Origin of the sequence: Streptomyces soli (assembly GCF_003999195.1) — a bacterium.
GTDB classification, from domain to species: Bacteria; Actinomycetota; Actinomycetes; order Streptomycetales; family Streptomycetaceae; genus Actinacidiphila; species Actinacidiphila soli.
This window is the reverse complement of the sequence record NZ_RJVR01000323.1, coordinates 57,102-113,794: the sequence shown is the minus strand read 5'-3', so window position 1 is coordinate 113,794 and position 56,693 is coordinate 57,102. Positions and strand designations below refer to the sequence as shown.

General features: G+C 70.2%; 48 protein-coding genes (1 of these 48 only partly in view). 25 read left to right on the top strand and 23 right to left on the bottom strand.

All coding sequences use genetic code 11. The features are described from left to right. The 3 genes in view from EFK10_RS37775 to EFK10_RS37765 are tightly spaced (at most 38 nt apart) and all read right to left on the bottom strand, a layout consistent with a single transcriptional unit that may run on beyond the window. A protein-coding gene (locus tag EFK10_RS37775; protein WP_127360168.1) for a hypothetical protein crosses the window boundary here: on the bottom strand, window positions 1–184 show its 5' end (the start). 197 nt of this gene lie to the left of the window's left edge; only the first 184 of its 381 coding nucleotides appear in the window; it begins with the start codon at window positions 182–184; its stop codon lies beyond the left edge, outside the window. Window positions 185–222: 38 nt separating this feature from the next. After that, a complete protein-coding gene (locus EFK10_RS37770; RefSeq protein ID WP_127360167.1) occupies window positions 223–1,086 on the bottom strand; it encodes a Gfo/Idh/MocA family protein in 864 nt (287 codons plus the stop codon). A gap of 2 nt (window positions 1,087–1,088) precedes the next feature. Beyond that, the gene (locus tag EFK10_RS37765; protein WP_127360166.1) at window positions 1,089–1,448 is read right to left on the bottom strand and encodes a 5-carboxymethyl-2-hydroxymuconate Delta-isomerase; all 360 of its coding nucleotides are present in this window, start codon (window positions 1,446–1,448) and stop codon (window positions 1,089–1,091) included. A gap of 182 nt (window positions 1,449–1,630) precedes the next feature. Here EFK10_RS37765 and glnII point away from each other — a divergent pair, with 182 nt between their 5' ends. Next, window positions 1,631–2,650, top strand: a complete 1,020-nt coding sequence (glnII, locus tag EFK10_RS37760; RefSeq protein ID WP_127360165.1) for a glutamine synthetase — start codon at window positions 1,631–1,633, stop codon at window positions 2,648–2,650. Between the two features lie 62 nt (window positions 2,651–2,712). Here glnII and EFK10_RS37755 read toward each other — a convergent pair whose 3' ends face one another. The 7 genes from EFK10_RS37755 to EFK10_RS37725 all read right to left on the bottom strand — a co-directional run bounded on the left by EFK10_RS37755 (window position 2,713) and on the right by EFK10_RS37725 (window position 15,336). Continuing rightward, entirely contained in the window at window positions 2,713–2,862 is a 150-nt protein-coding gene (locus tag EFK10_RS37755) for a zinc-binding dehydrogenase (protein ID WP_127360164.1), read from the bottom strand. Between the two features lie 97 nt (window positions 2,863–2,959). Then, a complete protein-coding gene (gene pulA / locus EFK10_RS37750; protein WP_407647225.1) occupies window positions 2,960–8,488 on the bottom strand; it encodes a pullulanase-type alpha-1,6-glucosidase in 5,529 nt (1,842 codons plus the stop codon). 660 nt (window positions 8,489–9,148) lie between these two features. Beyond that, window positions 9,149–10,144, bottom strand: a complete 996-nt coding sequence (locus tag EFK10_RS37745; RefSeq protein ID WP_127360163.1) for a LacI family DNA-binding transcriptional regulator — start codon at window positions 10,142–10,144, stop codon at window positions 9,149–9,151. 23 nt (window positions 10,145–10,167) lie between these two features. Further along, complete coding sequence (locus tag EFK10_RS37740; RefSeq protein WP_127360162.1) at window positions 10,168–11,781, bottom strand: glycoside hydrolase family 13 protein; 1,614 nt, start codon at window positions 11,779–11,781, stop codon at window positions 10,168–10,170. A 254-nt stretch (window positions 11,782–12,035) separates the two neighbouring features. Then, window positions 12,036–12,962 (bottom strand): sugar ABC transporter permease, encoded by a 927-nt coding sequence (locus EFK10_RS37735; RefSeq protein WP_127360161.1) that lies wholly within the window; start codon window positions 12,960–12,962, stop codon window positions 12,036–12,038. Between the two features lie 19 nt (window positions 12,963–12,981). Beyond that, complete coding sequence (locus EFK10_RS37730) at window positions 12,982–13,986, bottom strand: carbohydrate ABC transporter permease (RefSeq protein ID WP_127360160.1); 1,005 nt, start codon at window positions 13,984–13,986, stop codon at window positions 12,982–12,984. A 78-nt stretch (window positions 13,987–14,064) separates the two neighbouring features. Continuing rightward, on the bottom strand, window positions 14,065–15,336 hold the full coding sequence (locus EFK10_RS37725; RefSeq protein ID WP_127360159.1) for an extracellular solute-binding protein: 1,272 nt from the start codon (window positions 15,334–15,336) through the stop codon (window positions 14,065–14,067). 316 nt (window positions 15,337–15,652) lie between these two features. On the opposite strand from EFK10_RS37725, the gene EFK10_RS37720 reads away from it, so the two are divergent. Genes EFK10_RS37720 through EFK10_RS37710 form a run of 3 tightly spaced genes read left to right on the top strand, consistent with a single transcriptional unit; the run spans window position 15,653 to window position 19,325 of the window. Beyond that, window positions 15,653–17,323, top strand: a complete 1,671-nt coding sequence (locus EFK10_RS37720; protein ID WP_127360158.1) for a glycoside hydrolase family 13 protein — start codon at window positions 15,653–15,655, stop codon at window positions 17,321–17,323. Window positions 17,324–17,348: 25 nt separating this feature from the next. After that, window positions 17,349–18,449: a LacI family DNA-binding transcriptional regulator gene (locus EFK10_RS37715; RefSeq protein WP_265737588.1), complete on the top strand. Its 1,101-nt coding sequence runs from the start codon at window positions 17,349–17,351 to the stop codon at window positions 18,447–18,449. Between the two features lie 36 nt (window positions 18,450–18,485). After that, entirely contained in the window at window positions 18,486–19,325 is an 840-nt protein-coding gene (locus EFK10_RS37710) for a phosphatase PAP2 family protein (RefSeq protein ID WP_127360156.1), read from the top strand. 12 nt (window positions 19,326–19,337) lie between these two features. Here the strand turns inward: EFK10_RS37710 and EFK10_RS37705 are convergent, their stop codons facing one another. After that, window positions 19,338–22,313, bottom strand: coding sequence for a bifunctional [glutamine synthetase] adenylyltransferase/[glutamine synthetase]-adenylyl-L-tyrosine phosphorylase (locus tag EFK10_RS37705; protein ID WP_127360155.1), 2,976 nt, complete (start codon window positions 22,311–22,313; stop codon window positions 19,338–19,340). A gap of 242 nt (window positions 22,314–22,555) precedes the next feature. Between EFK10_RS37705 and EFK10_RS37700 the strand changes: the two genes are divergently transcribed. From EFK10_RS37700 to EFK10_RS37685, 4 genes are read left to right on the top strand one after another with little or no spacing between them, the layout of a single operon-like run. Then, window positions 22,556–23,434, top strand: a complete 879-nt coding sequence (locus tag EFK10_RS37700; protein WP_127360154.1) for an alkaline phosphatase family protein — start codon at window positions 22,556–22,558, stop codon at window positions 23,432–23,434. A gap of 1 nt (window position 23,435) precedes the next feature. Then, a complete protein-coding gene (locus tag EFK10_RS37695; protein ID WP_127360153.1) occupies window positions 23,436–24,698 on the top strand; it encodes an MFS transporter in 1,263 nt (420 codons plus the stop codon). Further along, window positions 24,695–25,723 (top strand): TolB family protein, encoded by a 1,029-nt coding sequence (locus EFK10_RS37690; RefSeq protein ID WP_127360152.1) that lies wholly within the window; start codon window positions 24,695–24,697, stop codon window positions 25,721–25,723. The genes EFK10_RS37695 and EFK10_RS37690 overlap by 4 nt, the downstream gene beginning before the upstream one ends. Window positions 25,724–25,762: 39 nt before the next feature. Beyond that, complete coding sequence (locus EFK10_RS37685) at window positions 25,763–26,083, top strand: 4a-hydroxytetrahydrobiopterin dehydratase (RefSeq protein WP_127360151.1); 321 nt, start codon at window positions 25,763–25,765, stop codon at window positions 26,081–26,083. On the opposite strand, the gene EFK10_RS37680 is transcribed toward EFK10_RS37685, so the two are convergent. Beyond that, window positions 26,084–26,512 carry a TOBE domain-containing protein gene (locus EFK10_RS37680; protein ID WP_127360150.1) on the bottom strand — a complete coding sequence of 143 codons (429 nt, stop codon included), beginning with the start codon at window positions 26,510–26,512 and terminating at the stop codon, window positions 26,084–26,086. It lies immediately after the preceding gene. Window positions 26,513–26,654: 142 nt separating this feature from the next. Between EFK10_RS37680 and EFK10_RS37675 the strand changes: the two genes are divergently transcribed. After that, window positions 26,655–26,906, top strand: a complete 252-nt coding sequence (locus tag EFK10_RS37675) for a hypothetical protein (protein ID WP_127360149.1) — start codon at window positions 26,655–26,657, stop codon at window positions 26,904–26,906. 116 nt (window positions 26,907–27,022) lie between these two features. On the opposite strand, the gene glnA is transcribed toward EFK10_RS37675, so the two are convergent. After that, complete coding sequence (gene glnA / locus EFK10_RS37670) at window positions 27,023–28,384, bottom strand: type I glutamate--ammonia ligase (protein WP_127360148.1); 1,362 nt, start codon at window positions 28,382–28,384, stop codon at window positions 27,023–27,025. Window positions 28,385–28,679: 295 nt separating this feature from the next. Between glnA and EFK10_RS37665 the strand changes: the two genes are divergently transcribed. Further along, complete coding sequence (locus EFK10_RS37665) at window positions 28,680–30,194, top strand: multicopper oxidase family protein (protein WP_127360147.1); 1,515 nt, start codon at window positions 28,680–28,682, stop codon at window positions 30,192–30,194. Between the two features lie 17 nt (window positions 30,195–30,211). Beyond that, entirely contained in the window at window positions 30,212–31,966 is a 1,755-nt protein-coding gene (locus tag EFK10_RS37660; RefSeq protein WP_206305744.1) for an NAD+ synthase, read from the top strand. A gap of 285 nt (window positions 31,967–32,251) precedes the next feature. Here the strand turns inward: EFK10_RS37660 and EFK10_RS37655 are convergent, their stop codons facing one another. The 4 genes from EFK10_RS37655 to EFK10_RS37640 all read right to left on the bottom strand — a co-directional run bounded on the left by EFK10_RS37655 (window position 32,252) and on the right by EFK10_RS37640 (window position 36,974). Then, window positions 32,252–33,463 (bottom strand): MFS transporter, encoded by a 1,212-nt coding sequence (locus EFK10_RS37655; RefSeq protein ID WP_127360146.1) that lies wholly within the window; start codon window positions 33,461–33,463, stop codon window positions 32,252–32,254. A 103-nt stretch (window positions 33,464–33,566) separates the two neighbouring features. Further along, window positions 33,567–34,487: an endonuclease/exonuclease/phosphatase family protein gene (locus EFK10_RS37650; RefSeq protein ID WP_407647229.1), complete on the bottom strand. Its 921-nt coding sequence runs from the start codon at window positions 34,485–34,487 to the stop codon at window positions 33,567–33,569. A 250-nt stretch (window positions 34,488–34,737) separates the two neighbouring features. Further along, window positions 34,738–35,376: a TetR/AcrR family transcriptional regulator gene (locus EFK10_RS37645; protein ID WP_127360144.1), complete on the bottom strand. Its 639-nt coding sequence runs from the start codon at window positions 35,374–35,376 to the stop codon at window positions 34,738–34,740. After that, window positions 35,373–36,974, bottom strand: coding sequence for an MFS transporter (locus tag EFK10_RS37640; RefSeq protein WP_127360143.1), 1,602 nt, complete (start codon window positions 36,972–36,974; stop codon window positions 35,373–35,375). Before EFK10_RS37640 ends, EFK10_RS37645 begins: the two co-directional genes overlap by 4 nt. Window positions 36,975–37,154: 180 nt before the next feature. Here EFK10_RS37640 and panB point away from each other — a divergent pair, with 180 nt between their 5' ends. From panB to EFK10_RS37610, 6 genes are all read left to right on the top strand, one after another. Continuing rightward, window positions 37,155–38,024: a 3-methyl-2-oxobutanoate hydroxymethyltransferase gene (gene panB / locus EFK10_RS37635; RefSeq protein ID WP_127360142.1), complete on the top strand. Its 870-nt coding sequence runs from the start codon at window positions 37,155–37,157 to the stop codon at window positions 38,022–38,024. Between the two features lie 166 nt (window positions 38,025–38,190). Beyond that, the gene (locus tag EFK10_RS37630; RefSeq protein WP_164836310.1) at window positions 38,191–38,736 is read left to right on the top strand and encodes a hypothetical protein; all 546 of its coding nucleotides are present in this window, start codon (window positions 38,191–38,193) and stop codon (window positions 38,734–38,736) included. 17 nt (window positions 38,737–38,753) lie between these two features. Beyond that, window positions 38,754–39,329, top strand: a complete 576-nt coding sequence (locus EFK10_RS37625; protein ID WP_127360140.1) for a sigma-70 family RNA polymerase sigma factor — start codon at window positions 38,754–38,756, stop codon at window positions 39,327–39,329. After that, window positions 39,326–40,042 (top strand): anti-sigma factor family protein, encoded by a 717-nt coding sequence (locus tag EFK10_RS37620; RefSeq protein WP_240677714.1) that lies wholly within the window; start codon window positions 39,326–39,328, stop codon window positions 40,040–40,042. Before EFK10_RS37625 ends, EFK10_RS37620 begins: the two co-directional genes overlap by 4 nt. 54 nt (window positions 40,043–40,096) lie before the next feature. Further along, a complete protein-coding gene (locus tag EFK10_RS37615) occupies window positions 40,097–41,104 on the top strand; it encodes an ATP-binding cassette domain-containing protein (protein WP_127360139.1) in 1,008 nt (335 codons plus the stop codon). Beyond that, on the top strand, window positions 41,101–41,916 hold the full coding sequence (locus EFK10_RS37610; RefSeq protein WP_127360138.1) for an ABC transporter permease: 816 nt from the start codon (window positions 41,101–41,103) through the stop codon (window positions 41,914–41,916). Before EFK10_RS37615 ends, EFK10_RS37610 begins: the two co-directional genes overlap by 4 nt. Window positions 41,917–41,934: 18 nt before the next feature. Here EFK10_RS37610 and EFK10_RS37605 read toward each other — a convergent pair whose 3' ends face one another. After that, window positions 41,935–42,408 carry a group II truncated hemoglobin gene (locus EFK10_RS37605; protein WP_127360137.1) on the bottom strand — a complete coding sequence of 158 codons (474 nt, stop codon included), beginning with the start codon at window positions 42,406–42,408 and terminating at the stop codon, window positions 41,935–41,937. 77 nt (window positions 42,409–42,485) lie between these two features. Here EFK10_RS37605 and EFK10_RS37600 point away from each other — a divergent pair, with 77 nt between their 5' ends. Then, window positions 42,486–43,544, top strand: a complete 1,059-nt coding sequence (locus EFK10_RS37600; RefSeq protein ID WP_127360136.1) for a PHP domain-containing protein — start codon at window positions 42,486–42,488, stop codon at window positions 43,542–43,544. Window positions 43,545–43,672: 128 nt separating this feature from the next. On the opposite strand, the gene ku is transcribed toward EFK10_RS37600, so the two are convergent. Continuing rightward, window positions 43,673–44,590, bottom strand: a complete 918-nt coding sequence (ku, locus tag EFK10_RS37595) for a non-homologous end joining protein Ku (RefSeq protein ID WP_127360135.1) — start codon at window positions 44,588–44,590, stop codon at window positions 43,673–43,675. Window positions 44,591–44,622: 32 nt separating this feature from the next. Between ku and ligD the strand changes: the two genes are divergently transcribed. Further along, complete coding sequence (ligD, locus tag EFK10_RS37590) at window positions 44,623–45,525, top strand: non-homologous end-joining DNA ligase (RefSeq protein ID WP_127360134.1); 903 nt, start codon at window positions 44,623–44,625, stop codon at window positions 45,523–45,525. Continuing rightward, entirely contained in the window at window positions 45,522–46,334 is an 813-nt protein-coding gene (locus tag EFK10_RS37585; protein WP_240677713.1) for an ATP-dependent DNA ligase, read from the top strand. The genes ligD and EFK10_RS37585 overlap by 4 nt, the downstream gene beginning before the upstream one ends. Here the strand turns inward: EFK10_RS37585 and EFK10_RS37580 are convergent. Then, the gene (locus EFK10_RS37580) at window positions 46,303–49,632 is read right to left on the bottom strand and encodes a BTAD domain-containing putative transcriptional regulator (protein WP_127360133.1); all 3,330 of its coding nucleotides are present in this window, start codon (window positions 49,630–49,632) and stop codon (window positions 46,303–46,305) included. The two genes, EFK10_RS37585 and EFK10_RS37580, sit on opposite strands and share 32 nt — an antisense overlap. 262 nt (window positions 49,633–49,894) lie before the next feature. On the opposite strand from EFK10_RS37580, the gene EFK10_RS37575 reads away from it, so the two are divergent. Then, the gene (locus tag EFK10_RS37575) at window positions 49,895–50,698 is read left to right on the top strand and encodes a site-2 protease family protein (protein ID WP_127360132.1); all 804 of its coding nucleotides are present in this window, start codon (window positions 49,895–49,897) and stop codon (window positions 50,696–50,698) included. Here the strand turns inward: EFK10_RS37575 and EFK10_RS37570 are convergent. After that, window positions 50,688–50,879, bottom strand: coding sequence for a hypothetical protein (locus tag EFK10_RS37570; protein ID WP_127360131.1), 192 nt, complete (start codon window positions 50,877–50,879; stop codon window positions 50,688–50,690). The two genes, EFK10_RS37575 and EFK10_RS37570, sit on opposite strands and share 11 nt — an antisense overlap. A 95-nt stretch (window positions 50,880–50,974) precedes the next feature. Then, window positions 50,975–51,694, bottom strand: coding sequence for an NADPH-dependent F420 reductase (npdG, locus tag EFK10_RS37565; protein ID WP_127360130.1), 720 nt, complete (start codon window positions 51,692–51,694; stop codon window positions 50,975–50,977). Window positions 51,695–51,923: 229 nt separating this feature from the next. On the opposite strand from npdG, the gene EFK10_RS37560 reads away from it, so the two are divergent. Together EFK10_RS37560 and EFK10_RS37555 are read left to right on the top strand one after the other, a co-directional pair. Beyond that, complete coding sequence (locus tag EFK10_RS37560; protein WP_127360129.1) at window positions 51,924–52,862, top strand: dihydrodipicolinate synthase family protein; 939 nt, start codon at window positions 51,924–51,926, stop codon at window positions 52,860–52,862. Window positions 52,863–52,916: 54 nt separating this feature from the next. After that, entirely contained in the window at window positions 52,917–54,194 is a 1,278-nt protein-coding gene (locus tag EFK10_RS37555; protein WP_127360128.1) for an MFS transporter, read from the top strand. 89 nt (window positions 54,195–54,283) lie between these two features. Here EFK10_RS37555 and EFK10_RS37550 read toward each other — a convergent pair whose 3' ends face one another. Beyond that, entirely contained in the window at window positions 54,284–54,523 is a 240-nt protein-coding gene (locus tag EFK10_RS37550) for a hypothetical protein (protein ID WP_127360127.1), read from the bottom strand. 52 nt (window positions 54,524–54,575) lie between these two features. On the opposite strand from EFK10_RS37550, the gene map reads away from it, so the two are divergent. Next, window positions 54,576–55,439 (top strand): type I methionyl aminopeptidase, encoded by an 864-nt coding sequence (gene map / locus EFK10_RS37545; RefSeq protein WP_127360126.1) that lies wholly within the window; start codon window positions 54,576–54,578, stop codon window positions 55,437–55,439. An 83-nt stretch (window positions 55,440–55,522) separates the two neighbouring features. Further along, on the top strand, window positions 55,523–56,650 hold the full coding sequence (gene efeO, locus EFK10_RS37540; RefSeq protein ID WP_127360125.1) for an iron uptake system protein EfeO: 1,128 nt from the start codon (window positions 55,523–55,525) through the stop codon (window positions 56,648–56,650). Window positions 56,651–56,693 lie beyond the last annotated feature (43 nt).

Below are 56,693 nucleotides of genomic sequence, written 5' to 3'. Positions count from 1 at the left end.
AGTGCTCCTCGGTAGCGAAGCGCAGCTCGAAGACCACACCCCAGCTGAACCCGTGCCATTCCCACGCCAACGCCCGGTTCGTCACAGCCGATTCGACGAGCGCGGGCGCATACGCGTCACGCCACCCGGCAGCCGGGGTCCCGGGGGCGTTCAGGACCTCGATCGACCACCAATCCGCAGCCATACCATGACGATAGGCACCTCCGCCCCCGGCCGCCAGAGCTATTCGGCGGAAGCCAGAAGTTCCGTGACACGTAGGGCGAAGTGGGCGTCGCAGGGGTGGGGGCGGCCGGTGCGGGCGGCTTCGGTGAGGGCGTGGATGGCGTTGCCGAAGGCCACGACGGGGCCGGCGCCACGGCCGGGGAGGGTGAAGACGCCCGCTGTACCGCGTAGTTCGACGGCGACGCCGGCGGCCTCGGGCGGGGCGGTGAGGCTGAGGGTGGCGGTGCTGGAGGCGCCGCCGGTGTGCCGGAGGACGAGGTGGACGGTGTCGCCGGGGCCGGGGGCAGCGGTCAGTTCGGTGACGTCGCCGAGGACGGGCAGCAGGGCGGACAGGGCATGCGGCCCGACGTCCCACAGGGCGCCCTTCTCGCGGCGCCAGGGGGAGGCCGCGAACGGGCTGTCGCCGGCGGAGAAGACCGAGCCGAGCCAGTCGGCGCGGGCGGTGAACCAGCCGTCCTCCGCCGCACGGGCGTCGATCCAGGCGGCGGACTCGGCCTCGAAACGCAGGGTGAAGAAGACGACGGACGCGACCCCGGCCGCCCGCGCCGCATCGGCGACCTTGCGCGCCGCGTCGGCGGTCGTGGCGAGCGGCTTGTCGAGCAGGAGGTGGCGGCCGGCGGAAGCGGCCCGTACGGCGAGGTCCGCCTGCACGTCGGGCGGCAGCGCGATGGCGACGGCGTCCACGTCGGCGAGCAGCGCATCGACGTCTTCGTACGCCCGCGTGCCGTGGCGCTCCGCGAGCGCGGCGGCGGCCTCGGGACGGCGGCCCCACACGCCGGTGAACTCGGCGTCGGGGTGTGCGGCGAGTGCGGGCGCGTGGGCGATGTCGGCCCAGGGGCCGGTGCCGAGAAGTCCGAAGCGCATGATTACGACTCCGTGTGGCGTACGTACGCCGGGCCGAGGTCGGAGACGTCGACCGAGGTCGAGACGCTCAGTCCGGGGGTGGCGGCGGTGTGGCGGCGGGCCAGGTCCAGGACGGCGGCGGTGAGTTCGGACTTGGTCTCCGGAGTGCGCCCGGCCAGCAGTGCCAGCTCGATGTGGATCAGGGCGTGTCCGGGGGCGCCGTCGGCGATGACCGCCTCGTCGACCCGGCGGAAGCGGGTCTTGCAGGCCTCCACCTTGGTCGTGGCGATGTCGGCGACGAGCGGGTGCAGTTCGAGGGCGAAGGCCTGCCGGTCGAACGCCTCGGTGAGGGTTTCGGTGTAGTCCACTGTGATGTGCGGCATACCCCCACCCTATTACCGGTGATTACCGGGGCTCCTGTGGCCACCCGGCTCGCATTCCCAGACATTCGTAGACTCGTTCACAGTGGGTTAACACCGGGGCAATGGTTGAGAAATCGCAGGTTGTGACGCTGCGGCATAGCCCAATGCACCCGCAAAGCCCGCGTTTGTTAAGGATGAGGCCCGTGCCCTACAAGGCTGAGTACATCTGGATCGACGGCACCGAGCCGACCGCCAAGCTCCGCTCGAAGACCAAGATCATCGCCGACGGCGAAGAGCCGGGCACCTGGGGCTTCGACGGTTCCAGCACCAACCAGGCCGAGGGCCACGCTTCGGACCGCGTGCTCAAGCCGGTCGCCACCTACAAGGACCCGATCCGCGGCGGCGACAGCATCCTCGTCATGTGCGAGGTCTTCAACATCGACGGCACCCCGCACGACTCCAACACCCGTGCGCTGCTCCGCCCGGTCGCAGAGAAGTACGCGGCTCAGGAGTCCCTGTTCGGCATCGAGCAGGAGTACACCTTCTTCGAGGGCTCGCGCCCCCTCGGCTTCCCGATCGGCGGCTACCCGGCCCCGCAGGGCGGCTACTACTGCGGCGTCGGCGCCGACGAGATCTTCGGCCGCCCGGTCGTCGAGAAGCACCTCGACAACTGCCTCGCTGCCGGCCTCGGCATCTCCGGCATCAACGCCGAGGTCATGCCCGGCCAGTGGGAGTTCCAGGTCGGCCCGCTCTCCCCGCTCGACGTCTCCGACCAGCTGTGGGTCGCGCGCTGGCTGCTCTACCGCACCGCCGAGGACTTCGGCATCTCCGCGACCCTGGACGCCAAGCCGGCCAAGGGCGACTGGAACGGCGCGGGCGCGCACACCAACTTCTCCACCAAGAAGATGCGCGAGGACTACGACGCGATCATCGTCGCGGCCGAGTCCCTCGGCAAGGGCGACAAGCCGCTCGAGCACATCACGAACTACGGCACCGGAGTCGAGGAGCGCCTCACCGGCGCCCACGAGACCGCCCCGTGGAACGAGTACAGCTACGGCGTCTCCAACCGCGGTGCCTCGGTTCGTATCCCGTGGCAGGTCGAGGTCGACAAGAAGGGCTACATCGAGGACCGGCGTCCCAACGCGAACGTCGACCCCTACGTCGTGACCCGTCTGATCGTCGGCACGTGCGGCGCGGCGCTGGTCGAGGCCGACCTCGTCTGATCCGTTCCGCGCTTCTGTTCGTACCGAGGGCGCCCGTCGACATGACGGGCGCCCTCGGTACGTCAGTGCCGGACGGTCACCACGATCTTGCCGAACTGCTCGTTGGACTCCATGCGGCGATGGACGTCGGCAACCTGCTCGATGCCCTCGTAGACCCGGTCGATCACCGGTTTGAGCGAGGCCGAGCGCAGCCCCGTGCTGATGAAGTGCACGGTACGGCGACGGACCTACGGGTCCGCCATGAGGGCCGAAGGCCGGTCCGCTCCCGATGCGTCGGGAGCGGACCGGCCTTCGGTGTTCGCCGGGCGGTTACTTCTGCACGTAGACCGCCACTGTGCGACCCGGGACGGTGAAGGTGCCGGAGGCGGAGTCGTACGAGGCCGTCTTGACGACGGGGTCGGAGCCGGAGGCCTGGACGGGGTGAAGGGTGTAGGGCTTGCCGGACAGTGAAGCAACCGTCTGCGCCTGGGACTTGGGGGTGGCGTTGAAGACGACGAGGAGCTTGCCGAGCTTCATGGTGATGACGCCAGGAGTCTCTCCCCCAGACTTCGTCTGGGAGGTGCCCCCATGACCCGAAAGCGGGAAGGAGAGCTGGTCCTGGACCGCCGAGGTGGTGGTCAGGCCGAAGGCGGGCTCCGTGGAGCGGATCTTGAGGAGATCCTGGTAGGCCGCCGTGGCCCAGTCCATCTGCGCGCAGACCGCCTTGAGGGACGTGATGCCCAGCAGGGGCTTGGCGTAAGGCCACTTGGACTGGTTGCCCGTCGCCGGCGGCAGACCGCGGCCGAAGCCGTTGCCGGTGGAGCAGTCCCAGTGGATGGCGTTGAACCAGTCGCCGGAGTCGTACGAGTCGCGGTCGAAGGACTTGGAGCGCAGGAGGTCGGAACCGGCCTGGTACAGCGCCGGTCCCTGGGACAGCGCCGCCGTCGCCTCGGCCAGCACCTGCATGCGGGCGCGGTCGTCCGCCGAGGTGCCGGAGGGGAGCTTGTAGGCGAGGGCGTCGTAGAGGGTCTCGTTGTCGTGGGCGTCCACGTACGCCACCGAATCGCCCGGGGCGTCCGCGTAGCCGGCGCCCGTGCCGTTGTAGTCGACCTCGGAGCCCTTGACCTCCTTGCCGGAGGAGTCGGTGAACGTGAAGTCCTTCAGGTTGCCGGTCAGGCCCACCTTGATGAGGTCCTGGTAGTGGAGGAGGCGGGACTTCTGCTCGGCCTCGGTGCCGTTGGACGTCGAGGTGTTGGGGTCGGTGTAGAGGCCGGAGGCGAAGCCCTGGACGCCGGGGTCGGAGTCGAAGGGGCCGCCGCCGCGGACGGCGTCGCGGGCGCGGTCGGAGAAGGTGGCGATGCCGGTGCCGGCCATGTTCTTCTGGGTGGCCTGGACAAACCGGGCGTCGTCGGCGACCTCGCCGAAGTTCCAGCCCTCGCCGTACATGATGATCTTCTTGCCGTCGACGCCGTCCTTCTTGAGCGTCAGCGCGTCCAGCGCCTTCCGCACAGCGAGGAGGTTCGCCTTGGGCTGGTGGCCCATGAGGTCGAAGCGGAAGCCGTCGACCTTGTACTCCTTGGCCCAGGTGACGACGGAGTCGACGACCAGGTTGCCCATCATCGCGTTCTCGGTCGCCGTATTACTGCAGCACGTGGAGTTGGCCACCGAGCCGTCGGCCAGCAGCCGCTGGTAGTAGCCGGGCACGATCTGGTCGAGGACGGAGTTGTCGTCCTCACCCGAGGCGGCGGTGTGGTTGTAGACCACGTCCATGACGACCCGCAGACCTGCCGTGTTGAGGCTCTGCACCATCCTGCGGAATTCGACGGTGCGCTTCGTCCCCTCGGGGTCGGTGCTGTACGAGCCTTCCGGCACGGTGTAGTGGAGTGGGTCGTAGCCCCAGTTGTACGCGTCCTTGGCCGCGACCGCGCTGACGCATTCCTGCTGCTTGTCGGAGTCGGCGGCGTACGAGGAGAGGTCGCAGTCCGGCACCGCCTGATCCGCCGCGTTCTCCGCGACCGTCGCGAAGTCGAAGGCCGGGAGGAGGTGGACGTAACTGACCCCGGACTTGGCGAGCGCCTTCAGGTGCTTCATGCCCGCCGAGTCGGTGTCGGTGAAGGCGGTGTACTTACCGCGGTCCGCCGCCGGGACGGTGGTGTCCTCGGAGGAGAAGTCGCGGATGTGGAGTTCCTGGATCTGGGCGTTGTTGAGGGAGACGGCCTTGGGTTTGGCGAGGCTCGACCAGCCGCTGGGCGCAAGGGACTTGGCGTCCAGGTCGACGACGAGGCTGCGCTTGGAGTCGGTGGTGAGGGCGACCGAGTAGGGGTCGGTGACCTTGTTGGTGACGACCTTCTGCGTGCTGGGCGCCCACACCTTGACCACGTACCGGTAGGGCTTGCCGGTCCAGGACTTCCTGCCGGTGACGCTCCAGACGCCGCTGGCGGCGTCCCGCTTCATGGCGACCGTCGTGCCTCCCCCAGAGCTTCCTCTGGGAGGTGCCCCCAGGTCCAGGGCGACGGACTGGGCGGTGGGCGCCCAGACGGAGAGCGTCGGCGTGCCGTCCCTGAAGACCGGGCCGAGTGAGGCCTTGCCGGCCTTGGCGGCGTAGAGGTCGTCCAGAACGCCTTGCGTCTGGACGCCGGTGGCGGCGAGCAGGGCGCCGTTGGCGAGCCGCTGGGTGGCGATGACCTGGCTGGTCAGGGCGTTGCCGATACGGTCGCGGTCGCGCGGGTCGACGGTGAAGGCGGCGTAGTTCTTGAGCTGCGGGAACCGCTGCTTCTGGGCGTCGGTGAGACCGCCGGATACCGGCTGGAGGCGAAGCCAGTGGCCCTCGCTGGACAGGGCACCGTCCTTCACCGTGATGCCGCCGTCGGGGGCGTAGACGAGCTGGTAGCTGGCGGCTGCCGTGGTGCTGGTGTCCCAGGCGACGGTGTTCCGGTCGATCCACTGGGCCTTGGCGGCGGAGAGGTCGAGGTCGGCAGAGGAGCCGGCGGTGGACGGCAGCAGGTATTTCTGGGTTCCGTTCAGGAGCCACACCTCGTGCCCGTACGTCGACAGGTCCAGGGACTGGTCGGCGTCGAGATCCTTGGCGTCGCCCTTGTGGATGATGTAGCTGAGCGATGTCGCCCCGTCCGTGAGGGGTACCTCGAAGACCGCGCCATAGGCGTCAGTCTTCACCGGGGCCAGGGGGCTGGACCAGTCGGTGGGGGTGGCGGCGCCGGTCCAGACGTGCAGGCCCCAGCCGGAGTAGTCGCCGTCGACGCGGTGGTAGTGGATGACCGCCTTTGTGGTGTCTCCCCCAGCCTGGCGGCTGGGAGGTGCCCCCAGGGCGGGGTAGGCGCCGGCGGGGGCCTTCGTCAGGACGTCCGCGTTGCCCTGCGAGACCCAGACCTCGCCGGTCTGGCTGACGTCGATGGTGCGGTCGGCGGAGACGTCCTTGTTGCCGTCCTTGTCGATGACGAGGAAGCCGACGTTGCTCGCGCCCTCCTTGAGTTTGACGTAGGCGAAGGCGCCGTACGCGTCGCGGCCGATGAAGTTGTGGCCCTCGGGCCAGGTGGTGGACTCGCCGTCGGCGATGTCGCCCCAGGTGTAGAGCCGCCAGTCGGTGTAGTCACCGTCGGTGCGCTTGTAGTGGACGATCGCGTAGTCCCGCTGGGTGGCGGTCGGGGTCGCCGGGGCGGCCGGGGTGCCGCTGGTCGTCTGTGCGAGGGCGCTTGCCGTACGGCCGCCGGTGTCGACGACAACAGCCTTGTAGCGGACGGCCGTTCCGGGTGCGACATCGGCGCCGATGCTCTGCGTCACCTTGTACGGGGCGTGGTCGGCGGAGCCGAGGACCTGCCAGTCGCCGTTGCCGACCTGGGCGGCGAAGACGACGCGGCTCAGCGCCGGGGCGTCGATGCCGGCGGAGACAGTGACGGTGCCGGTGGCGCCCGCGTCGGGGGCGGTGAGGGTGATGGCGGGAGTTCCGTTCGCGTCGGCAAGGCGCTTCGTCGCTTTGTAGACCACGGCGGACATGGCCGGGACGTCGACGGTGATCTTCTTGTCGGCGCCGGAGGTGACGTCGCCCGAGCCGCCGTAGATCTCCTTGAAGGTCACTCCGGACGAGTACGTGGACAGGTCCACGCTCTTGGCGGTCGTCGCGTTGTTGACGGCGACGACGTACTCCACGCCGTCCGAGGCGAGGGTGCGCGAGAAGGCGTAGACGCCGGCCCCGTCGGCCGCGTAACGCTCGACCTGGACGCCGTCAGTGAGGGCGGGGTTCTGCTTGCGCAGCTTGGCCAGGTCGGCGATGGAGCGGTAGAGCGTCGCGCTCGTGTCGTACGCGTCGGAGGCGGCGGTGCGGTCGGTGCCGAGCTCGTCGTCGTCGAGGTAGTCGGCGACCTTCGACCCGAACATGGTCTGGCGGGCGTCCTTGTCGCCGCCGGAGCCGGTGAAGCCCTGCTCGTCGCCGTAGTAGACGACGGGGTTGCCCCGGCTGAGGAACATCAGCTCGTTGGCGAGCTTGTCCTTCTGGACCAGCTCGGCGTCGGTGGCGCCGGGGTTGTCGGTCTTGAGGAAGTACCCGATGCGGCCCATGTCGTGGTTGCCGAGGAAGGTGACCTGCTCATAGGCGTTGGACTTGCCGGACGTGTACTTGTAGTCGTCGGCGAAGACACTCGACAGCTTGGCCGCCGAGGCGCCCTGCGAGACGTATTCGCGGGCGGCTTCCTGGAAGGGGAAGTCGAGGGTCGCGTCGAGCTTGCCCTGGGTGACGTAGGGCGAAGTGACGGATGTGTCGGAGGAGTACACCTCGCCGAACTGGAAGAAGTTCTTGCGGCCGTGCCGGGCCGCGTACGTGTCCAGGGCGGTGGCCCACTGGGTCCAGAAGGCCATGTCGACGTGCTTGACGGTGTCGATCCGGAAGCCGTCGATGTCGAAGTCCCTGACCCACTTCTCGTAGATCTTCTCCATGCCCTTGACGACCTCGGGGCGCTCGGTCCACAGATCGTCGAGGCCGGAGAAGTCGCCCTGGTCGGCGCTCTCGCCGGCGAAGGTGGAGTTGCCCCGGTTGTGGTACATGGTCGGGTCGTTGAGCCAGGACGGGACCTTGCTCCGGGAGGTGACCGTCGGGGTGTACGGGAAGGAGCCGGTGTCCACGGCCGGGAAGGCCTTCGTCCCGTCCGCGTAGTCCGAGTCGTTGAAGGGCACGCCGTCCTTGGTCAGGTACGGGAAGGCGCCCTTGGAGAGGTAGCCGTAGGACTGCTGCTCGTAGTCCACGACGTCGGCGGTGTGGTTGGTGATGACGTCGAAGAAGACCTTCATGCCCTTGGCGTGGGCCTTGGAGATCAGGTTCTTCAGATCGGCGTTGGTGCCGAAGTGCGGGTCGACCTGGGTGAAGTCGGTGATCCAGTAGCCGTGGTAGCCGGCGGAGTGGGGAGTGCCCCCATCACCGGTCCCCTGGACGGCCTTGTTCTTGAAGATCGGCGCCATCCATATGGAGGTGGTGCCGAGGCCCTTGATGTAGTCCAGCCGCTTTGTCAGGCCCTTGAGGTCGCCGCCCTGGTAGAAGCCCTTGTCGGTGGGGTCGTAGCCGGTGGTGAGCCGGGTGCCGGTGAGGCCGCCCTTGTCGTTGGACGTGTCGCCGTTGGCGAAACGGTCCGGCATGACGAAGTAGAACTGCTCGCGGGTCAGGTCGTTGCGGGCGGCGGCCTGCGTGACCAGCGTCCTGTCGAACGGCGGGGCCGGCGGGGTGGCCGCGTGGGCGGCGACGGGCTGCACGAAGGCGGCGGCGAGTGCCGCCAGGGCGACGGCTACGGTGATGCGTCTGCCGCGCGCGCGCCGGGCGCGCGCAGCGAACACAGACAGCCAGGGCTGCTGGGCCACGGGGCGATCTCCTTGCGGAATCCGTGTGCGGACGGTTGTGCCGCTGGCGGTCCCGGAGCCAGGCCCCACCGCCAGTGACGCTCGCGCCCGGTACCCACGCGCATGAGCCGGGTGCCGTCCGGCGTCGGTGCCGGACTGTGAGCCGGACGGTATCGCTTACGCAGGCCTTACAGCAAGATGTCGCAAAGATTTCCAGGGATCGGATCCCGGCCCCGAATTCAGGGACAGGTGCGCCGGGCTGCGGAGACACACAGGGCGCCCCTCAACTACCGCACAAGCGCTTTGGCCGGCGCTTCCGCCACCCACGTGACGCCAACGGGAACGTGACCTGGGAGTCCGGGAGCAACCGCTCGTACAGCACCGGCACCTCGTCGGGATACACGACCAGCGACACCTGGAAGTAAAGGAATCCTTGCATGATCTTGCAGAAAGTTTCTAACCGAGGGCTTTCGCAAGGGCTTGCATCGCTGTTACGTTCCTCTCCAGCCCGGTCCGATCGGCCGGGGGTCCGCGCGGAGTACGGGGGTTCACTGCGCAGGTCCCACGCGCCCGGCCGATCGGCCCGGTTCCCAAGACCGAGGCAGGGCCCGGGGTCGACATCACCACCCCGCCCGCCCCACCCTGGGGCAGGCCCCGGGCCAGGCCTCGACCAACCACCGTTCAGCGCGGGCGCGCCTGGGCGGTGGAACCGCGTACGACCAGCTCGGTCTGGAAGACGAACTCGGCGCGCTGCACCGGGTTTCCGCCGATCTCCTCCAGCAGCGCGTTGACCGCGGCCGCGCCCATCGCCTCGACCGGCTGCCGGATCGTGGTGAGCGGCGGGTCGGTGAACGCGACCAGCGGCGAGTCGTCGTAGCCCACCACCGAGACGTCGCCCGGCACCGTCAACCCGCGCTCGCGCGCCGCCCGTACAGCGCCCAGGGCCATCAGGTCGCTGCCGCAGACGACGCCGGTGCAGCCCTTGTCGAGCAGCGCGCCGGCCGCCGCGTGGCCGCCCTCGACCGAGAAGAGGGTGTGCTGCACCAGCGCCCCCTCCCCCAGCGCCGCCATGAAGCCCTCCACCTTGCGCCGCACCGGCACGAAACGATTCGGCCCGACGGCGAGCCCGATCCGCTCATGGCCGAGGTCGACGAGATGCTGCACGGCCATCCGGGCCGAGGCCCGGTCGTCCGGTGACACGAAGGGCCCGGCGACGGCCGGGTTGTATCCGTTTATCAGGACGTACGGAACGCCCCGGCCGACAAGCTTGGCGTAGCGCTCGGGGTCGGAGTTCAGGTCGGCGTGCAGTCCGGACAGGAAGACGATGCCCATGACGCCGCGCTCGGCCAGCGCCTCCACCAGCTCGTCCTCGGTGGCGCCCCCGGGATGCTGGGTGCAGAGCACGGCCGTGTAGCCGCAGCCGGTCAGATTCTGCTCGATGACCTGTGCGAAGGCCGGGAAGATCGGGTTGCTCAGCTCAGGGGTGATCAGCCCGATCTGCCCGGCGCTGCGCTGCCGCAGCCGCAGTGGCCGCTCGTAGCCGAGGACGTCGAGCGCCGCCAGCACCTTCTGCCGGGTGGCGGCGGCGACTCCGGGCTTCCCGTTCATGACGCGGCTGGCGGTGGCCTCACTGACCCCTGCCTGTGCCGCGATGTCCGCAAGTCGCGCTGTGTTCACGGCCCGACTTTATGCGAGCGAGGTCACACAGCCCACCAAACGGTCGTGTCGGCCGGAAGTGCGATGACGCCTTCCGGCTCCACCTCGACCGGCGCACTGGCCAGCAGCACCCTGCCGGGGGCCTGGATCGTCACCGGCTCGCCCGTGGTGTTCACCGTGCACGCGAAGCCGCCGGGCCGGCGGAAGGCCAGCACCCCCGCCGGGGCCTCGGTCCACTCCACCGCCGTTCCGGCGCCGAGCCCGGCGTGGGCGCGACGCACGGCCAGCGCGCTGCGGTACAGCTCCAGCGTGGAGTCCGGGTCGCCGCTCTGTGCCTCGACGCTGAGCAGCTCCCACTCCGCCGGCTGCGGCAGCCAGCTCCCGCCCGCCCCGAATCCGTACGACGTCCCCTCCGCCGTCCACGGCATCGGCACCCGGCACCCGTCCCGGAACCCGTCCTGCCCCGCGGCCCGGAAGAACGCCGGGTCCTGGCGGACCTCGTCCGGCAGCCCGGTGACCTCCGGCAGGCCCAGCTCCTCGCCCTGGTAGATGTACGCGGAGCCGGGCAGCGCCAGCATCAGCAGCGAGGCCGCCCTCGCCCGCCGCACCCCGCCGCCGAGGCGGGTGAGGTGCCGTACGACGTCGTGGTTGGACAGCACCCACGTCGTCGGCGCGCCGACCGGCCGCATCGCGTCCAGCGACAGGTCGATGACTTCCCGCAGCGCCACCGCGTCCCAACCAGTGCTCAGATACTGGAAGTTGAACGCCTGGTGCAGCTCGTCCGGCCGCAGGTAGTTCGCGGTGCGGTCGACGGTGGGCGTCCACGCCTCGGCGACGCCGATGCGCTCACCGTCGTACTCCTCCAGGATCAGCCGCCACGAACGGTAGATCTCGTGCACCCCGTCCTGGTCGAAGAAGGGCAGGACATCGTTGCCAAGCAGCTTCAGCTGCTCATGGTCGCCGATGTCGGGCAACCCCTCGGCCTTCACCAGGCCATGGGCGACATCGATCCGGAACCCGTCCACGCCCATGTCCAGCCAGAAGCGCAGAATCGAGCGGAACTCGTCGCGGACGGCGGCATGCTCCCAGTTGAAGTCCGGCTGCTCGGGCGCGAACAGGTGCAGGAACCACTCCCCGTCCTCCGCCCGCGTCCACGCCGGCCCACCGAAGACGGACTCCCAGTCATTCGGGGGGAGTTCGCCGTTCTCGCCCTTGCCCGGCAGGAAGTGATACCGGGACCGCAACGCCGAGCCGGGGCCCTCGCGCAGTGCCCGCTTGAACCACTCGTGCTGGTCGGAGGAGTGGTTGGGGACCAGGTCCACGATGACACGCAGGCCGAGCCGGTGAGCGTCACGGATCAGGCCGTCCGCGTCATGCAGCGTCCCGAACATCGGGTCGATCGCTCGGTAGTCGGCGACGTCGTAGCCCGCGTCCGCCTGCGGCGAGGCGTAGAACGGGCTCAGCCATACGGCGTCCACCCCGAGGTCCCTCAGGTACGGCAGGCGCTCCCGTATGCCGGGGATGTCGCCCATGCCATCGCCGTTGCCGTCGGCGAAGCTGCGTGGATACACCTGGTAGATAACGGCGTCCCGCCACCAACCGGTGTCGGTGGGCTCGGCTTCTGTCAGGGCCTGGTCGAGGTCCAGGTGCTGGGTCATGACGTCCTTGGTTCGCGGGTGCGTGGGGGTGCGGTTCGTGAACGGCCTGCGGGCCGTGGCCGGCAAAATCAGCCCGTCCGGCGTTTGAGGACCTGGGGGCACTCTCCCCCAGCCTTCGGCCGGTGGGGGCACTCCCCCAGCCTTCGGCCGGGGGGACCCCCCCAGCCGCCAGGTTGGGGGAGGACCCCCACCCAAACGAAGGTTTGGGGGAGAGCCCGGTTTCGGGAAGGGGCGGGGTGGGGGAACCCCCGGCGTCAGGACTTCGCCGCGCCGGCGGTGAGACCGGTGACCAAGTGCTTCTGGACGACGTAGAAGACAAGACTGACCGGGATAGCGATGAGCACAGCCGTCGCCGCCATGTAGTTCCACTGCGAGTCGTGCTCGCTGATGAAGCTGCTCAGGCCCACCGCAAGCGTGTACTTCTGGTCGTCGAGCATGAAGGTGTTGGCGAAGGCGACCTCGCCCCACGCTGTGAGGCAGGTGTAGAAGGCCGCAACGGCCAGGCCGGGGCGGGCCAGGGGGAGGATGAGGCGCCAGAAGGTGCCGAGGGGGCTGAGGCCGTCGACGCGGCCGGCTTCGTCGATCTCGAAGGGGATGGTGTCGAAGTACCCCTTGAGCAGCCAGGCGCAGTACGGCACGGCGGTGGTGCAGTAGACCAGGACGAGGCCGCCGTAGGTGTCGATCAGGCCGAGATCGCCGAGGATCGTGTACATCGGGACGATCAGCACCGCGATCGGGAACATCTGGGTGACCAGCAGGACCCACATGAACTTCCGGTAGCCGGGGAAGCGCATCCGGGACACCGCGTAGCCGGTGGTCGCGGCGATGCCGACGCCGATCACGCTGGTGGCGAAGGCCACGAGGCAGGTGTTGCCGAACCAGGTGAAGAAGCTGGTGTGCTGCAGGACGAACGAGTAGTTGTCGAAGCCCCACTTGCCGAGGATCCGGCCTGGGTGCAGGTAGTCGTCCTTGTCCGGGCCGAGCGACAGGAAGATCAGCCAGGCGATCGGGAAGACCGCGACGAGGCTGGCGGTGATCAGCGCGCCGTGCGTCAGGGCCGTGGCCGTACGGCTGCGCTCTCCGCGGCGCCGCACCCGGCCCGGTCGGCCGGATCGCCCGGAACCGGCGGCGGGGGCGGGCTCGGCGGCGCCGGGGGCGGTGATCTCGGTGGTGGTGCTCATGGTGGTGGTCCCTTCCTTTTCAGCCGGCGAGCTGCTCATTGCGGGCCAGCCAGCGTCGGTAGAAGGAGGTGAAGACGATCAGGATGGCCAGCAGCAGAACGCCGTACGCGGCGGACTGGGCGAAGTCGCGTGGCTGCTGTCCGAAGCCGAGGTAGTAGGCCCAGGTCACCAGGATCTGCACGTCGGGCGCGTTGGAGCCGAACAGCAGGTAGATGATGGCGAACTGGTTGAAGGTCCAGATGACGCCGAGCAGGACCACGGTGCTGCTGACCGAGCGCAGTCCGGGCAGCGTGACGTTGCGGAAGCGCTGCCAGGCGTTGGCGCCGTCCATCTCGGCGGCTTCGTACAGCTCGCCCGGGATGGATTGGAGGCCGCCGAGCAGCGAGACGATCATGAAGGGGACACCGCACCAGGTGTTGACCATGATCGCGGCCGTGCGCTGAAAGGTGGTGTCCTCCAGCCATTGCGGCTGTGGCAGATGGAGACCGCCGAGTACGGAGTTGATCACCCCGGAGTCGCTGAGCATGATCCGCCAGGAGAAAACGGTGACGAAGGTCGGCACCGCCCAGGGCAGAATCAGCATCATCCGGTAGAAGGTGCGGCCTCGCAGCTTCTCGTTGAGCAGCAGGGCGAGGGCCAGGCCCAGGGTGTAGTGCAGGACCACGCAGGCGAAGGTCCAGAAGATGGTCCAGATGAAGTGCGACCAGAAGCGGTCCCAGGAGGTGGGGCCCCACAGGATGTCGGCGTAGTTGCCGAAGCCGATGAAGTGGTAGGTGGCGTCGATGTGGTTGACGCCGATGGTGCGTGACGAGTTGAGGCTGTTGGCGTCGGTGAGCGTCAGGTAGAGGCCCTGGATGAGTGGGTACCCGACCAGCACGCCGAGCACGACGACCACCGGGGCGATCATCACGTACGCGTACCAGTGCTTCTGGTAGGAGCGCCTGAGACGCTCGAACGGGCCGTTACGCGGCCCCTGGGCACCGCGGCTCTTTGCAGCCGCGCCGCCCTCGACGGCGACTGTCATCGTGGGACACCTTCTCGGATTCGACAACGGGCCGGCCGCCGGTCCTCCCGGTGGGGGCGGGACCGGCGGCCGCTCACATCACTTGCTGTAGTCGGGGAGGAGCTTGGCCATGGCCGTGTCGGCGTTGCTGAGGCCGCTGTCCAGGCTCTCCTTGCCGCCGGCGACCTTGGTCAGCTCGGTGCCGAGGGGGCCCCACAGCGAGCTGTACTCGGGCAGCGCGGGACGCGGTTGGGCGGAGGGCAGCACCGACTGGAAGCCGGCGACACCCGGGTCGGCGGTGACCGCGGCGGTGTAGGCGTCCGAGCGGGTCGGCAGGGTGGCGTTCTTCAGCGCGATCTGCGTCTGGGTCTTCGCTGAGGTCATCCATGTGACGAACTTGATCGAGGCCTGCTGATGGGCGCTGTCCGAGCCCGCGTAGACCGCGAGGTTGTGACCACCGGTGGGGGCGCCGGCCGAGCCGGAGGAGCCGGCCGGGAGGACGGCGATGCCGAGGTTGCTCTTGTCCGAGAAGGCCGAGCCCTTGTAGAAGTTGGTGATCTCCCACGGGCCCTGGATGATCGAGGCGACCTTGCCGTTGACGAAGGCGTCCTCAATGTGGGCGTAAGCGTCGGCGGTGATGTCGGCCTTGTGCAGGCCGGTGCCGGAGAACATGCTCTGCCAGGTCGCGAGACCCTTCTTGGCGGCGGCACCGTTGATGGTGATCTTCTTGCTGGCGGTGTCCACCATGTCGACACCCTCGCCGTACAGGAACGGCTGCGCGTAGTAGGCGGCGGTGTTCAGCCAGAAGCCGTCGACCTTGGCCTTCTGGTTGACGAGCTTGGCGTCGGCCTTCAGCTCGTCCCAGGTCTTGGGGGCGGCGGTGATGCCGGCCTTCTTGAAGAGGGCCTTGTTGTAGACCAGGGCGAGGGTGTCGGTGACCAGCGGCACACCGTACGTCTTGCCGTCGTACTGGGCCTGCGTGACGAGGCTGGCCTGGAACTTGCTCTTGTCGGCGAGCGCGGCGGTGCCGTCCAGGGCCAGGAAGTAGCCCTTCTTGGCGAAGGCGGGGGTCCAGCCCACCTCGGAGCGCAGCACGTCGGGGGCGCCCTTGCTGCCTGCGGCGGTGTCGAACTTGTTCTGCGCCGAGTCGAAGGGGACGTTGACGTACTTGACCTTGATGGACGGGTTCGCCTTGTTGAACTCGTTGACCAAGGCCTTGTACGTCGGGGCCTCGTTGGTGGAGTTCGACGTGTCCCACCAGGTGATGGTGACGGGGCCGCTTGCCTTGTCACCGCTGCCACTGCCGCCGCACGCCGTCGCCGCGAGGGCGACGGACGCCACCAGCGCTGTGGCCGCTATGCCACGCCGCATGAGGTTCTCCTTGAGGTGAAAGCCCGTGATGGTCAGGGATGCGATGACGCCTCCCCCCTGCCGACTGCACCTTTGCGGCCGTCGGGCTGTCGGTGAAAGTAACAGGGATGTAAGGCCGATGAAAGACCTTGCTGCAAAGACTTGCAAGATCTTCTGATCGTTACATCCGCGTGTCCTCACGGTTGCCGTCGGAAGACTTGACGTGGCACGCTCCCCCTGCTGCAAGCTATTGCGTATCCTTCCGCAAATTCCTGAAACGCATTGCTTCACTCGCTCACGGACTGCTTCCGCCAGGCCCGACTCACGAGGGACCCCTATGACCCAGGAGCTCGCCCCCGACGTCCACGACCGCTCGGCCGGCCGACCCGGCGAGGGCACCGGCGGCGCCGGGTGGTGGCGGAGCGCTGTCATCTACCAGGTGTACGTGCGCTCCTTCGCCGATGGCAACGGCGACGGCATCGGCGATCTGCCGGGTGCCCGGGCCCGGTTGCCGTATCTGAAGGGTCTCGGCGTCGACGCCGTCTGGCTGACCCCCTTCTACGCCTCCCCGCAAGCCGACGGCGGCTACGACGTGGCCGACTACCGCGCCGTCGACCCGATGTTCGGCACCCTGACAGACGCCGACGACCTGGTGCGCGACGCCCACGCGCTGGGCCTGCGGGTGATCGTGGACCTGGTCCCCAACCACTGCTCCGACCAGCACGAATGGTTCAAGCAGGCACTGCGCGAGGGCCCCGGCTCCCCGCTGCGCGAGCGCTTCCACTTCCGCCCCGGCAAGGGCGCGCACGGCGAACTCCCGCCCAACGACTGGAACTCGCTCTTCGGCGGCCCCGCCTGGACCCGTGTGACCGACCCGGACGGCGCGCAGGAGGAGTGGTACCTGCACCTCTTCGCCCCCGAGCAGCCCGACTTCAACTGGGAGCACCCCGCCGTCCGCGACGAGTTCCGCTCCATCCTGCGCTTCTGGCTCGACCTCGGCATCGACGGCTTCCGCGTCGACGTCGCCCACGGCCTGGTCAAGGCTGCCGGCCTGCCCGACATCGGCCGCAACGAGGAGATGGGCCTGCTCAACACCCAGGAGTTGCCGTTCTTCGACCAGGACGGCGTCCACGAGATCTACCGCGACTGGCGGCGGATCCTCGACGAGTACCCCGGCGTGGGGGTCCCCCCGGCCGGAGGCTGGGGGAGGATCGCCGTCGCCGAGGCCTGGACGCCCACCCTGGAGCGCAGCGCCCGCTACCTGCGCCCCGACGAGCTGCACCAGGCCTTCAACTTCGAGTACGTCATGGCCGGCTGGGACGCCGCCGGGCTGCGCGCCGTCATCGACGAGACCCTCAGGGCCATGGCCCCGGTCGGCGCCCCCGCCACCTGGGTGTTGTCCAACCACGACGTCGTACGCCACCCGACCCGCTACGGCGGCGGCGAACGCGGCCTGCGCCGGGCCCGGGCGGCGGCGCTGCTGATGCTGGCGCTGCCTGGCTCCACGTACCTCTACCAGGGCGAGGAACTCGGACTGCCCGAGGTCACCGACCTGCCGGACGAGGTGCGCCAGGACCCGTCCTTCTTCCGCGACAACGGCCAGGAGGGCCTGCGCGACGGCTGCAGGGTGCCGCTGCCGTGGTCCGGGGACCGGCCTCCCTACGGCTTCGGCCCGGGCGACAGCTGGCTGCCGCAGCCGCCGGAGTGGAAGGATCTCTCGGTCGAGGTGGAGACGGGCAACCCAGCGTCCACGCTGGAGCTGTACCGGGCCGCGCTGCGGCTGCGCCGGGAGCTGCCGGGGCTCGGCGACGGCTCGCTGAGCTGGCTGGACAGCCCGGAGGGCGTCCTGTCCTTCGCCCGGCCGGGCTTCGTCTGTACGGTCAACCTGCTCGGCCACGCGGTCGAACTGCCGGTGCCGGGGCGGCCGGTGCTCGCCTCGGAGCCGGTGGCCGTCGAGGGTGAAATGGTCCGTGTTCCAGCGGATTCCTGTGTCTGGTGGGCGGTCTGAGATGCGACCGGTAAGGTCCAGTCCTGTGACCGCCAGGCTTGCCGACATCGCAGCACAGGCGGGGGTCAGCGAGGCGACGGTCAGCCGTGTGCTCAACGGCAAGCCCGGAGTGTCCGCCGCCACCCGTCAGTCCGTGCTGACCTCGCTCGACCTGCTCGGCTACGAACGGCCGGTGCGGCTGCGGCAGCGCAGCGAAGGTCTGGTCGGCCTGATCACGCCCGAGCTGGAAAACCCGATCTTCCCCGCATTCGCGCAGGTGATCGGGCAGGCCCTGACCCGGCAGGGCTACACGCCGGTGCTCGCAACCCAGACCCCGGGCGGCTCGACCGAGGACGAACTCGTCGAGATGCTCGTCGAGCGCGGCGTCGCCGGCATCATCTTTGTCTCCGGTCTGCACGCCGACTCCACCGCCGACATGGAGCGCTACGAGCGGCTGCACGGCCAGGGCGTGCCCTTCGCCCTCATCAACGGCTTCACCGACAAGGTCAAGGCCCCCTTCATCTCCCCCGACGACCGGGGCGCGATGCGGCTCGCCGTCACCCATCTGGCGGCACTCGGCCACGAGCGGATCGGGCTCGCGGTCGGCCCGAAGCGCTACGTCCCGGTGCTGCGCAAGATCCAGGGCTTCGTACGCTCCATGGAGGACGTCCTCGGCCTGCCGCCCGCAGAGGCCGAACAGCTCATCCAGCACTCGCTCTTCACCCTCGAGGGCGGCCAGGCCGCCGCCTCGGCCCTGCTGGACGCGGGCTGCACGGCGATAGTCACCGCCTCCGACATGATGGCCCTCGGCGCGATCCGGGCAGCACGGCAGCACGGCCTCACCGTACCGGGTGATGTTTCGGTCGTCGGCTTCGACGACTCACCGCTCATCGCCTTCACCGATCCGCCGCTCACCACCATCCGCCAGCCGGTCACCGCGATGGGCCAAGCGGCCGTCCGGGCCCTGCTGGAGGAGATCGGCGGCACCCCGGCCCCGCACAGCGAGTTCGTCTTCCTGCCCGAGCTGGTGGTTCGCGGCTCCACCGCTTCCGGGCCCGGCGGGCAGTCCGCGCAGGCCATGGCGCTGCCCGTCCAGCAGGTATCCGCCAGACATACAAGGGATGCACAGAATCCTACCGGGGGTTGATCGAGGCCCCGCGGGTGCATGGCAGACTATCGCCCCATGGGGGAAACGACGACGAAGATCGTAAGAGACCGGACACCTCTGCGCCAGTCCGAGTACGAGGGCCGTACGGAGGGCACCCGCACTCTCATGCAACGCTTCAGGGCACCCCGGCGACCCCGTCTCTGGTTCGAGATGCTGCTGATCGCGGTCAGCTACCGGCTCTACTCGCTGGTACGCAACGCCGTGCCCGAGCAGAAGGAAGACGCGCTGCACCACGCCGACCAGGTCTGGAACTTCGAACGCTCCCTCAATCTGGCCATCGAGCACGGCATCAACCACGCCGCGAACTCGGTGCCCTGGCTGATCATCGGAATGAACTACTACTACGCCACCCTGCACTTCATCGTCACCCTGAGCGTCCTGGTCTGGCTCTTCCGCAAGCACCCCGGGCGTTACGCCTCCACGCGGCTCGTCCTCTTCGTCACCACCGGCATCGCCCTGGTCGGCTACTACTGCTTCCCGCTCGCCCCGCCCCGGCTCATGGACGGCGGCTTCGTCGACACGGTCAAGGTCCACCACACCTGGGGCTCCATGGCCTCCGGCGACCTGGCCCATGTCTCCAACCAGTACGCCGCCATGCCCTCCATGCACATCGGCTGGTCCCTGTGGTGCGGCATCACCATCGCGATGCTCGCCGGTACCCTCTGGGTCAAGGTGCTCGGCCTGCTCTACCCGGTCGTCACCCTGCTCGTCATCGTCTCCACCGCCAACCACTTCTGGCTGGACGCCTTCGGCGGCGCCCTCTGCCTGAGCGTCGGCTTCGCCGTCTCCTGGGCGGTGTACGGCGGCTTCGCCTACCGCCTCCCGAGCCGCGTGCCGGTACCGGCCGGGGGCTGAGGGTCTTCCTTATCACGCTCCGTAGAAGCGGGCCTCCACGACGCCCCGGGCGCGCCGGGTGACCCGGCGGTAGTCGTCGAGCATCTCGCCGACGCGGCCGGGCCCATAGCCCAGGTAGCGCCCGACCGCCGCGAGCTCACGCCCGTCGGAGGGGAAGGTGTCGCCGGGCCGGCCCCGGACCAGCATCACGGCGTTGCGGACCCGGGTGGCCAGCACCCAGGCGGTGTCGAGGACCTCGGCGTCCTCGGCGTCCAGCAGCCCGGCCGCCCGGGCGGCGGCGAGCGCGGCCCGCGTACGGGTCGTGCGCAGGCCCGGCTCGCGGTCGGCGTGCTGCAACTGGACCAACTGCACCGTCCACTCGACGTCGCTCAGGCCGCCCCGCCCGAGCTTGGCGTGGGTCGTCGGGTCGGCGCCGCGCGGCAGGCGCTCCGCCTCCATGCGGGCCTTGAGGCGCCGGATGTCGCGCACCTCCTCCTCGGTGAGCCCGCCGCTGGGATACCGCAGCGGCTGGATCAGCTTCAGGAAGCGCGCCGCCAACTCCTCGTCCCCGGCCACCGGCTCGGCGCGGAGCAGCGCGTGCCGTTCCCAGACCAGTGACCAGCGCCGGTAGTACGCCTCGTACGAGGCCAGCGTCCGCACCAGCGGGCCGCTCTTACCCTCGGGGCGCAGGTCGGCGTCCACCAGAAGCGGCGGGTCGGCGGTCGGGATCTGCAGCAGCCGCCGCAGCTCGTTGACGACCTTCAGGGCGGCCCGCGAAGCCTTGGCCTCGTCCACCCCCTTGTACGGGTCGTGCACGAAGAGCACGTCCGCATCCGAGCCGTAGCCCAGCTCGTGACCGCCGAAGCGGCCCATCCCGATGACGGCGATCCGGGTGGGCAGTGGCTCGCCGGTCTCCGCCTCGACCGCGTTGACGGCCGCCTGCAGGGCGCCGGTGATGGCGGCGGCATTGATGTCGGTCAGGGCGGCGCCCATCGCGTCGGCGTCGGTGTAGTCGCGGTGGACGCCGATCAGGTCGGCGGCCGCCGTACGGAACAGCTCCCGCCGCCGCACCCCGCGTACCGCCGCGACCGCCTGCTCGGGAGTGACGGCCCGGTGGACGGCGGCCAGCACCTCCTGGTCGAGGGCGGTGCGGCCGCGCGGGCGCAGGCCCTCGTCGTCGGCGAGCAGGGCGACCGCCTCGGGGGCGCGCATCAGCAGGTCGGGGGCGAGCCGGCCGGAGGACAGGACCCGGGCAAGGTTCTCCGCCGCGGCGCCCTCGTCCCGCAGCAGCCGCAGGTACCAGGGCGTACGCCCCAGCGCGTCCGACACCCTGCGGAAGCCGAGCAGCCCGGCGTCCGGGTCGGCGGAGTCGGCGAACCACCCCAGCAGGACCGGCAGCAGGGTGCGCTGGATGGCCGCCTTGCGGCTCACGCCGGAGGCCAGCGCCTCCAGGTGCCGCAGGGCGGCGGCGGGGTCGGCGTAACCCAGGGCCTCCAGCCGATGCTTGGCCGCGGCCGCCGAGAGCCCCGCCTCGCCGGGCGCGAGTTGGGCGACGGCGTCCAGCAGCGGCCGGTAGAAGAGCTTCTCGTGCAGCCGCCGCACCTCGACGGCGTGCCGCCGCCACTCCCTCCGCAGCTCGGTGACCGGGTCACCCCGGAAGCCCAGCGAGCGGCCGAGCCGCCGCAGGTCGGCGGGGTCATCGGGCACGAGGTGCGTACGGCGCAGCCTGTGCAGCTGGATGTGGTGCTCCATGGACCGAAGGAAGCGGTACGCCGCGTCCAGCGAGGCCGCGTCCGCCCGGCCGACGTAGCCGCCCTCCGCGAGCCGGCCCAGCGCGGTCAGCGTGGTGCCGCTGCGCAGCGAGGTGTCGGTCCTGCCGTGCACCAACTGCAACAGCTGCACCGCGAACTCGACGTCGCGCAGCCCGCCGGGGCCGAGCTTCAATTCGCGCTCGACACGCGCGGGCGGGATGTTGTCGACCACCCGGCGCCGCATCTGCTGCACGTCCTGGACGAAGTGCTCGCGCTCGGCGGCCTGCCAGACCATCGGCGCCAGCGCCTCCACGTACTCGTTGCCCAGCGCCGCGTCACCGGCCACCGGCCGGGCCTTGAGGAGTGCCTGGAACTCCCAGGTCTTCGCCCACCGCCGGTAGTAGGCGATGTGGCTGCTGAGCGTCCGTACCAGCGGGCCGTTCTTGCCCTCGGGCCGCAGATTGGCGTCGACCTGCCAGATGCTGCCCTCGGCGGTGGTGTCCGAGCAGATCCGCATCATCCGCGAGGCGAGCCGGGTCGCGGCCTGCAGGGCGGCGCTCTCCGAAACGCAGCCCGCGGGATCCGCGGGCTCGGCGACGAAGATGACGTCCACGTCCGAGATGTAGTTGAGCTCGTGGCCGCCGCACTTGCCCATGCCGATCACGGCCAGCCGGCACGCCGCCGCGTCGTGCGGCGCCTCCGAGGCCGCTATGGCCAGCGCCGTCCGCAGCGTCGCCGTGGCCAGGTCGGCCAGCTCCGCCGCCGTCCACACCAGGTCGCTGGTCCCGCACACATCCCGTGCCGCGATGCCCAGCATGCAGCGCCGGTAGGCGGCCCGCAGCGCGTCCGGATCGGCCGCGTCCCCGAGCACCCGTTCGAAGTCCTCGACCCCCGGATGCAGGTCCGCCGACTCGTACGTCACCAGGGCGTGCCAGTCGCGGGGGTGTCGCGCCAGGTGGTCGGCGAGGGCCGCCGACGCGCCCAGCACCCCGAGCAACCGGTCGCGCAGCGGCTTGGCGGAGGTGAGGGTGTCCAGGAAGGTCCGCCGCTCGCCCGGGTCCAGGGCCTCCACCAGCCGTACGAGGCCGAGCAGCGCCTCGTCGGGGTCGGCGGTCGCGCCCAGGGCGTCGAGGAGCACCGAATCGCTCCGTACGGACGAAAGCTCCGGGGTGTTCAGCAGCCGTTCCGCCGTCGCCGCGTCCGTGAAGCCGTGTCGCAGCAGCCGTCCGAACCTGCTGTCCCGTCGCCCTTCCGGCACGCCGACCCCACCGCCTCTCTGCCTCCGAGCTGGGCCGATCGTCCCTGACTCGCCCGTGCAGAGCCTAACCGCTGCTGCCCGGCCGAGGTCAGCCCACAGCACGCAGCCGGTGGCACACAGTCCCCAGTACGCACCTGAGCGTTCCCCAGAGCTTTACCTCTCCGGGCTTCCGGCCCTCACAGCCTGCTCCTAGCCTTGACCCTGCGCGTTTCCGTTCCCCCCACACTCAACGGAGGTCAGCCGTGACCGGCCGACAACGCACCTTCACCGCTCTCTCCACCGCCCTCCTGCTCGTCGGCCTGGCGATCGGCCTGTGGGCCGGTCTCAGCGGCACTCGGATGGAGCCCTCGGCGAGCAGCGTGCCCACCCCCGACCACACGGTCGTGGTGGTCTTCGAGAACCATGCGTACAGCCAGGTCATCGGCAGCTCCAGCGCCCCCTACATCAACTCGCTCAAGACCGGCGGCGCCAACCTCACCGCCTCCTACGCCGAGACCCACCCCAGTCAGCCCAACTACTTCGCGCTCTTCTCCGGCGCGACCCAGGGCATCACCGACGACAGCTGCTACACGCCCGGCTTCAGCTCCGCCCCCAATCTCGCCTCCGAGCTGATAGCCGCCGGCAAGACCTGGGGCAGCTACAACGAGTCGCTGCCGAGCGCCGGTTCGACCACCTGCAGCAGCGGGAACTATGCGCAGAAGCACAACCCCTGGTTCGGCTTCAGCAATGTGCCGACCTCCAGCGCCCACACCTTCGCGCAGTTCCCCACGGACTACACGACGCTGCCCAAGGTCTCCTTCGTCGTGCCGAACCTCTGCAGCGACATGCACGACTGCTCGGTCGCGACCGGTGACACCTGGCTGAAGAACAACCTGGGCGCCTACGCGACCTGGGCCAAGGCCCACAACAGCCTCCTCGTCGTGACCTTCGACGAGGACAACCGGCTGTCCGGCAACAAGATCCCGACCGTCTTCTACGGGCAGCAGGTCACAGCGGGCTCGTCGTCCTCGACGACGTACAACCACTACAGCCTGCTGCGGACCCTGGAGGACATGGCCGGCCTCTCCGCGCACGCCGGCAACGCCGCCTCCGCCTCCGACATCACCGGCATCTGGTCCTGAGGTGTATGTCGCGGACAGCCGCGGCACCCCCGAGGCCGAGGCCCGGAGCGCAACGCGCCCCGGGCCTCGGTCCCGTGCCGCCGCCATAGCCCCGACCGTCCTCGCCCTGGGCACGGTCAGCCTCATCACCGACGTCTCCTCGGAGATGGTCACCGCCGTCCTGCCGCTCTATCTCGTCACCGGCCTCGGCCTGACCCCGCTCGGCTTCGGCCTCCTCGACGGCGTCTACAACGGTTTCAGCGCCCTCGTCCGGCTCGTCGGCGGCCACCTCGCCGACCGGGGCAGCGGACGGCACAAGACGGTGGCCGCCGTCGGATACGGCCTCTCGGCCGTCTGCAAGCCCGCGCTCCTGGCGGTCCACAGCCTTCCGCTGATCGGCGCCGTCCTCGCCGCCGACCGCACCGGCAAGGGCCTGCGGACCGCCCCGCGCGACGCCCTGATCTCGCTGTCGACGGCTCCCGAGGCCCGTGGCCGCGCCTTCGGCGTCCACCGCGCCATGGACACCACGGGCGCGCTGCTCGGCCCCCTCGCCGCCTTCCTGATCCTGCGGCAGGCGGCGGAGGGCTACGACGCCGTGTTCACCGTCAGCTTCTGCGTGGCGGCGGTCGGGGTTCTGGTGCTGCTGCTGTTCGTGCCGGGCCGGGGGCTCGCGCCTGCGGCCCCTCCCCGAGACGGAGGGGCCGCTCCGGTGCCGTCGCTGCGGGCCGCCCTCGCGTTGCTGAGCCGCCGCGACGTGCGACGGCTGACCACGTGCGCGCTGCTGCTCGGACTGGCCACGGTGAGCGACGCCTTCATCTATCTGCTGCTCCAGCACCGGCTGGGCGTCCCGGACCGATGGTTCGCGCTGCTCCCGCTCGGCACGGCGGCCACATTCCTGGCGCTCGCGGTGCCGCTGGGCCGGCTGGCCGACCGGCTGGGGCGGTGGCGGGTGTTCCTGGGCGGGCACCTCGCGCTGCTCGCCGCGTACGGGCTGCTGCTCGCGCACGGGCCCGTGTACGCCGTCCTCGTTCTGCACGGTGCCTTCTACGCGGCCACGGACGGCGTCCTCATGGCCGCCGCTTCCGGGGCGGTGCCTGCCGAACTGCGGGCGAGCGGGCTGGCCATCGTCCAGACCGGCCAGGCGGCGGCCCGCTTCGCCGCATCGATCGCCTTCGGCGCCGCCTGGACGGCCTGGGGCGACCGTACGGCGCTGATCACGGCCGCCGTGGCACTGGCGGTCTGCGCGGCGACCGCCGCAGGGCTGCGACCGGAGGCCACCGCATGACGACCCGTAACCGCGTGCTCATCCTGCTCACGGCCCTCGCCGTGTTGGCGGCCGTCGCCACGGCCTCCGTGCTGCACGCCGCCGACCGGGCGGCGCGCAAGGACCGCCCGCAGGCCGGCGGCCCGGCCGTGGCAGCCGGGACGGTGGCCCTGACGCCCGCCTCCGGTGAACGGAAGCTCGCCTTCCGCAACATGGCCTGGGGCCCGCACCGCGACGAGCTCGCGACCGTCCCCGCCACCACTCCCGGCGGCAAGCGCACCGCCTCCGGCGTGAAGTGCCTGCGCTTCTACGCGGCCGGCGGCACCGGCATCTGCCTCCAGGCAGTGCGCGGAGCCGTCCAGGACACGTACCGGGCCGTCGTGCTCGACGCGGGCCTGCACGAGCTGCGCCACTACGCCCTCGCCGGGATCCCGACCCGGGCCCGGGTCTCCCCGGACGGGCGCATGGTGGCCTGGACCGTCTTCGTCAGCGGCGATTCGTACGCGGGCACGAACTTCTCCACCCGCACCTCCATCCTCGACACCCGCACCTGGCGCCTCCAGCCCAACCTCGAAAGCTTCCACATCCTCAAGCAGGGCCGCACCCACCACGCATCCGACACCAACTTCTGGGGCGTCACCTTCGCCGACGACACCCACTTCTACGCGACCCTCGCCACCGGCGGCAGCACCCACCTCGTACGCGGCGACACCGTCACCCACACGGTGCGCACCCTCCGTACAAACGTCGAATGCCCCTCCCTCTCCCCCGCCGGCGACCGCCTCGTCTTCAAAAAGCGCGTCCAGGGCCGCTCCCCGGACGCGCCCTGGCGGCTCTACGTACTCGACCTGCGCACGATGCGCGAAACCCCGCTCGCCGAGACCCGCAGCGTCGACGACCAGGTCGTCTGGCAGGCCGACGGCCGCACCGTCGTCTACGCCCTCCCCGGCGACTACGGCGCCGACCTGTGGACCGTGCCCGCCGACGGCACGGGCCACGCCCGGCGGCTCATGACCGCCGCTCTGGCCCCCGCGTACGTAGGCTGAAAGGGACAGCGGAAACGGAACCGAAGGCAGGTGTGCGACATGCCCGAACTGGACCCCCTGGACCTGCTCGACGAATCCGAGATCCAGGAAGCCCTCAAGGACCTCCCGCAGTGGCGGCAGGAGGGAGTCACCCTCCGCCGTGATGTCGAGGCCCGGGACTTCCCGTCAGCCATTCGCATCCTGAACGACGTCGCGATCGAGGCCGAGAAGCTCAACCACCACCCCGACGTCGACGTGCGCTACAACAAGCTGCACTTCACGCTCACCACGCACGACGCAGGCGGCATCACCGCTCTCGACACGGAGCTGGCCCGCCGGCTGGAGACCGTCATCGGCTCCCACACCCGCGTCCACGCCTGACTAGACCGGTCGCGTCGACAAGGCGACGTCCGTCGCCTTGATCAGCGCCACGACACTCGCCCCCTCCCCGATCCCGAGATCCGCCACGGCATCCCGGGTGATCGCCGCGGTCAGCTCGACCCCCGAATCCGCCACCGCGATCCGCACCGTCGCCATGGCCTCGCCCGCCGCGACCCCCACCACCGTCCCGGCGAGCCGATTACGGATGCTCAGCCCCTCCACCGGCCCCGTCGCCACCGCCACCTCGGTCGCCTTCACCAGCCCCGTCACCGCCCCACCCGGCACAATCCCCAGCTCCCTCACGGCCTCCTTCGTCACCACGGCCGTCAACTCCCCCCGCCCCAGGGCGACCTTGACCACCGCCATCACCTCGCCGGGCTCGACGGACAGGACGGTGCCGGCGATCTGGTTGCGAATACTCAGGCCCATGGGCACACCGTAAACACGCGACAGCCGGACAGGCGCGCTCAACGCGCCCGTCCGCCGTGGTGCCAATGGTGCTCGAGATGCGTGTGGGACGAGACGATGCAGAATGGCACAGGGGGATGCCGATCAGGGAAGGTTGCGAGAAATGGGAAGCCGAATCGCACGCGCTCTTGCCACCGGTACCGCCGCAGCAGTGCTGGCCGGCGGAGCAGTCATGGCCTCGACGGTTACCGCCTTCGCGGCGCCGACGGCAGGCACCAGCGTGGCCGCTACGAGCCCTCACGGCACCAGCATGAAGAAGTGCCACACCGTCAAGGGCTACTACAAGAAAGTCCGCAAGAACGGCAAGACCATGAAGGTCTGGGTCAAGCCGCACAAGGTCTGCACCAAGAAATAACCCGACAGATCTCGGGCGCCGGGGCAGCAATGCCCCGGCGCCCGTTTCATGAGTTGTTCGACTCGCCGGACAGCCACGCTCAACGCACCCGTCCGGCGATCACCGGGTCTTGACTTCTACAGAACGGGGAGGTTCTTCCGCAGCTCGAAGGCGGTGACCTCGGAGCGGTACTCCTCCCACTCCTGCTTCTTGTTGCGGAGGAAGAAGTCGAAGACGTGCTCGCCGAGCGTCTCCGCGACCAGCTCGCTACGCTCCATCAAAGTGATGGCCTCGCCGAGGTTCTGCGGCAGCGGCTCGATGCCGAGCGCGCGGCGCTCCGCGTCGGTGAGCGCCCAGACGTCGTCGTCGGCGCCCGGGGGGAGCTCGTAGCCCTCCTCGATGCCCTTGAGGCCGGCGGCGACCAGGACGGCGTAGGCCAGGTAGGGGTTGGCGCCGGTGTCGATGGAGCGGACCTCGACGCGGGTGGAGCCGGTCTTACCGGGCTTGTACATGGGGACGCGGACGAGGGCGGAGCGGTTGTTGTGGCCCCAGCAGATGTAGGAGGGGGCCTCGCCGCCGGCGCCGGCGGTGCGCTGGGAGCCGCCCCAGATGCGCTTGTACGAGTTGACCCACTGGTTGGTGACGGCCGAGATCTCGCCGGCGTGCTTGAGCAGGCCCGCGATGAAGGAACGGCCGACCTTGCTGAGCTGGAACTCCGAGCCGGACTCGTAGAAGGCGTTGCGGTCGCCCTCGAAGAGCGAGAGGTGCGTGTGCATGCCGGAGCCGGGGTGATCGCTGAACGGCTTGGGCATGAAGGTGGCCTCCACGCCCTGCTCCAGCGCGACCTGCTTCATGACCAGGCGGAAGGTCATGATGTTGTCGGCGGTGGACAGCGCGTCCGCGTACCGCAGGTCGATCTCCTGCTGGCCGGGGGCGCCCTCGTGGTGGGAGAACTCCACCGAGATGCCCATCGACTCCAGCATGGTGATGGCCTGCCGGCGGAAGTCCTGCCCGATGTTGTGCGGGGTGTGGTCGAAGTAGCCGGAGGTGTCGGCGGGCGTGGGGCGCGTGCCGTCCGTCGGCTTGTCCTTGAGCAGGAAGAACTCGATCTCGGGGTGGGTGTAGAAGGTGAAGCCGAGGTCGGAGGTCTTCGCCAGCGCGCGCTTGAGCACATAGCGCGGGTCCGCGAAGGACGGGGAGCCGTCCGGCATGAGGATGTCGCAGAACATCCGCGCGGTGCCGGGGGCCTCGGCGCGCCAGGGCAGGATCTGGAAGGTGCTCGGATCCGGCTTCGCGATCATGTCCGACTCGTAGACGCGCGCGAAGCCCTCGATCGCCGACCCGTCGAAACCGATCCCCTCGTCGAACGCCTGCTCCAGCTCCGCGGGCGCCACGGCCACCGACTTCAGATAGCCGAGCACGTCGGTGAACCACAGCCGCACGAAGCGGATGTCCCGCTCCTCCAGCGTACGAAGAACGAACTCCTGCTGCTTGTCCATAGCTACATCCTTGCAGGTCATACGGCCTGTGCACCACAGCCAGGGCATTCGGCGGCATTCAGTGGGGCATGCCAGTATCGCCCCTTGTGGTTTCCTCCACATTACGCACCCACTCCGCCAGACGGGTCACCAGATGGCCAGAAGGTGCGCGGACGATCTCCAGGCGCTTCGACCTGAGGCGCGAGGCCGACGGCGACCCATGGTCACGGGCAGGATGTGGGCCGTTCCGGTGAATCGGGCCCGGTCCGGCGCAACGTGCGGTGCGTTCGTCGGGCTGCGGCTGTGAGCTGTCCCCATGGCCATGCACACCCGGCGAGCCACGCTCGCCCTCACCGGGGCAGCCGCACTGGCCGCCTGTACCCGCACCGCCCAGAACCGCAGCGACAACGCGGCGCCGGACCCCGGGGACTCCCCCGGCCGCTTCGTCAGCCCGAACGGGCCCGAGGTCGCGGCCGTGGAGCGCCTGCGGACGACGAACGGCACCGTCCGGGAGGTGCGGCTGACGGCGGTGGAGGGACCGGTGGAGCTCGGCGGCGGCCGGAGCGTACGGACCTGGACGTATGGGGGCGAGCTGCCCGGCACCGAGATCCGGCTGACTGCCGGCGACACTCTCGCCGCCAGCGTGGTCAACCATCTGCCCGACACGACCTCCGCCCACTGGCACGGCCTGGCCCTGCGCAACGACATGGACGGCGTGCCGGACCTGACCCAGGCGCCGATCGCGCCGGGCGGCGAGTTCGCGTACCGCTTCGCCGTGGACCGGCCGGGGACGTACTGGTTCCATCCGCACACCGGGGTACAGGTGGACCGGGGGCTGTACGCGCCGCTCATCGTGGAGGACCCGAGGGAGCCGCTGTCGTACGACAGGGAGTGGACGGTCGTGCTCGACGACTGGCTCGACGGGGTGGACGGCAGCACCCCGGACGCGGTCATGGCCGAGCTGATGGGCGGCCCGGCCACCCACCCGAGCAGGATGCTGGGGCAGAGGCCGCGAAGCGTCCTGCTCGGCCGTGGCGAGCCGGGGCATGTGGACTACCCGCTGTACCTGGTCAACGGCCGTACGGCGGACGACCCTTCGGTCTTCACGGCGAAGCCCGGCGACCGGATCCGGATCCGCTTCATCAACGCGGGCGGCGACACGGCCTTCCGGGTCGCGCTCGGCGGCCACCGCATGACGGTGACGCACACCGACGGCGAGCCCGTGCAGCCGGCCGAAACCGACGCGCTGCTGCTCGGCATGGGCGAGCGCTACGACGTCCTGGTCACCGCCGGCGACGGCGTCTTCCCGCTGACCGCCCTGGCCGAGGGCAAGGGCCCGACCGCGCTGGCCGTGCTGCGCACCTCGCCGATGGGCGCGGCACCGGCGGCCGGCACCCGCCCGGCGGAGCTGGACGGGGCGCTGGTCACGGCGGATCTGATGCGGGCGGCCGACAGCGTGCGGCCGGCGGACCGCGCCCCGGACCGTACGATCCGGCTGACGCTGACCGGCAGCATGCGGCAGCACGACTGGGCCTTCGACCGGCAGCCGTACGACCACCACCACAGCACCCCGCACGCGGTGCGGAAGGGCGAGCGGGTACGGCTCGAGTTCGCCAACCACACCGGGATGTGGCACCCGGTGCATCTGCACGGGCACACCTTCTCGCAGCCCGGCGGAGGGGCCCGGAAGGACACCGCGATCATCCTGCCCGGGCGGAAACTGACGGTGGACCTGGACGCCGACAATCCGGGGCTGTGGATGCTGCACTGCCACAACATCTACCACTCGGAGGGGGGCATGATGACGGTGCTGGGCTATGCGTCGGACTGACGATTACACTGGGCGTCGTGCCTCAACTTCGCCTCGCCCTGAATCAGATCGATTCCACCGTCGGCGACATCGCCGGGAACGCCGAGTCTATCGTGCGCTGGACCCGGCACGCCGCCGAGCAGGGGGCCCACCTGGTGGCCTTCCCCGAGATGGCGCTGACCGGCTATCCCGTCGAGGACCTCGCCCTGCGGTCATCCTTCGTCGAGGCCAGCCGCGCCGCCCTGGACGCGCTCGCCGCCCGTCTGGCGGCCGAGGGCTTCGGCGAGCTGCCGGTGGTCGTCGGCTACCTCGACCGCAGCGAGAAGGCCCAGCCCCGCTACGGCCAGCCGGCCGGTTCGCCGCGCAACGCGGGGGCCGTCCTGCACGGCGGGCGCGTGGTGCTGCGCTTCGCCAAGCACCACCTGCCCAACTACGGGGTCTTCGACGAGTTCCGCTACTTCGTGCCCGGCGACACCCTCCCGGTGGTGCGGGTCCGGGGTGTCGACGTCGCCCTGGCGATCTGCGAGGACCTCTGGCAGGACGGCGGACGCGTGCCGGCCACCCGTACCGCCGGGGCCGGGCTGCTGCTGTCCATCAACGCCTCTCCGTACGAGGTCGCCAAGGACGACACCCGCCTCGAGCTGGTGCGCAAGCGCGCCCAGGAGGCCGGCTGCAGCCTCGCGTACGTCGCCATGATGGGCGGTCAGGACGAGCTGGTCTTCGACGGTGACTCCATCGTCGTCTCCGAGGACGGCGAAGTCATCGCCCGCGCCCCGCAGTTCGAGGAGGGCTGCGTCCTTGTCGACCTCGACCTGCCGACTGCCGCTGCCGAGCCGCCGAGCGGTGTCGCCGAGGACGGCCTGGAGATCGAGCACGTCGTGCTGTCGGCCGAGTCTCTGCCGCCCTACGAGGTGGAAGTGCGCGGCGGTCACGCGCCCCGCCTCGCCGACGACGAGGAGGTCTACACCGCGCTGGTGGTGGGTCTGCGGGCCTACGTCGCCAAGAACGGCTTCCGGTCGGTGCTCATCGGGCTCTCGGGCGGAATCGATTCCGCGCTGGTCGCCGCCATCGCCTGCGACGCGGTCGGCGCAGCGAACGTGTACGGCGTGTCGATGCCCTCCCGATACTCCTCCGAGCATTCCAAGGGCGACGCCGCCGAGCTGGCCCGGCGCACCGGGCTCAACTTCCGGACCGTATCGATCGGGCCCATGTTCGACGCGTACATGGGCGCACTGCACCTGACCGGGCTGGCCGAGGAGAACCTGCAGTCCCGGCTGCGCGGCACGACCCTGATGGCCATCTCCAACCAGGAGGGCCACATCGTGCTCGCACCGGGCAACAAGAGCGAGCTGGCGGTGGGCTACTCGACGCTGTACGGCGACTCGGTGGGCGCGTACGGGCCGATCAAGGACGTCTACAAGACCTTGATCTTCCGCCTGGCGCGCTGGCGCAACGCCGCCGCGGAGGAGCGCGGCCAGACCCCGCCCATCCCCGAGAACTCCATCGCCAAGCCGCCCAGCGCCGAGCTCCGCCCCGGCCAGGTCGACACCGACTCCCTGCCCGACTACGACATCCTCGACCGCGTCCTCGCGCTCTACGTCGACCAGGACCAGGGCCGCGACGCCATCGTCGCCGCAGGCTTCGACGCCGAGCTCGTCGCCCGCACCCTGCGGATGGTGGACACCGCGGAGTACAAGCGGCGCCAATACCCTCCGGGCACCAAGATCTCCGCCAAGGGCTTCGGCAAGGACCGCCGCCTCCCCATCACCAACCGCTGGCGCGAGCACGCGTAGCGCTGCGCTTCGCTTTCACCGGTTCCACCGGGTTGTGGGAGAGCGTTCCGCTGGGGGTCCTCCCCCAGCCTGGCGGCTGGGTGGGGAGGACCCCCTCCCAGTGTGTGACGGGTCGGGTGATCGGCGTGTATCGAGTCGGCGTGAGGAAGCATGAATGTCGATCGAATCCGATCGCGCCGCAGCTTCCGGGAGCCGCCCGGTTCGCCTGAATCAGCCACCCGCGAAGTACGGATCTAGCGGGGGGAGGCCGGCCTACCCCCAACCCGGGAGGGTGCAAGGGGAGGGCTAGACCCGCTCGGCCTGCGCCGCCGGCGACGCAGCCGCGCCGCCGGCGATGACGCGGGACGCCTCCGGCGCACGGCGCTCCAGGAGGGCCGCCGTGGTGGCGATGGCGAGGCCGCTGAGGGCGAGGGCGGAGCCGAGGACGGCGGGGGCGGTGTAGCCGAAGCCGTGGGCGATGACGAGGCCGCCGAGCCAGGCACCGCCGGCGTTGGCGAGGTTGAAGGCGGCCTGGTTGGCGGAGGAGGCGAGGCTGGGCGCGTGGCGGGCCTTCTCCATGACCATGACCATCATCGGGGAGCCGGCCGCGAACGCGGCGATCCCGAGCAGGACGACCGTAAGGGCCGCGCTCCACTGCGCGTGTGCGGTGACCGTGAAGAGCGCCAGGACGATCGCCATCGCGCCGAGGCCGCCGATGAGCGAGGGCCGCAGGGCCCGGTCGGCGAGGCGCCCACCCACCAGGTTGCCTATCGTCGCGCCGACGCCGAACAGCGCGAGCACCAGCGTGACGCTGCTGTCGCCGAAGCCGGCGACGTCCGTGAGGAGCGGCGTGATGTAGCTGTAGACCGCGAAGACCGCGGCGAAGCCGAACACCGTCGTGCCCAGGGCCAGCCAGACCTGCGCGCTGCGGAAGGCGGCGAGCTCACCACGGAGCCCGGCGCCGGGCGCGGCCGGGAGCTGGGGCACGAGCAGGGCGATGCTGGCGATGGCGGCGAGCCCGATGACCCCGACCGCGAGGAAGGTCGCGCGCCAGCCAAGGTGCTGGCCCATAAGGGTGGCGACGGGGACGCCGACGATGTTGGCGACGGTGAGCCCGGCGATCATCAGGGAGACCGCGCGGGCCCGCCGCGCGGGCTCGACCATGCCGGCGGCGACGACCGCGCCGACGCCGAAGAAGGCACCGTGCGGCAGCCCGGACAGCACGCGACCGGCGAAGAGCCAGCCGTAACCGGGGGCGAGGGCGGACAGGACGTTGCCAACGGTGAAGAGCCCCATGAGGGAGATCAGCACGGTCTTGCGCGGCATGCGGGTCGTGAGCGCGGCCAGCAGCGGGGCGCCGATGACGACGCCGAGGGCGTAGGCGGACACGAGGTAGCCGGCGGTTGGGATCGAGGTGTGGAGATCGTCGGCGACGTTGGGCAGCAGGCCCATCATCACGAACTCCGTTGTGCCGATGCCGAATGCCGAGATGGCCAGGGCCAGCAGGGCCAGGGGCATGAGAGACCTTCCAGCGGTGCGGAGGGGCGAGAGTATGTTCAACCTTCAAACAAAGTCTCTCAGACAAATCTTCCCGCACGGAAAACGCCAGGTTGCGACCGTGCTAACCGATCTGTACCCGCGCCGCGACCGGCCGGTGGTCGCTCCCCGTCGCCGGAAGCACCCACGACTTGGTCGGCTGGATGCCCTTGACCATGATCTGGTCGATGCGCGCCATCGGGAAGTTCGCCGGCCAGCTGAAGCCGAAGCCGTCGCCCGCAACGCCCTGCGTGGACCGCATCTGTGAGGTGATGGAGGCGAGCGCCCGGTCGTTCATGGTGCCGTTGAGGTCGCCGAGCAGGATGACGCCGGGCAGCTTCTCCTGCGCGATGGCCAAGCCGAGCGCGTCGGCGCTGCGGTCCCGCCCGTTCGCGGTGAAGCCGAGGCTGAAATTGACCCGTACCGACGGCAGATGGGCTACGTAGACCGCGACGCTCCCGTGCGGCGTGGCGACGGCGGCGCGCATGGCGCGGGTCCAGCCGAGCCGGAGGTCCACGGCCCTGACGCCGCTGATGGGGTACTTGCTCCACAGCCCGACCGTGCCCTTGACGGCGTGATAGGGGTATGCGCTCTTCAGCTGCGCGACATACGTGGAGACCTGATTGTCCGGAAGCTCCTCCAGCGCGACGACGTCGGCGCCGCCCGAAATGACGTCTTTGGCGGTCGCCGCCGGGTCCGGATTCTCCGCGTTGACGTTGTGCGTCAGGACGGTCAGATTGCCGCCGGCCGCCGACTTGTCGCTGATCAGGCCACCGAAGAGGTTGAACCACACCGTGAGCGGCAGCAGTACGGCGATGAGCGCAATCGCCGAGCGGCGCAGCAGGCCGATGACCAGCAGCACCGGGATCGCCAAGCCCAGCCAGGGCAGGAAGGTCTCGAGGAGGCTGCCCAGATTGCCGATGCGGTTGGGTACATTCGAGTGGAGGATCAGCAGCAGCGCCAGCACCACGGCGCAGGCGGCGGTGACGATGCCGCGTCGCCACATGCCCTCTCTGCGCCAGCCGAACCGCCCACCGGGTCCTCCGCGCCGGGACGCGTCCGCCGTGCCGCGCGACCCGGGGCCGCCGTCGGTGGAAACGTCCGGATGGTACGCCTGGGTCATGGGGGGGAGTCCTCACTGTCTTGCCAAGTGCAGTGTCGACCATAGGGGATCGACACTTGGAGGACGGGGCGCGCGGCGCGGCGGGTTCCCGTGGGACTCGCCACACCGCGCATCTGTGACACAACGACTACATTCAGACCGATTTGCGTACACCTTCGAGTACCGCGTCGACCATACGTTCCGACAGCCCCTCTTCCAGCGTGGTCCCGGGCCGCATCATCGAACGGGCCAGCATCGGCCCGGAGAAGAGGTCCCCGAGGATCTCCAGGTCGATGTCGTCGCGCAGTTCGCCGGTGCGGACGCCCCGGCTCAGCACTTCGTACACCTGCTGGCGGCGGGCTTCGATGACGGTACGGTGGTAGTGGTCCCACAGCTCGGGCCGGCTCTGCAGGGCAGCCATGATCTGGCGCAGGACGGCGGAGGTGCGCTTGGCGAGGCCGCGCCGCCTGATGGTGTCGACGAGAACGACCAGGTCGTCGCGGACCGACACGCCCTCCAGGGCCGGCGGTTCTTCGTCGATGGAGCGCAGAACGTCGAGCATCAGCTGGTCCTTGCCCGACCACCGACGGTAGAGGGTCGCCTTGCCGACGCCCGCGCAGCGTGCGATCCGCTCTATGGAGAGGTCGTCGATGGTGGCGCCCTCCTCCAGGAGGTGCAGTACGGTCTCGACGACCGCCGTGTCCACGGCGACGCTGCGCGGTCGCCCGCGACGCTGCACGATTGCGGCCTCGACCGGTTCGGCGCCGCCGTCCACACCTCCTGGCGCGGTCATCGGCCGGCCTCCACCCGCTCGCCCTCGCGCTCACCACCGCCGGAAGCGCTCGGGGCGGCGTCCTTGCGGGGCAGGAAGACCAGGACGACGATCGCGCCGATCAGGGCCACCACGGCCGAGCAGACGGCCGTGATGTGCATGGCGTGGATGAAGGCGTCGTTGGCCGGCCCGACCAGGGACCGCCCAGCCGGTCCGAGCTTCCCGGCGACGGCGAGGGTGGCCTCGATGGACTCACCGGCGGCGTGCCGGGCGGAGGCGGGCAGAACGCTGAGGTGGCTGTCGATGCCGTTGCGGTAGGCGGTCGACATCACCGAGCCGAGCACCGCGACCCCGATGGCCCCTCCGACCTGCCGGAAGGTGTTGTTGACGGCCGATCCGGAACCGGCCTTCTCCCGCGGCAGCGAGGACATGATCATCACGGTGGCGGGCGGCATGACGTGCGCCATCGCGACACCCATCAGGGCGAACAGCACCTCGAGGATCCAGATCGGACTGTTCGCGTCCAGCAGCAGGAAGCCGAAAAAGGCGACGGCCGTCACGAGCATGCCCGCCGCACACACCGCGCGCGGGCCGAAGCGGTCGACCGCCAGCCGGGCACGTGGCGCGAAGATCATCTGCGCGACGGCGAGCGGAAGCAGCAGCAGGCCGGACTGGAGGGCGCTGTAGCCGCGCACGCTCTGGGTGTAGAAGACCACGAAGAAGGTCACGCCCATGAGGGCGAAGAAGACCAGGCCTATGGCGGCCACGGAGGCGGAGAACTGCCGGTTGCGGAAGTACGTGACGTCCAGCGCGGGGTGGTCGCTGCGCTTCTCGTACAGCACGAAGGCCGCGAGAACGGCGAGTCCGCCGAGTATGGCGCCCCAGGCCTCGGGGTTGGTGAAGTCACCGAGCTGGCCGCCCTTGATGATACCGAAGACCAGCAGGACCAGGCCGACGATGGAGAGCAGGACGCCGACCGGGTCGAGGCGGCCGGGCCGTGGGTCCCGGGAGTCGGGGACGATGAGGATCATGGCGATGATCCCGGCGATCACGATGGGGACGTTGACCAGGAAGACCGAGCCCCACCAGAAGTGCTGGAGCAGCAGGCCGCCGGTGATCGGGCCTATCGCGATGGCGAGGCCGACGACGCCGGCCCAGATGCCGATCGCCCGGGGCTGCTCCTCACGCTCGAAGACGTTCATGATGATCGCGAGCGTGGCGGGCATGATGAAGGCGCCGCCGAAGCCCATCAGGGCGCGGAAGAGGATGAGCTGCCCCGAGGAGTCGGACATCGCGGAGAGCGCGGAGCCCGCGCCGAACACGAACATGCCGAGGAGCAGGGTCTTCTTGCGGCCGAGCCGGTCACCGAGCAGCCCTGCGGTGAACAGCAGACCCGCGAAGACCAGCGTGTAGGAGTTGATCGCCCACTCCAGCTGGCTCTGGGTGGCACCCAGGCCGGTCGGGGCGGGCTGGGCGATGGTCTTCATCGCCACATTCAGGATCGAGTTGTCGAGAACCACCACCAGCAGGCTGAAGAGCAGCACCGTGAGGATGGCCCAGCGGCGGTTGTGGACCGCCTCGGAAACGCTTCGGGCCGGTGAGGTTGCAGGGGACGACATGTGTTCCAGGCTAGACCGATTTACGATACGGCACCGTCTCGTATCGTAAAAGCTCGGCAAACTCGGTACGTCTTGTGGATCACGTGACCGTCCCCTTTGCGGTCGGGGCCGCGCGTGTCAGCATGGATGTGGTCCGGGGACGCCGTCAGGGCGCCTCGAGATGACGAAGGAGCCGTTGCAATGACGCATCCCGTTTCGGCTGCCCAAAAGCCCTCCGACAGCAGCAAGGCGCTGTACGGAGGAAAGGGCACCCGCCGCATCACCGTGCGGGACATCGCCGCCGCCAAGGAGCGCGGCGAGAAATGGCCCATGCTCACCGCCTACGACGCCATGACCGCCTCCGTCTTCGACGAGGCCGGCATCCCCGTACTCCTGGTCGGGGACTCGATGGGCAACTGTCACCTCGGCTACGAAAGCACCGTCCCGGTCACCATGGACGAGATGACGATGCTGTCGGCGGCCGTCGTGCGAGGCACCAGCCGCGCCATGGTCATCGGCGACCTGCCCTTCGGCTCCTACCAGGAGAGCCCCACGCAGGCACTGCGCAGCGCCACCCGGCTGGTCAAGGACGCCGGGTGCGGCGCGGTCAAGCTGGAGGGCGGCGAGCGCTCCGCCCACCAGATCGAGCTGCTCGTCCAGGCCGGCATCCCAGTCATGGCGCACATCGGCCTCACCCCTCAGTCCGTCAACGCCTTCGGCGGCTACCCGGTCCAGGGCCGCGGCGACGAGGCGGCCCACCAGCTGCTGCGCGACGCCAAGGCCGTGCAGGACGCCGGCGCCTTCTCCGTCGTTTTGGAGCTGGTCCCGGCCGAGCTGGCCGCCGAGGTCACCACCTCTCTGCACATCCCGACCGTCGGCATTGGCGCGGGCGCGAACTGCGACGCGCAGGTGCTGGTGTGGACGGACATGGCGGGCATGACCGGCGGCCGCCTGCCGCGCTTCGTCAAGCAGTACGCCCAGCTGCGCGAGGTGCTGGGCGGAGCCGCCCAGGCCTTCGCGGAGGACGTGATCGGCGGGGCGTACCCGGCGGAGGAGCACAGCTTCCACTGACAGGTGGTGTTCGGTGCCCGGCGGTCCGCGGATTGCCGGGCACGCAACTTTTTTCCGGCCACGTTGAGCCGCGCCCGGCCCGGCCGCGTATCTACAGGTGTCCGCCGCTCACAGCGGAAAGCCGAGCAAAGCAGCAGCCTGGGGCCGTGACATGAATACTTCAAGCATGCGCCGATCCGCCGTCGCGGGCGGGTTCGCCGCGGCGATGCTGATCGTCGCCACTGCCTGCGGCTCGTCCGCCACGACGAGTACGGCTCCGTCGAACTCGGTGCCCGCACAGCCTCCCGCGCCGTCCCAGCCGCAGTCCAGCGCCGGCCTGAAGAGCGCGCAGAGTGCCGCACTCGGCGGCAACATCGTCACCGACGGCAGCGGCTGGACGCTCTACCGCTTCGACAACGACAAGAACAATCCACCCACCACCAACTGCGTCGATCAGTGCGCGACCATGTGGCCGGCCGCCGCGGCCGTCTCCGACACGCAAGTGATGGGCGTGGACCAGAACCTCGTCGGCAGCATCAAGCGCCCCGACGGCACCATGCAGCTCACCCTCAATGGCTGGCCGCTGTATCGGTACACGGGCGACAAGCAACCCGGCGACACCAACGGACAGGACGTCGGCCAGGTCTGGTACGTGTCAACCCCCGATGGTCAGAAAGCTGGAGAGACCGCAGGCAGCAGCCCCAGCACCTCGACCAACCCGTCAGGATACTGATGATCGGGGAAGCTTTGATGGGACTCGACCGACGGCCTCAGGTAGGGCAGGATCGGGCCGTGGCCGATCACCGCGCCGGGAGAGCCCCGGAAGAAGATTTGATGCGGGAGCTGTACAAAGCCCATGCGGGCGCGCTCTTCGCTTATGTCATGCGGCTGGTCGGCGGCGACCGCTATCTGGCCGAGGACGTCGTTCAGGAGACGTTGCTCCGGGCCTGGAAAAGCGCGTCTCGGCTCGACCCCGCTGCCCGGTCTCTGCGGCCCTGGTTGGTAACGGTCGCACGGCGGATCGTCATCGACGGTCACCGCAGCCGTCAGGCCAGACCTCCGGAGGCCTCCCCCGCAGCCCTCGACCAACTGCCCGCCGAGGACGAACTCGACCGTTCCTTGCGGCTGATGACCATATCCGACGCCCTGGACGACCTCAGCGAGGCTCACCGCCAGGTACTGATCGAGACCTATTTCAAGGGTCGTACAGTCAATGAGGCGGCCGCCGAGCTCGGCGTCCCGCCGGGCACTGTCCGCTCGCGGGTGTTCTACGCACTTCGCTCACTGAAAATCGCACTGGAGGAGAGGGGTGTGACCACCTCGTGACGGTCTACGGTTCCGGGCCCGGGGCGCCCCATGATCCCCGTGACCCTCATGTCGACGTCGGGGCGTACGTCCTCGGCGTGCTCGACGACGTCGAGATGGCACGCTTCGAACACCACCTCGCGGTCTGCCCCGACTGCGGGGAGCAGCTCGACGAGCTGAGCGGGCTCGTCCCCATCCTGGCCGAGCTCGGCCCGGCCGGCGCCGGATCACCGGTGCCGCCCAGCGGCGACGCACTGCTGCGCAAGCTGGTCGACCGGGTCAGCACGGAGCGCGGCGTGCAACGCCGCCGCCGCTGGCTCGCGCTGGTGGCGGCGGCCGTGCTGGTCGTCGGTGGCCCGTCCGCGGCCTATCTGGCGGCGAGTTCCGGCAACTCCGGTTCCACCACCCCCATCGCCGGCGAGACCCACACCGCCAAGGACGCCTCCACCGGTGTGAAGGCCACCGTCGGCCTCACCGACAAGAAGTGGGGCACGCAGGTCGACCTCACCCTCGCCGGCGTCTCCGGTCCCCTCACCTGTCGCCTGGTCGCCATCGCCAAGGACGGCTCCCAGCAGACCGTCTCCACCTGGTCCGTCCCGGCCGCCGGCTACGGCACCGCCTCCCAGCCCACGCCGCTGACGATCGAAGGCGGTGCCGGGCTGTCGCCCAGCGACATCACCCGGCTGGACGTCGTCACGACGAAGGGCGAACGATTGGTGTCGGTGAACACCTGATTTCTGTCGGCGGTATGTCGGCGCCGTGTCGGCGGGGCACGCGATCGTTGCCGCATGACAACGCGGAGGACGTACGAGAACGCCGTTGAAGTGCGCGGCCTGGTAAAGCACTACGGCGCCACCAAGGCGCTGGACGGGGTGGACCTCGACGTACGGCAAGGCACCGTACTCGGGGTCCTGGGGCCCAACGGGGCGGGGAAGACCACCCTGGTGCGGGTGCTGTCGACGCTGATCCAGCCGGACGCCGGGACGGCGCGGGTGGCGGGGTACGACGTACTGCGCCAGCCGCGCGAGCTGCGCCGGGTGATCGGGCTGACCGGGCAGTACGCGTCAGTGGACGAGGCCCTGTCGGGGTGGGAGAACCTCTACATGATCGGGCGGCTGCTCGATCTGTCCCGCAAGGAAGCCCGGGCCCGCGCCGGCGATCTGCTGGAGCGCTTCTCCCTCACCGAGGCCGCCAAGCGGCCCGCCAAGGGCTACTCGGGCGGCATGCGGCGCCGCCTCGACCTGGCCGCCAGCATGATCGGGCACCCCGCGGTGCTGTATCTGGACGAGCCGACGACCGGGCTGGACCCGCGCACCCGCAACGAGGTGTGGAAGGAGGTCCAGCGGATGGTCGCCGAGGGGGCGACCGTGCTGCTCACCACCCAGTACATGGAGGAGGCCGAGCAGCTCGCGCACGAGCTGACGGTCTTCGACCGCGGCCGCGTGATCGCCGCCGGCCGCGTCGACGAGCTCAAGGCCAAGGTCGGCGGCCGCACCCTGCAGATCCGCCCGGTGGACCCCGGCACACTCCCCGCGATGGCGGCGGTGCTCGCCGGGTCGACGCCGGACCACGCCGCCGGCGTGCTGAACGTTCCGATCACCAGCGACGAGCAACTGACCGAGGCCGTCGGCCTCCTGGGCGCACGCGGCTTCGCCATCGCCGGCATCGGCACCCATCTGCCCAGCTTGGACGAGGTGTTCCTCGCCATCACCGGCCAGAAGGCCTCACCCGAAGACGTACGCGACCCGGATGCACAGGACGACGTACGCGACGAAGACAAGGAGCTCGTGGCATGAGCGCGACCGTACTGACCCGCCCCGCCCCCGCTCCCGCCGAGGGACGCATCAGCCTGCGGGCGAACCTCCGGCACATCGGCGCGCTGGTGCGCCGCAATGTCATGCAGATCAAGCAGGACCCGGAGTCGATGTTCGACGCCCTACTGATGCCGATCGTCTTCACGTTGCTGTTCGTGTACGTCTTCGGGGGCGCCCTCGAAGGCAGCCAGAGCGCGTACGTCAACTATACGGTCCCCGGCCTGATGGCGATGATGGGCATGAACATCGCGATGGCGGTCGGCACCGGCATCAACTCCGACTTCAAGACCGGCGTCATGGACCGCTTCCGGACCATGCCGATAGCCCGGTCGTCGGTGCTGATCGCCAAGATGGTCGTGGAGGTCGGCCGCGCGCTCATCGCCACGATCATCCTCCTGACCATGGGCTTCATCCTCGGGCTGCACGCCACCACGGGCGTCTTCGGACTGCTCGCGGCGGTCGCCCTGTCCACCGTTTTCGGTGCCTCGTTGATGTGGATCTTCATCCTGCTGGGCCTTGTCGCCAAGACCCCCCAGTCGGTCCAGGGACTCGCCATGATCGTCGTCATGCCGCTGCAGTTCGGCAGTTCGATCTTCACCAAGCCGACCACGATGCCGGGCTGGCTCCAGTCCTTCACCGAGGTCAACCCCCTCTCCAACCTCGCCGACGCCAGCCGCAACCTCATCAACGGCGGACCCGTCGCCCACTCCGTGTGGATGACCCTCGCCTGGGCGGCGGGCATCACTCTCATCACGGCGCCGCTGGCGGTGGCCCGCTTCCGCAAGAAGACCTGAGCCCCGGGCGGGTCACAGTCAGGCCAGGCCGTCCCAGCCCCAGCGTGGGGTGGGCCCCGGGTCGCCGAGGTCTTCGCCCACGGAGGCGGCGGAGACGTCACGGGCGATCCGGGTGCCCCAGTCGAAGTACTCCAGGACGCGGCGGCGCAGCAACTCGTCGTCCGGAAGCTCCTTGTCCACCGCGGCCGCCATCAGCTCCATCCAGCGCAGCCGCTGCTCCTCGGTGATCGACAGCCCGAGGTGGGCCCGGAGCAGCGCCTGATGGCCGCCGAGGTCGGCGGTGAAGTCCGCCGGACCGGCGAAGATCTCGGCGAGCCAGACCGTGACGTGCTCGACGTGGGTGGGGGTGAAGTCGGCGAAGACGGGGGCGAGGAGTAGGTCGGCCAGGACGGCTTCGTAGAAGGTGTTGCTCAGCCGGCGAAGGCCTTCGGTGCCGCCGACGGCCTCGTAGAGGGTCGCTGCCCGATCCGCTCGATCTGCTAGCTCTGTCATGAACTCCAGCATGTGCGCCGCCGGTCGGGCGCGCGCGACGGTTCGCGGTCAGCGCAACCAGCGCGCACCCTGGACCTATGGAGCCCCTCGGGCCCGTCGAGGCCCTTGACCGGATCGCGTTCCTGCTGGAGCGCGGCCAGGCGCCGACGTACCGGGTCAGGGCCTTCCGGACGGCGGCGGCCGCGATTGCCGCGCTGCCGGAGCATGAGCTGAAGGAGCGGGCCGAGGCCGGGACGCTGGAGTCGGTCAAGGGGGTCGGGCCGAAGACCGCGGGGGTCGTACGGGAGGCTCTGGCGGGCCGGGTGCCGGGGTATCTGGCCAAACTGGAGGCCGAGGCGGAGTCCTCCTGGCCGCCTGTGGAGGGCGGCGACGCTCTTCGGGCCGCGCTGCGGGGGGACTGCCATCTGCACTCCGACTGGTCCGACGGCGGCAGCCCCATCGAGGCCATGGCCCGTACCGCCATTGACCTTGGCCACGAATGGGCCTCCCTCACCGACCACTCCCCCCGCCTCACCGTCGCCCGGGGGCTCTCGGCGGAACGCCTGCGGGAGCAGCTCGACGTGGTCGCGGAACTCAACGCCCGGCTCGCGCCCTTCCGGCTGCTCACCGGCATCGAGTGCGACATCCTGACGGACGGCTCCCTCGACCAGAGCGTCGAGTTGCTGGAGCGCGTGGACGTCGTGGTCGCCTCGGTGCACAGCAAGCTGCGGATGGGGCGGGCGGAGATGACGCGGCGCATGGTCGCCGCCGTCGCCAGCCCGCATGTTGATGTGCTCGGGCACTGCACGGGGCGCCTGGTCGCCGGTGGCGACGGCCGTCGTAACGAGGGCAAGCTCCGGGCCGAGTCGGAGTTCGACGCCGACATGGTCTTCGCCGGCTGCCAGGCCTACGGCACCGCCGTCGAGATCAACAGCCGGCCCGAGCGGCTCGACCCGCCCCAGCGGCTGCTCCGCCAGGCCCTCGACGCGGGTGTCCTCTTCTCCATCGACAGCGACGCGCATGCGCCGGGGCAACTCGACTGGCAGATCTACGGCTGCGCGCGGGCCGAGGAATGCGGTGTCCCTCCGGCGCGCGTCATCAACACCTGGCCCGCCGACCGCCTCCTGACCTGGACCCGCACCCGCGCCCCCGCCTGACCGGGGCTGTTGTCCTCCCCCACCCCGCCCCTTCCCGAAACCAGGGGCTCTCCCCCACCCTGGCGGCTGGGTGGGGGTCCCCCCGGTCCTCAAACGCCGGACGGGCTGAAATTGGCGGCCGCCGCCCCTCAGCCGGCCTTCTTGCGGGCGGCTGTCTTCTTGGCGGGGGCCTTCTTGTCCGCTGTCTTCTTGGCGGGAGCCTTCTTCGCGGCGGCCTTCTTGGCGGGAGTCTTCTTGGCGGGAGCCTTCTTCGCCGGTGCAGTCGACTTCTTCTCGTCGGCGCGGGCGTCGATGCTGGCCTGGAGGGCGGCCATGAGGTCGATGACGTTGTCGGGGGCGGCGGCGGTTTCGGCGACCTCGGGTACGGGTTCGCCTTCGAGGCGGGCGGCGACGAGTTCGTCGAGGGCGTGTTGGTATTCGTCGTGGAGGGCAGTGAGGTCGAAGTCCTCGGAGAGGGTTTCCATGAGGCTTTCGGCCATTTTGAGCTCTTGGGGGCGGACGGTGACGTTGTCCGAGGGGGCGAGGCCGCTGGCGGAGCGGATCTCGTCGGGCCAGTACATGGTGTGGAGGACGAGGACGTCGTCGTGGACGCGGAGGAGGGCGAGGGATTCGCGGGTGCGGAGGGCGATTTTGGTGACGGCGGACTTGCCGCTCTTGAGGAGGGCCTCGCGGAGCAGGACGTAGGGCTTGGCGGCTGCCGCCTCGGCGCCGACGTAGTAGGCGCGGGAGAGCGAGAGGGGGTCAATGTCGCCCTCGTCGACGAAGGCGAGGACGTCGATGAGCTTTTTGCTGGGCAGGGGGAGCTGCGCGAGGTCCGCGTCGGTGAGGATGGCCGTACGGCCGGCGTCGTCCTCGTAGCCCTTGGCGATCTCGGCGTAGGCGGCTTCCTTGCCGCATTTCTCGCAGGTGCGCTTCATGCGGATGCGGCCGCCGTCGACGGCGTGGACCTGGTGGAGCGAGACCCCGTGCTCCTCTGTGGCCGCGTAGAGCTTGACGGGGATGGATACCAGGCCGAAGCCGATCGCCCCTTTCCACATGCTTCGCATACTTTTGTCCTCCTGTGGGGACTTTCCAGACTATGCCGACCTCGCCCGAGCGGCAGGCCGTGGAGGTCGACGGCCGCCGCGTGGTCCTGACCCACCTGGACAAGGTGATCTTTCCGGCCTCCGGCCACACCAAGGCCCAGCTGCTGCACTACTACGCGCAGGTCGCAGCGGCGCTGGTGCCGCATGCCACCGGGCGGCCGGCCTCCTTCGTACGGGCGCCGGAGGGGCCGGACGGGCAGATCTGGTTCGCGAAGCGGCCGCCGAACGGTACGCCCGAGTGGGTGCGTACGGCGGAGGTGTCGGACAAGGAGGACCCGCAGCCGCATGTGGTGGTCGACTCGACGGCGGCGCTGGTGGCGATGGCCAACCTGGGAGCGTTCGAGGTGCATGTGCCGCAGTGGAAGGTCGAGGGGGGCAGGGACGCGCACGACCGGCTGGTGCTGGACCTGGACCCGGGGGAAGGGGCGGACCTCGTGGTGTGCTGCCGGGTCGCGGAGCGGCTGCGGCAGATGCTGGACGACGACGGGCTCACGGCGTATCCGGTGACGTCCGGAAGCAAGGGGCTGCACTTGTACGCTCCGCTCGTGCCCGCCCCGGCAAAGGCGGCGACCGGCTATGCGAAGGCGCTGGCGGCGCGGATGCGGGACGAGCACCCGGGGCTGGTGGTGGTGTCGATGACCAAGAGCCTGCGCCCGGGCAAGGTGCTGATCGACTGGTCCCAGAACGCGTCGGCGAAGACCACCGCCTGCCCCTACACGGTGCGGGTGCGGGAGCGGCCGGGGGTCGCGACGCCCGTGACCTGGGACGAGGTGGCCGCGTGCCGGAGCCCGGAGGACCTCGCCTTCGCGCCGGAGGACGTGATGCGGCGGGTGGAGGAGCACGGTGACCTGGCCGCCGGCCTGGACGCCGACGCCGGGAGGGGGACGCTGCCGTGACGACCGGCCACCCGATTCCGCAGCCCGTGGAGGTCGTGCTGGCACGGCGGGTGGAGCGGCTGCCCGAGCCGGGCGACATGCCCGGCGGGTGTGCGTACGAGCCGAAGTTCGACGGGCACCGGCTGGTGGTGCTCACCGGGCCGGTGCGGTTGCAGACCCGGTCCGGGCGGGTGGTCACCGGCACCTTCCCGGAGATCGCCGAGGCGGCCGAGGCACTGCCGCCCGGCACAGTACTGGACGGCGAGCTGGTGATCTGGCGGGAGGGCAAGCTGGACTTCGGTGCGTTGCAGAAGCGGTCGCTGCGCGGGTTGCATACGCCGGCCGCCAACTACGCGGCGTTCGACCTGCTGGCCTGCAACGGTCTGGACTGGCGGAGCCGCCCGTACGAGGAGCGGCGCCTCGGCCTGACCTCCCTGCTGGGCCCGCTCGGCCCGCCGCTCCAACCGGTCCCGGTGACCGTGGACCGCGCTGAGGCCGAGTCCTGGTATGCCGGGCTCGCCGCCAACGGCATCGAGGGCCTGGTCGTCAAGGGCCGGGCCCAGCGGTACCGGCCTGGCCGGCGCGACTGGCTGAAGCTGCGGCACAGCGTGCCCCAGGACGCGGTGGCGATCGGCACGGCGGGGTCGTCGCTGGTGGTCGACCTGGGCGACGGGCCGGTCGACACCGCGCCGCTCGACGCCGGGCTGCGCGCGGAGCTGGCCGCGCTTCCCGTCCCGCCCAGGCCCGACGCGCCGCTGCCGGTGGAGGTGCTGCAGGGCACCGGGCGGCACGGGCTGATCACAGTGCTGCGGCTGCGCCCGGCAGGGTGACCATCTCGCGCATCGTGACGACCGCCCGCTCGATGGTGAGGTCGGCGGTATCCGCGCCCTCCGCGTAAGCGGCTTCGTACGCCTCCTCCCCCAGCCGCTGCTTCAGCGTTTCCACGGCCTCGGCAACAGCGGCCGCCTGCGGCGGGTGGATGGCGAACAGGCGCAGTCGCTGCTGGGCGCCCAAGAGGACGGCTGCGCGGCGGAAGCGGTCGCGGTTCGAACCGGTTGCGGCCTCGGGGAGGCGCGCGACGGTGGCGACCGCGATGGGGAGCAGCAGGACGCCGAGCCGGGGTGCGATGGCGGAGGCCAGGGGGTGGTCGAGGAGGCGCTCGATGCCCTCGGCGATCATCGCGAGCCCGCCGGCGGGGTCGTCTTCGATGCCCAGCAGCCAGCCCTTCATGCCCAGCAGCAGCCCGCTCATGAACGACGGAAGGCTCGCGGGCATGTCGGTGAGCACCTGGTCCATCAGGGCGTGCGCCTCGGCCACGTCGCCGCGCTGGCCGAGCAGCCCGGTCAGCAGCACCCGGCCGTAGAGGCCGGCGCCGTCGCCGCCGGCGCCGAACCGCTCGGCGTCGGCGATGCCGGAGCGGAGCAGGCGTTCGCCCTCTTCCGCCTCACCACTGTTGACCAGGGCGCCGCCGAGCCGGACGTTCAGCTGCGGCACGTACTGGTGGGAGCCGAGCCGGATGGCCAGCGCTATCGCCTCGCGGCAGCACTCGGCGGCACGGACCCAGTCGCCGAGGCCGGCGGTGGTCTCGGCCTCGCCGCCAAGGCACTCGGCCACACCCCAGATGTCGCCGACCCGCTCGAAGAGCGCACGGCTCTCGCGGAGGTCGTTCATCGAGGGCTCCATGCTGTCGGCGATGTCGTTCGTGACCTTGCCACGCAGCTGCAGGATGTACGCCAGCTCCCATACGCGGCCGTGGCGGCGGCAGCTCGCCACGGACTCGTCGGCCAGCTCACCCAGTCGCTCGAACTGGCCGCTCATGAAACAGCCGAAGGGCCGCAGCAGCCCCGGCCGCACGCTGGACTGCGGCAGTTCGGGCGGATAGGCGGCCACGAAGGCCTTGCCGATCCGGACCGCCTCGGGGTCGGTCCAGTGCTCCATGTCGCCCTCGTGGCCGAGGTAGACCGCCAGCTTCACCCAGCGGCGGGCCTCCCGCAGCTGGAGGGGGTCCAGCGGCGGCGGCCGGTCCAGCGGCCCGTGGTCCAGCGGTACCAGCGGCTCGGACTCCGCGAAGGGGTCCGCGTCGCTCATCGCGGCGACCGCGTCCGGCCAGGAGCGCAGCTCCGCACGGTAGTTGCGCATCTCCCAGAACCAGGTGCAGGACAGGGCGATGACTAGCGCCTCGTGCTCGTCCCGGGCGTCGATCGCCCGGCGCAGGGCGGCGCGGAGATTGTCGTGCTCGCGCTCCAGGCGGTCCAGCCAGACCAGTTGCTCGGGGCCGCGCAGCTTGGGGTCGGCAGTGCGGATGTACTCGCGGAAGTGGGTGATGTGGCGGCGCTCGACGGCGGGCCGCTCGCCCGCGGCGGCCAGGCGCTCGGCCGCGTACTCGGCGATGGTCTCCAGCATGCGGTAGCGGGCGCCGTCCTCGGTGAGGTCGGCGAGGACGAGTGACTTGTCGACGAGGGAGCCGAGGAGTGCGGCGGTGTCGGCGGCCTCGATGCCGTCTCCGGCGCAGACCTCCTCGACGGCTTCGAGGGTCCAGCCGCCCGCGAAGACCGCGAGGCGTCGCAGCAGCACCCGCTCGTCCGGCTCCAGCAGGTCCCAGCTCCAGTCGACGACCGCGCGCAGCGTCTGCTGGCGCGGCAGTACGGTCCGGCTGCCCGCGTTCAGGATGCGGAAGCGGTCGTCGAGGCGGTCCGCGAGCTGGCGCGGGGTGAGCCCGCGCAGCCGGGCCGCGGCCAGCTCGATCGCCAGCGGCAACCCGTCCAGGCGGCGGCACAGCTCCGCGCAGGCCTCCGGGTCCTCGTCCGGTGTGAAGCCCGGCCGCGCCGCCGCGCCCCGGTCGGCGAGCAGCCGCAGCGCGGGCGGTTCCGGCAGCGGGTCCACGGGCCGCACCAACTCTCCCGGTACGCCGAGCGGTTCACGGCTGGTGGCCAGCACCACCACCCCCGGGCAGTACTCCAGCAGCCCTTCGGCGAGCGCGGCAGCGGCGCCGATGACGTGCTCACAGTTGTCCAGTACGAGCAGGAGGCGGCGCCCGGCGCAGTATTCGGCGAGCTGCAGCGCCGCGTCCTTCGCCTTGTTCTTCGCCGCGATGGCGGCCTCGGCCGCCGAGCCGCCGTGCAGTTGCGTCTCGCGCAGGCCCAGCGCGTTGACCACCGCTTCCGGGACGTTGCGGGGGTCTTCGACCGGGGCCAGCTCCGCGAACCACACGCCGTCGGGCCAACGGTTCGCCTCCAGGTCTCCGGCCTCCTGGGACAGCCGCGTCTTGCCTGTGCCGCCGGGGCCGGTCAGCGTCACGAGCCTTGCCGTCGCCAAGTCGGCGCGCAGTGCCTCCAGGTCGGCCTCGCGGCCCACGAAGCTCGTCAGGCGGGCCCGGGCATTGCCGCTCCCGCGGGGGGTGACCGGTTCCGGGGCGGCCAGCAACTCGGCGTACAGGACTTGCAGTTCGGCGCCGGGGTCGGCGCCCAGCTCCTCGGCGAGGGTCTGCCTGACCTCCTCGTAGGCGGCGAGCGCGTCGGCCGGGCGGCCGGCCTCGCGCAGCGCGCGGATGCGGAGTGCTTGCAGCGGCTCGTTCAGGGGGTGCGCGGCGGTCAGGACGGTCAGCTCGGGCAACACCCGCTCGGCCCGGCCGAGGGTCACCTCGGCGGTGAGGCGGAGCCGCTGGGCGTTCAGCCGCAGCGCCTCGTAGCGGGGCGCTGCCGAGGCTCGGTCGGGCAGGTCGGCGAGAGCCGGGCCGCGCCACAGCGCCAGGGCGTCGTCCAGTGCGCTCGCGGCCTTCGCCGCGTCGCCGTCGGCGAGGGCCTGGCCGCCTTCGTCCACGAGCCGCTCGAATCGGTGCGCGTCGACTGTGTCGGGACGGGCGGCGAGGCGGTAACCGCCGTCCACCGAGCCGATCGCCTCATGCCCGATCGCCCGGCGCAGCCGCCCCACCAGCGCCTGCAGCGCCCCCGCCGCGTCCGCCGGCGGCTCCCCGTCCCACACCTCACCGATCAGAGCGTCCGTCGTCCGCACCCGTCCCGCGCTCAGCGCCAGCGCCGCAAGCAGTGCGCGCAACCGCGTCCCCGCCAACGGCACGGCGCTGCCGTCGTCCCGGTAAGCCTGCGTCGTCCCCAAAATCCCGTAGTGCACCCGCCCATTCTCCCTGCTTCGACGCCGCGCTCTCCGCGATCGCCGCAACGGGTGGTCGTCCCTCACCCCGCCGCTGCCGGATTCCCGGACTCCGCCCTCGCAGTGCTGGGCCCCTGGGCCCCACAGGTTTCGGGAAGGGGCGAGGCGCGGCCACACGCTGGGGGCCACGGAGCGGACCGGCACTCGTACGGTCGGCGGACAAGTGGCATGATCGGGCGGCCAGGGCACTGCGCCCGTAAGACTGTAAGAGGAGCCCCGCGAGATGACCACCGCAGCAACGCGTAGCGAGCAGCGGATCAGCCCGATCTTCATAGGGCTGGTCGCGATCATGGGGGTGTCGGGCTGGGCTACGTGGACGGGCTTCTCGGCGAATGCGGGGCTCGGGGTGTTCCTGTTCGTGGTGACGGGTTGGGTGGTGACGCTGTGTCTGCATGAGTACGCGCACGCGCGGACCGCGCTGCACGGCGGGGACATCACGATCGGCGCGAAGGGCTACCTGACGCTCAACCCCCTGAAATACACACATGCGGTGCTGAGCATCGTGCTGCCGGTGATCTTTGTGATCCTGGGCGGGATCGGGCTGCCTGGCGGGGCGGTGTTCATCGAGCGAGGGCGGATCAGCGGGCGGTGGAAGCACAGCCTGATCTCGGCCGCGGGGCCGTTGGTGAATGTGGCGTGCGCGCTGGTGCTGCTGGCGCCGTTCGCGCTGGGTGCGTTTGACAGCGTGCCGGGGCCGTTTTTGTCGGCGCTGGCGTTTCTGGCGATGCTGCAGGTGACGGCGGCGATCCTGAATCTGCTGCCGGTGCCGGGTCTGGACGGCTACGGGATCGTGGAACCGTGGCTGTCGTACAGCTTCCGCAGGCAGGTGGAGCCGTTCGCACAGTTCGGGCTGCTGGCGGTGTTCGGCTGCCTGTGGATCCCGGAGGTGAACACCGCGTTCTTCGGCCTGGTGGACGGGATCATGCGGACCTTCGGGGTGCAGGATGCGTTCACTATCTGCGGTCAGGAGTGGTTCCGCTTCTGGCAGGGCGACTCGCAGCAGTGCACCGACTACTTCAGCGGTTGAGCCGGGCCCGCCGCACGTAGTACCAGCACATGTTGCTGGACAGGCCTGCGACGAGGACCCAGAGGACGCCGAGCCAACTGCCCTGGACGAAGGAGACGACGGCGGCGGCGGCGGAGAGGGCGCAGACGACGAAGGCGTAAAGGGCGAGGCGGGGCATGGGGTGCGGCTCCTGTCGGATCATGTGACGACCTGGTGCACGACAGGGCGCCGCAGGCCCGCTCCCTGTCGTGCGCCAGGTCGTAAGACCCGGCTATTGTCCCCCATGCCCGGGCGCGGTCAGAGGTCGGTGACACGCAGGCCGGCGTGGGCCTTGTAGCGGCGGTTGACGGAGATCAGGTTGGCGACCAGCGCCTCGACCTGGTGGGCGCCGCGCAGGCGTCCGGCGAAGACGCCACGGATGCCGGGGATACGGTTGGCGAGGGCCTGGACCAGGTCGGTGTCGGCCCGGGTCTCACCGAGGACGAGGACGTCGGTATTGATCTCCTCGACGGCCGGGTCCTCAAGGGTCACGGCGGACAGGTGGTGGAAGGCGGCGGTGACCCGCGATTCGGTGAGGATCGCGGCGGCCTGCTCGGCGGCACTGCCCTCCTCGACCTTCAGGGCGTACGCGCCCTTCTTGTCGAAGCCCAGCGGGTTCACGCAGTCGACGACCAGTTTCCCGGCGAGCTCCTCGCGCAGGGACTCCAGGGTTTTGGCATGGCCTTCCCACGGCACGGCGACGATCACGATGTCGCTGCGCCGCGCGGTCTCCGCGTTGTCGGCGCCCTGGACGCCCAGGCCCAGTTCCCCGGCGGTGGCCTGGGCGCGTTCGTCGGCTCGCGAGCCGACGATCACCTGCTGTCCGGCCCTGGCCAGCCGGTAGGCGAGGCCGCGGCCCTGGGGGCCGGTGCCGCCGAGTACGCCGACCACGAGGCCGGAGACATCGGGCAGGTCCCAGGGGTCCTTGGCCGGGGCCTTGGGGGCGGGAGCGGTGTTGGCATTGTCAGCGGTAGTCATATGCGTGATCCTGCCAGCCGCCTCACCTGGTCGCCCATCGGGCTGGGATGTGATGCCGCCCTCGCCTGGGCGCCTCAGCCGGTCAGTTCGACGCGGAAGCCGGCGTGGTCGTCGGTCCAGTGAAGGGGACGGACGGAAAGCGCTGTGCGCGGAAGGTCGTTCGCGGCGATCCCGGATCGAAGGAATTAGGCTGACATCCCACGTCCTATGTCTCGTCTGGAGCCGCCCCATGCCTCCCCTCGCCTCCCCGTTGCGCGGCGTCGTGCCGCCGCTCTGTACCCCGCTGACCCCCGAGGGCGAGGTGGACACCGTCTCGCTGCGGGCGCTGACCGACCACGTGATCCGGGCAGGCGTACACGGGGTCTTCGTACTCGGCTCCAGCGGTGAGGCGGCCTACCTGTCGGACGCCCGCCGCCGCACCGCGGTCGCGACGGTGGTGGAGGCGGCCGCGGGCCGGGTGCCGGTGCTGGCCGGGGCCATCGACATGACGACCGCCCGCGTGCTCGACCACGCCCGGGTGGCCGCCGCCGAGGGCGCCGACGGGCTGGTCGCGACCGTGCCCTTCTATACGGCGACACATCCCGTCGAGATCGCCGACCACTTCCGCCGTCTGCGCGACGGCACCGGGCTGCCGCTCTTCGCGTACGACATCCCGTCCGCCGTCCACACCAAGCTGCCGGCCGCCACGGTCCTAGCCCTCGCCGAGGACGGCACCCTGGCCGGACTCAAGGACAGCAGCGGAGCCGACGGACCGCTGCGACGGCTCGTCGTGGAACTGCGCCGGCGGGACCTCGACCGGACGTTCTCGGTGCTGACCGGCTCAGAACTCGCCGTCGACGGCGCTCTGCTGGCCGGTGCCCACGGAGTGGTGCCGGGGCTGGGCAATGTCGATCCGCACGGCTACGTGCGGCTCTACGAGCACGCCCGGGCCGGACGCTGGACGCAGGCGGCGGCCGAGCAGGACCGGCTGGCGGCGCTCTACTCCATCGTGGACGTGGGCGAGGAGTCGCTGATGGGCCGCAGCTCCTCCGCCCTGGGCGCCTTCAAGGCGGCGCTGCATCTGCTCGGGGTCATCGCCTGCTCCGCGACGGCCGCGCCGCAGGTGCCGTTGGACGACACGGCGGTCAAGCACGTGCAGGGACTGCTGTCGGCGGCCGGCCTGGGGTAAGAGGCCTGAAATAGGTTTGCCGCCCGGCATCGCGCGGGCGGAGGATATCTCCTCGTGCCCCGACTCCTCCCTGATCTGACGCCCTGGCGCGCGTCCCGCGATTTCCGCCTGTTGTGGTCCAGCGGGGCCGTGACGATGTTCGGCGGATTCCTGACCTTTGTCGCCGTGCCCGTGCAGATGAAGGAGCTGACCGGGTCGACGCTCGCGGTCGGAGCCATCGGCCTGGTCGAGCTGGTCCCGCTGATCGTGTTCGGGCTGTACGGCGGCGCGCTGGCGGACGCTTCCGACCGGCGGAAGGTGATCGTGTGGACGGAGGTGGGCCAAAGCCTGCTGGTGGCGTCACTGCTGGTCAACACGTTGCTACCGCACCCGATGGTCTGGCCCCTGTACGTCATCGCCGCGCTGAGCAGTGCGCAGAGCGGTCTGCAGCGGCCGGCGCAGGACGCGATCGTGCCGAGGATCGTGGCGCACGACCAGCTGACCGCGGCGGCGGCGCTCGCCGGGATCCGGTGGCAGATCGGCGGGGTCGCGGGGCCGTCGTTGGCGGGGGTGTTGATCGCCTACGCGGGGCTGCAGTGGGCGTACGCGATCGACATGGTGACGTTCCTGGTGTCGGTGCCGCTGGTGCTGGCTATGGGGGCGTCGCCGGCGGCGCATGACGCGGAGAAGCCGTCGCTGGCGGCACTGGCGGAAGGCGCCCGGTACGCCTGGAGCCGGAAGGAGCTGCTGGGGACCTTCGCGGTGGACCTGGCGGCGACGGTGCTGGCGTTCCCGATCGCGCTGTTCCCGTTCCTGGCCGACGCGTTGCACGCCCCCTGGGCGCTGGGGCCGATGTACGCGTCGTTCCCGGCGGGTGCGCTGCTGGTGAGCGTGACCAGCGGGTGGGCGTCACGGGTGCATCACCACGGGCGGGCCATGGTCGCGGCGGCCACGGTGTTCGGGCTGGCCGTGACGGCGGCCGGGCTGGTGCGCCATGTCTGGCTGGTGCTGCCGCTGCTCATGCTGGCCGGCGGCATCGACATCGTGAGCGGCATCTTCCGTACGGCCATGTGGAATCAGACGATCCCGGACGAGTTCCGGGGCCGGCTCGCGGGCATCGGCGTGCTGTCTTTCACCGTCGGTCCGCAGGCGGGCCAGATCCGGGCGGGCGGCGTGGGAGCGCTGATCGGGGTGCGGGCCGCGATCTGGACGGGCGGGCTGTCGTGCGTGGCGGCGGTGGCGCTGCTGGCGGTGTCACTGCCGAAGCTGTGGTCGTACGACGCCCGGACCAACGAGCACGCGGTACGGGCCCGGGCGGAGCATGCCAGAGGGACGGCGATGGAGCCCGCTTAGAGGCCGCGCACATAGATGGGGCGGCGTCGCGGGCGCGGCCTCTTAGCTTGGCCGATGGCCATGGCCATCGGCCAAGGTCATAGCCACACTTAGCCGCTCTCGTCGTCGCCGGCGCGGTCGGCGTCGTGCCAGCGGGGGTCGGTCTCCCACTCCAGGTTGCGGTCGGCGGCGATCTGCATGGCGTGCTCGGCCTCGGCACGGGTCGCGTAGGGGCCGAAGCGGTCCTTGGCCGGGCACTCGGGGCCCTCTTCGACCTTCTTGTGCTCGAGGCAGTAGTACCACTCGCCCGGCTTGCCGGCCGGCTTTCGTACGCGCTTGAACAGAGCCATGGCGTAATGGTGCCCGACATCGCCCGCCGGACACGCCGATACACTCGCTGACATGTCAGTCCTCGTGCCCGGGAAGCTCTCGCCGCCCCGCCCCGTCCCCGCTTCGATCCCGCGTCCGGAGTACGTGGGCAAGCCTGGCCCGACTCCGTACACAGGGCCGGAGGTCCAGGACAGCGAGACGGTCGAGAAGATGCGCATCGCGTCCCGGATCGCCGCCCGGGCGATGGAGGTGGCCGCGAAGGCGATCGCGCCCGGCGTGACGACCGACGAGCTGGACCGGATTGCGCACGAGTACATGGTCGACCACCAGGCCTATCCGTCGGACCTCGGCTACCGGGGCTTCCCGAAGTCGCTGTGCGCGTCGATCAACGAGGTCATCTGCCACGGCATCCCGGACTCGACGGAGCTGCGGGACGGCGACATCGTCAACCTCGATGTGACGGCGTACATCCACGGCGTGCACGGCGACACCAATGCCACGTACCTGGTCGGCGATGTCGACGAGGAGTCGCGGCTGCTGGTCGAGCGCACCCGCGAGTCGCTGAACCGGGCGATCAAGGCGGTGAAGCCGGGCCGGCAGATCAGTGTGATCGGCCGGGTCATCGAGTCGTACGCGAAGCGCTTCAACTACGGCGTCGTACGGGACTTCACCGGCCACGGCATCAACACGTCGTTCCACTCCGGGCTGATCGTCCCGCACTACGACGACCCGCGCGCGACCACCTTGATCAAGCCCGGGATGACCTTCACCATCGAGCCGATGCTGACCCTGGGCACCTACGACTACGAGATCTGGGACGACGGCTGGACCGTGGTCACCAAGGACCGCAAGCGCACAGCCCAGTTCGAGCACACGCTCGTGGTGACCGACACGGGTGCGGAGATCCTTACGCTGCCGTGGCCGCCCGGGGCATGACAGGTTAGGCAAGGCTCATATAGGTTAGGGCAGCCTTCCCAAGGGAAGGCTGCCCTAACTGTTGCCTGCAACCTGGAGCCCGCATGTCCGCCACCCGCACCTCCGCCGTCACCGCCGTCGGCATAGTGGTCGCCGTCACCGCTGTCACGGGGTGCGCCGAGAAGACGGCCGCGAAGGGCTCGGACGTGGTGCAGGTGACCGCGACCGACAGCAGGTGCCAGGTCTCGAAGACCACCTTCCCGGCCGGTCACGTCAAGATCGCCGTGCAGAACAAGGGCTCGAAGATCACCGAGGTCTACGTCTACACGCCGAGCGACAAGATCGTGACCGAGCGGGAGAACATCGGGCCCGGCACCAAGGCCACCATCACCGCGGAGATCAAGGCAGGTTCGTACGAGGTCGCCTGCAAGCCCGGCATGAAGGGCGACGGCATCCGGCAGAAGATCACCGTCACCGGCAAGGGCGCGGCGAAGACCGACCCGCGCCTGGACACGGCCGTGGCCGAGTACCGCCAGTACGCGCAGGCGCAGGCCGATCTGACGATTCCGGCGGTGAAGAAGTTCGCCGACGCCATCAAGAAGGGCGACATCGCCGGCGCCAAAACGGAGTTCGCCAACTCGCGGATCGGCTGGGAGCGCGCCGAGCCGGTGGCGGAGTCCTTCGGTGACATCGACCCGAAGACCGACACCCGCGCCGACGGTGTCGAGGCGGGCCAGAAGTGGACCGGCTGGCACCGCCTGGAGAAGGCGCTGTGGCAGGACAAGAAGATCGGCCCGGACGAGAAGAAGCTCGCCGCCCAGCTGGTCACCGACCTCGAGGACTGGCAGGCCCGGGTCGGCAAGGCCGAGATCACCGCGACCAGCATGGCCAACGGTGCCAAGGAACTCCTCGACGAGGTCGCCACCGGCAAAGTCACCGGTGAGGAGGACCGCTACAGCCACACCGACCTGTCGGACTTCTACGCCAACGTCGAAGGCGCCGAGAAGGCCTACCAGCTGCTGAAGCCGGTCGCGTCGGAGAACGAGCCGGCCCTCACCAAGGAGCTGGACAAGCAGTTCACGTCGATCAAGAAGCTCCTGGACACCTACCGCGAGGGTGACGGCTTCGTGTCGTACGACACCGTCGGCAAGACCGACCGCAAGGGTCTGGCCGACGCCGTCAACTCGCTGGCCGAGCCGCTTTCCACATTGGCGGCAGCGGTAGCCAAGTAGCCCACCTGGGACCAGAGGAAACACGCTGAGGGAAGGCAAGCAG

Excerpts from the sequence above, each read along its gene's own strand:
- EFK10_RS37770 (WP_127360167.1), bottom strand. The coding sequence starts at position 1,086 with ATGCGCTTCGGACTTCTCGGCACCGGCCCCTGGGCCGACATCGCCCAC.
- EFK10_RS37765 (WP_127360166.1), bottom strand. The coding sequence starts at position 1,448 with ATGCCGCACATCACAGTGGACTACACCGAAACCCTCACCGAGGCGTTC.
- EFK10_RS37740 (WP_127360162.1), bottom strand. The coding sequence starts at position 11,781 with ATGACCCAGCACCTGGACCTCGACCAGGCCCTGACAGAAGCCGAGCCC.
- EFK10_RS37735 (WP_127360161.1), bottom strand. The coding sequence starts at position 12,962 with ATGAGCACCACCACCGAGATCACCGCCCCCGGCGCCGCCGAGCCCGCC.
- EFK10_RS37730 (WP_127360160.1), bottom strand. The coding sequence starts at position 13,986 with ATGACAGTCGCCGTCGAGGGCGGCGCGGCTGCAAAGAGCCGCGGTGCC.
- EFK10_RS37725 (WP_127360159.1), bottom strand. The coding sequence starts at position 15,336 with ATGCGGCGTGGCATAGCGGCCACAGCGCTGGTGGCGTCCGTCGCCCTC.
- EFK10_RS37720 (WP_127360158.1), top strand. The coding sequence starts at position 15,653 with ATGACCCAGGAGCTCGCCCCCGACGTCCACGACCGCTCGGCCGGCCGA.
- EFK10_RS37710 (WP_127360156.1), top strand. The coding sequence starts at position 18,486 with ATGGGGGAAACGACGACGAAGATCGTAAGAGACCGGACACCTCTGCGC.
- EFK10_RS37690 (WP_127360152.1), top strand. The coding sequence starts at position 24,695 with ATGACGACCCGTAACCGCGTGCTCATCCTGCTCACGGCCCTCGCCGTG.
- EFK10_RS37685 (WP_127360151.1), top strand. The coding sequence starts at position 25,763 with ATGCCCGAACTGGACCCCCTGGACCTGCTCGACGAATCCGAGATCCAG.
- EFK10_RS37680 (WP_127360150.1), bottom strand. The coding sequence starts at position 26,512 with ATGGGCCTGAGTATTCGCAACCAGATCGCCGGCACCGTCCTGTCCGTC.
- EFK10_RS37675 (WP_127360149.1), top strand. The coding sequence starts at position 26,655 with ATGGGAAGCCGAATCGCACGCGCTCTTGCCACCGGTACCGCCGCAGCA.
- glnA (WP_127360148.1), bottom strand. The coding sequence starts at position 28,384 with ATGGACAAGCAGCAGGAGTTCGTTCTTCGTACGCTGGAGGAGCGGGAC.
- EFK10_RS37665 (WP_127360147.1), top strand. The coding sequence starts at position 28,680 with ATGGCCATGCACACCCGGCGAGCCACGCTCGCCCTCACCGGGGCAGCC.
- EFK10_RS37655 (WP_127360146.1), bottom strand. The coding sequence starts at position 33,463 with ATGCCCCTGGCCCTGCTGGCCCTGGCCATCTCGGCATTCGGCATCGGC.
- EFK10_RS37650 (WP_407647229.1), bottom strand. The coding sequence starts at position 34,487 with ATGTGGCGACGCGGCATCGTCACCGCCGCCTGCGCCGTGGTGCTGGCG.
- EFK10_RS37645 (WP_127360144.1), bottom strand. The coding sequence starts at position 35,376 with ATGACCGCGCCAGGAGGTGTGGACGGCGGCGCCGAACCGGTCGAGGCC.
- EFK10_RS37640 (WP_127360143.1), bottom strand. The coding sequence starts at position 36,974 with ATGTCGTCCCCTGCAACCTCACCGGCCCGAAGCGTTTCCGAGGCGGTC.
- panB (WP_127360142.1), top strand. The coding sequence starts at position 37,155 with ATGACGCATCCCGTTTCGGCTGCCCAAAAGCCCTCCGACAGCAGCAAG.
- EFK10_RS37630 (WP_164836310.1), top strand. The coding sequence starts at position 38,191 with ATGCGCCGATCCGCCGTCGCGGGCGGGTTCGCCGCGGCGATGCTGATC.
- EFK10_RS37625 (WP_127360140.1), top strand. The coding sequence starts at position 38,754 with ATGGGACTCGACCGACGGCCTCAGGTAGGGCAGGATCGGGCCGTGGCC.
- EFK10_RS37615 (WP_127360139.1), top strand. The coding sequence starts at position 40,097 with ATGACAACGCGGAGGACGTACGAGAACGCCGTTGAAGTGCGCGGCCTG.
- EFK10_RS37610 (WP_127360138.1), top strand. The coding sequence starts at position 41,101 with ATGAGCGCGACCGTACTGACCCGCCCCGCCCCCGCTCCCGCCGAGGGA.
- EFK10_RS37605 (WP_127360137.1), bottom strand. The coding sequence starts at position 42,408 with ATGACAGAGCTAGCAGATCGAGCGGATCGGGCAGCGACCCTCTACGAG.
- EFK10_RS37600 (WP_127360136.1), top strand. The coding sequence starts at position 42,486 with ATGGAGCCCCTCGGGCCCGTCGAGGCCCTTGACCGGATCGCGTTCCTG.
- ku (WP_127360135.1), bottom strand. The coding sequence starts at position 44,590 with ATGCGAAGCATGTGGAAAGGGGCGATCGGCTTCGGCCTGGTATCCATC.
- ligD (WP_127360134.1), top strand. The coding sequence starts at position 44,623 with ATGCCGACCTCGCCCGAGCGGCAGGCCGTGGAGGTCGACGGCCGCCGC.
- EFK10_RS37575 (WP_127360132.1), top strand. The coding sequence starts at position 49,895 with ATGACCACCGCAGCAACGCGTAGCGAGCAGCGGATCAGCCCGATCTTC.
- EFK10_RS37570 (WP_127360131.1), bottom strand. The coding sequence starts at position 50,879 with ATGATCCGACAGGAGCCGCACCCCATGCCCCGCCTCGCCCTTTACGCC.
- npdG (WP_127360130.1), bottom strand. The coding sequence starts at position 51,694 with ATGACTACCGCTGACAATGCCAACACCGCTCCCGCCCCCAAGGCCCCG.
- EFK10_RS37560 (WP_127360129.1), top strand. The coding sequence starts at position 51,924 with ATGCCTCCCCTCGCCTCCCCGTTGCGCGGCGTCGTGCCGCCGCTCTGT.
- EFK10_RS37550 (WP_127360127.1), bottom strand. The coding sequence starts at position 54,523 with ATGGCTCTGTTCAAGCGCGTACGAAAGCCGGCCGGCAAGCCGGGCGAG.
- map (WP_127360126.1), top strand. The coding sequence starts at position 54,576 with ATGTCAGTCCTCGTGCCCGGGAAGCTCTCGCCGCCCCGCCCCGTCCCC.
- efeO (WP_127360125.1), top strand. The coding sequence starts at position 55,523 with ATGTCCGCCACCCGCACCTCCGCCGTCACCGCCGTCGGCATAGTGGTC.